Origin of the sequence: Hymenobacter setariae (genome assembly GCF_007713685.1) — a bacterium.
In the GTDB taxonomy this organism is placed as follows: domain Bacteria; phylum Bacteroidota; class Bacteroidia; order Cytophagales; family Hymenobacteraceae; genus Hymenobacter; species Hymenobacter setariae.
The window spans coordinates 173,015-230,685 of record NZ_VMRJ01000005.1 but is presented as its reverse complement, the minus strand read 5'-3'; the positions used below and the strand labels follow the sequence as shown (position 1 = coordinate 230,685).

Here is a 57,671-nt window from a genome sequence, read left to right as displayed (position 1 = left end):
AACTTGCACCCGCATCCGGGTTGCCCCTCCCACCCCGCCGCCCGAGGTGCTCATTGCTAACTGTATAACTGATAACTGAAAATGGGACGCGCATTTGAATTTCGGAAAGGCCGCAAAATGAAGCGGTGGGACCGGATGTCGAAAGACTTTACCCGCATCGGCAAAGAAATCGTGATGGCCGTGAAAGAAGGCGGCCCCAGCCCCGACTCTAACGCCCGCCTGCGCACGGCCATGCAAAACGCCAAGGGCGTGAACATGCCCAAGGACCGCGTAGAAGCTGCCATTAAGCGCGCCACCGGCAAGGATGAAAAAGACTACCAAGAGGTGGTGTACGAAGGCTATGGCCCCCACGGCGTAGCCATCGTGGTCGAAACCGCCACCGACAACCCCACCCGCACCGTGAGCAACGTGCGCCTGTACTTCAACCGCAACAACGGCGCCCTAGGTACCGCCGGTAGCTCCGACTACACCTTCACCCGTAAGGGCGTGTTTAAGCTGGCCGCCGAAGGGCTGGACCGCGACGAGCTAGAGCTAGAACTCATCGACTCCGGCGCCGAGGATGTGTACGAAACCACCGAAGAGGACGAGCACGGCGCCGAGCATCAGTACATTGTGGTCGAAACCGCCTTCACCGACTTTGGCCAGATGCAGCAGGCCCTAGGTGCCAAAGGCGTAAACGTGCTGAGCGCTACCCTCCAGCGCGTACCCAATACCACGGTTTCGCTGAATGATGAGCAAGCCGAGGAAGTTGAAAAGCTTATTGACAAGCTAGAGGAAGACGAAGACGTACAGGCCGTGTACCACACGATGGGCTAGTGCAGCGCGGACTTCGTAGTCCGCAAGTTCTCACCAGGTCATCTGCGGACTGCAAGTCCGCCTACAATCTCAAACGCCGCTAGTTTTTTGACTAGCGGCGTTGTTTTTTTGATGTAATTAGCTGAGGATATTTGCTATATATGCGCAAGAATAGCTCACCGCTTCGCGCAAAAACCCTTTGCCTATGGCCGCCAACTTCTTAGACCCTAGCGAAAATAAAGCGCTTATTAGCCGCCTCTTCCTGCTGATGCCCGACGCCCGGCCCCGCTGGGGCACCATGACGGCGGGCCAGATGCTGGTGCACTGCGCCGACCAGCTGCGCGTGAGCCGCGGCGAGAAGCGCGTGACCTCGCTGTGGGTACCGGGCTTTCTGAAGCCACTGCTAAAGAAGCGGTTCGTTACGCAGCTCAAGGAGTTTAAACCTGGCATGAAGACCCTGCGTGAGCTGGACGCCCGGCGTGGCATGACGCCGCCCGTAAGCTTTGCCACCGACCATGCCACGCTCCTTCGCTTGTTGGCGCCGTCGGGCTATAGTCCCAGCGGCGTCAACCACCCGCTGTTTGGGCAGCTGTCGGCGCAGGAGTTTGGGGAAATCACTTGGAAACATCTCGACCATCACCTGCGGCAGTTTGGCGTTTGACCAAGCACACCTAGGGTCGCCTTTTTCTCTTGCCAACAGGCACTTGCTACAGCCACGCAACTTGGCCAGCCTAGCTGGTGCCTTTTTCCAACGCCGCTGAGCTTCGCTGCTAGCGGCGTTTGTCGTTTCTTGCGATTGCGTATGAAATTTCTGTTCTTTTCTGCTGGCCTGTTAGCCTTCGCCAACCCAATCCAGCCTGCCAAGCTGGTGGGGCCATGCGCGACCGCACGGCAGGCGCAGGTAGAGGCTAGGCCAACCAGCCAGCTAGCGCGTAGCGCGGCGCTGCAAGCCGAGGTAGCGCGCGCCGTGGCCGGGTTTGCGGGCACCGTGGGCGTGGCAGTGCAGGAAGTAGAAACCGGCGCCAGCGCACAGGTGAACGGGCAGGCGCACCTGCCCATGCAAAGCGTATATAAGTTTCCGCTGGCACTAGCGGTGCTGCACCAAGTGGAGCTGGGCCGCTTGCAGCTCGACCAAGAGCTATTGCTGCGGCCCGCCGACCTGCTGCCTAATACCTGGAGCCCACTGCGCGAGCGATACCCAGCCGGCAACGTGCGCGTGCCGCTGCGCGAAGTACTGCGCTACACCGTGTCGGAGAGCGATAACAACGGCTGTGATATTCTTTTTCGGCTGCTTGGCGGCCCAGCGGCAGTGCAGGCCTACGTGCGCAGCCTAGGCGTGGCCGATGTGCACATTGCCGCCACAGAAGAGGAGATGCATCGGCGCGAGGATGTGCAGTACACCAATTGGGCCACCCCAGCCGCCATGTGCCAGCTGTTCGCAAATTTCAGCCGAGGCCGTTACTTGGCTCCGGCCAGCCGCGCCGTACTGTGGCAGATGCTTGCTACCAGTCCTTCCGGCCTCAAGCGGCTACGCGCTGGCGTGCCGGCCGGCACCGAGGTGGCACATAAAACTGGCACCTCAGGTACCAACGCCGCCGGCCTGACCGCGGCCACCAACGACGCGGGCCTGCTCACACTGCCCAACGGGCAGCACGTGGCTGTGGTGGTATTCGTCACCAACGCTACTGCCCCCGAAGAGGCGAGCGAAAGCCTCATTGCAGCTGTAAGCCGCGTAGTGTGGCGTCATTTCACCGCCAAATCTTGAAGAGTCATTTATCAATACCATTGTTTACCTATGCTTCGCACCAAACTTTTACCCTTGCTCGTGCTCGGCACGCCCGGTTTTGCACTGGCCCAGTCCTCGGCACCACAGCCAGCCGCCGACCCTACTATTCAGCGCTTAGTAAACGAGGTTTCGGCTAAGAACCTAGAGGCCGACGTGCGCAAGATGGTGAGCTTCGGCACCCGCCACACCCTGAGCGACACGCAAGACAAGAAGCGCGGCATCGGAGCGGCGCGCCTGTGGGTGTTCAACGAGTTTAAGAAATACAGCAAGGCCGGCGGCGGGCGCATGACTGTCGAGATGGACACCTTCCTGATGAAGCCCGACGGCAAGCGCGTCGATAAACTCACGCCCATGGCCAACGTGCTAGCGACCATCCCCGGCACCGACCCCACCGACAAGCGCGTGTATATCATGAGCGGCCACCTCGATTCGCGCGTGACCGACGTGATGAACCGCACCGCCGATGCGCCCGGTGCCAACGACGACGCCAGCGGCGTAGCCGCCGTAATGGAGGTAGCCCGCGTGCTGGCCGGCCAAAAGTTTCCGTGCACCATCAAGCTCGTGGCCGTGCAGGGTGAAGAGCAGGGCCTCCTAGGGGCCGCCCACCTGGCCCAGCGTGCCAAGCGCGAGGGCTGGAACGTGGTAGGTGTGCTCAACAACGACATTGTGGGCAACTCGAAAGGCTACGACCCCGAAATCACTGATACGCTGCACCTGCGCGTATTCAGCGAGGGTGTGCCGGCCAATGAGACGCCCGAGCAAGCGCGCATCCGCCGCCAGCTCAGCTCCGAGAATGACGCACCTAGCCGCCAGCTCGCCCGCTACGCACAAACCGCTGCCCAGCGCTACGTAAGCGCCAATGGCTACGCGGTGCTACTCGAGTATCGCCCCGACCGCTTCTTGCGCGGCGGCGACCACACGCCCTTCAACCAGCAGGGTTACGCGGCCGTGCGCTTCACCGAAACCAACGAGAACTTCAACCACCAGCACCAGGACCTGCGCACCGAAAATGGCATCGTGTACGGCGACCTACCTGAGTTTGTGGATTACCGCTACCTGCGCCGCACCGCCCAGGTCAACCTCGCCACGCTGGCCAGCCTGGCCCTAGCCCCTGCCGCCCCGCAAAAGGTGGAAGTGCTCACCGCCAAGCTCACCAACCGCACCGAGCTGCGCTGGCAGGCCCCGCAGGGCGGCCCCGCCCCCGCCGGCTACGTGGTGCTAGTGCGCGAAACCAGCGCCCCGCAGTGGCAGCAGCGTTTCCCCGTATCGGGCACCACCGCCGACCTAGGGATTAGCAAGGACAACTACATTTTCGGCGTAGTGAGCGTGGATGCCCAAGGGCACGAGAGCACGCCCGTGCTGCCGGTAGTGGGGCGATAAGAAACTACCTCCTTCATAAACGATGGCTAACGCAATTTTCGCGGGCTTTAACCTAGCGAATTTTTGGGATGACAGCGACTACGCGCTGAAGCAATACGTGGAAGAGCCCCCCACTAGTGAGCTCATTGCCAGCGTAGAGCAGGAGCTAGGCTATAAGCTTCCGGCTGCTTATATTGAATTGATGCAAGGGCATAACGGTGGCACACCGGTCAATACCTGCTTCCCAACCGACAAGCCCACATCGTGGGCCGATGACCACGTCGCTATTACTGGCATTTCTGGCATCGGTCGCACCAAAACTTACTCGCTTTGCGGCGAGCTAGGCAGCCAGTTTATGCTCGATGAATGGGGCTACCCACCCATTGGCATTTGCATTTGTGATTGCCCCTCGGCAGGCCACGACATGGTTATGCTTGACTACTCGGCTTGCGGCCCTCAGGGCGAGCCCACGGTGGTGCACGTAGACCAAGAAGACGACTATGCCATCACTTTCTTGGCTAAGGATTTTGAATCCTTCGTTCGAGGCTTGGTCAACGAACAAGCGTATGATACGTCAGCCGAGGACTTGCAGAAAGACTTAGCGCGCATCAGGAGCAGTGCTTTTTCACCACTCCTGACCGAGCTTGTGGCACAGCAAGCAGAGGCAGACTACGAACAGATAATTCGCAATCTCTGCTACAAACTCACTATTGAGAAGCAATACTTTGCCTTGCACGCCGATGAGCTATCCACGCTGCTCTACGACGCGCAATTTCTTTTGTATAGCCAAGCGCATCCGGTCATTTCTAAAGCGGCCTTTCTGGAGGTGTACCCCGATATCATTGCCCTAGCAGATGGGGAATTCAGCACGAGTGGTTACGCGCCAGACTTCATTGAGGACTGGTTTGAAAATCGCCGGGCTGCGGGACAAATTGTAGTAGACTCAACGGGCATTTTTACGTTTAGTGAGGCTTACGAGCGTACCCTGCGCCAGCGCCTACTGCAACACCTTGCCTAGGTAGCGCCGTGCTTTACTCACTTTATGGCCAACGAAAACAACCTCCAACGCTTCCTCGACGCGCAGGCCACCGACTATGCTCAGGCGCTGGCCGAAGTAAAAGCCGGCCGCAAGCGCAGCCATTGGATGTGGTACATCTTCCCTCAGGTGCAAGGCCTAGGCTTCAGCGAAACGTCTAGGTTGTATGGCATCAAGGACCTGGCAGAGGCGACGGCCTATCTTCAGCATCCGGTACTGGGCCCGCGGCTGGTGGCCATCTGCGAGGCGCTGTTGCAGTTGCCGGGCAGCAATGCTACTAGCATTATGGGCAGCCCTGATGATATGAAGCTGCGGTCGTCCGCAACGCTTTTTGGAGCGGTGCCGGGGGCGAGCCAAGTTTTTGAGCAGGTGTTAGGAAAGTTTTTTGGGGGCACGCCCGACGCTAAAACACTGCAATTGCTAGGCAAGCAGCCCTAGGCTGCACCCGCCCACTTACTTACGTTGCATTGGCTTTTAAGCTAACTCCTCGGCCCAGCGCCTAACTTGGCGAGCGCTGCTGGGCTGTTGCAAAGCCTTGGCGCTCACATTTTCTTCAAGCCTTCTTGATGCAAACCCTCCTGGTTGACGATGACCCTACGGTTATTTTTTTAGTAAAGCGGCTGTTTCAGCACGAAGGCCTACCTGATGCGCTGACCACGTTTCTCTCGCCAGTCGAGGCGCTCACCTTTTTGCGCCAGCAAGCCCCGCTCGGCGCGCTGCCGCAGGTGATTTTGCTCGATTTGAACATGCCCGTCCTCAACGGCTGGGAATTTCTGGACGCCCTCCAGCCCCTGGAAGAGCAATTGCGTGACCAGTCCTTGGTATATATCCTGACGTCGTCGCTGGCCTCGACCGATACGCGCCGCGCCCAAAGCAACAACTTGGTAGCCGGCCTCTTGCACAAGCCCCTCGACCGCTACGAGATACAAGCCATCCAGGCCAGGGTCCTAGAACAAGGCCTAACCTAGGCAGCCTCAGCTACCGGCAGCGTGAAAAAGAAGCAGCTGCCACTTCCCAACTCGCTCTCGACCCACAGCCGGCCGCCCTGCGCTGTGATAAACTCGCGGGCGATGCTTAGCCCTAGGCCCGAGCCGCCGCGGTAGCCCGTTTTGTCGGGTATCTGAGCGAAGCGCTGGAATATTTTCTCGTGGTTTTCGGCCGCGATGCCGGGGCCGCGGTCTTGCACGCTCACTTGCACCACGCCGCCAGCTGGCACAGCCCGCACCGTGAGGGTGCCACCTAGGGGCGAGTAGCGAATAGCATTGGCCATGAGGTTGATAAGCACCCAAGTCGATTTCTCCACATCAGCGCGCACAGCGGGTAGCTCGGCGCTCAGCTGCACATCGAGGTGCAGTTGCTTATCGGTGACTTGGGGCTGCACAGTGGCCGTGGCATAGCCTAGCACTTCGGCCAGGTTGGTGGGCCGCACATCGAGCTGAATGCCGGTGCCTAGGTCGAGCCGCGACACATCGAGCAGCTCGGACACCATGCGCTGCAAGCGCTGCGTTTCTTGCCGGATGTGGCCCGTCACGCGCAGGCGCTCGTCGGCGGGCAGGCGCTCGTCTTGCAGTAGTTTGGTATTGAGGTTAATACTACTCAGCGGCGTTTTCAATTCGTGCGACACAGTGGCTAGGAAGTTCGATTTCACTTGGTCAAGCTTCTTGAAATCCGACACGTTGCGCAACGTCAGCATCTGACCCACAAACTCGGTTTTTTCACTCACTTCGTTGAAGGAAACCAAGTCCTGCACCGCTAGGCGGTAGAAGGCCTCTTCGCCGCGCTGCGCAATGTGCAGCAACGGCGCTGCCGCCACGGCCGCCTCGCGGTTGGGGGCGTCGAGGGGCAGCAGCATGGTCTGAAGCAGGTCGTTTTCGAGGCGCACGATGGAGGCCGGGCGGCCCACCAGCTTGTCGGCAGGCAAGCCTAGCAACTCGCACATCACGGGGTTGGCCAGCAAAATCTGACGGTTTTCGTCAAGCAGCAGCAAGCCCTCGTCGAGGGTATTCACGATGCTGGCGGCGCGGTTGCGGGCGGTTATCAGCTCGGCCGCGGTGGAGGTCCGGTACTCGCGTAGCTGGCTCAGCATACGGTTGAATGCCAGCACCACCAGTCCAAATTCGTCGTGGCTTTCGCGCGGAATACTAGCCGAAAAGTTGCGCTCGGTGGCGTGGTCGAGCGCGGCCGTGAGCTTGCGCAACGGCTGCACCGCGGCCTCGGGCACGCTGCCTACCAACGCAAGGGCTAGCAGCACAGCCACTGTAAGGATGATAAGCTGGTTGTCGTTGGCTCGGTCGGCACGGCGGTTGGCTTGCTCTATCTTCCTAGTTATAGCCTTGGTGTTCAACTCTATCATTTGGTTGGTAAGGCGGCGCAGCGTTACAGGCGTGGTGGCTACCACACCGGGCTGCGCCGGCCTACCTAGGAGCCGGAAGTAGCGCTGCAGCTCATCTACCACGCGCTGCTCGCCGGGCTCGGTTACGTTGTGCGATTCTTCGCGTAAGGCAGCGGCAAACTGCGCCGTGCCGGCCGTGTCGGCGGCGGTGGGCTGGCCCAGCTGGTCGAGCGCCCGCAGCATGTTTTGGCCTAGCTCTATCGAGTACAGGTTGGCCCGCAGCACCCCGCGCGAGGCCCGGTCTAGCTGCCGCAGCGAGTAGTACGAGTAGCCCCCGATGCTGAGCAGGAGCACCAGCATCGCCAGGAAGCCTAGGGTGATTTTGGTTTTGAGATTCATGACTTTAGGTAGCACTTGTCATTGCGAGGAGGAACGACGAAGCAATCCTTCCTTTTACTTCAGAATAATTTTTGCTAGGCGTGAAGGAAAGATTGCTTCGTCGTTCCTCCTCGCAATGACAGCACTTTCAATACGTTACCAAATACACATCTAGGTCGCTGCTATCGCGGGCCACGGCACTAAGCAGGTCATGCGTGACGCCGCCGCGGCTAAGCTGCTGCCACAGACCTTTCTCGCCAGTGATGCCGCAGACGAGCAGCGTGGCGTTTTTTTCCTGCGCCACCTTGCGAATGGCCTGCACAATATCATCGTCCTTTACCCGCAAAATCTCAGCGCCGAGCTGCGTGGCCAGCTGCAAGTTGTTGATGAGGTGGCGCTGCGCTGCCAGCCCGATACGGTCGGCGCTTTCGCGGTTGGTTTGCACGTAAAGCACATACCACACGGCCGCCCCAAAGCGGTCGGCGAGGCGCGAGGCTTTGCGGATTATCTCTTTAGCGGCCCGCTCGTTGGAATTGATGCAGGCCAGCAGGCGGTCGGTGTTCAGGCGCTGAGCCGGGATTACGGGCGCCCCGCCTGCCTCGCTCTCTACTTGCCGACCTAGGAGCTGGGCCACTTCGCGCACGGCCAGCCGCCGCAATTGCAACAGGTTTTCGGCCTGGAAGAAATTGGCGAGCGCCGTGGGCACCTTGGCCGCGTCGTAGATTTTGCCTTCTTCGAGGCGAGCGCGCAGTTCGCCCACGGTCAGGTCCACGTTTACGACCTCGTCGGCCTGCCGCAGCAGCTGGTCGGGAATGCGCTCGGTAACATCGGTGCCGGTTATTTTGAGCACTTGGTCGTGCAGGCTTTCGAGGTGCTGCACGTTTACGGCGGTTATCACCGAAATGCCGCGCTGCACTAGTTCCTCCACGTCTTGCCAACGCTTTTGATTGCGCGAGCCAGGCACGTTGGTGTGCGCTAGCTCATCTACCACCACCACCTGCGGGCGGCGCTGCTCAATGGCGTCAAGGTCCATCTCTTCCAGCGCCCGGCCCTTGTAAAATACCTGCTTGCGCGGCAACAGCGGCACCTGCCGTAGCTGTGCCACGGTGCCAGCCCGACCGTGGGTTTCGACGTAGCCGAGCAGCACATCTACGCCGTGGGTGTGCAGGTCGTGGGCCTCTTGCAGCATGCGATACGTCTTGCCCACCCCAGCCGCCAGCCCTAGGTACACCTTGAGCGTGCCGCGCCGCTTTTGCTGCACCAGGCGCAAAAAGCGCTCGGCCGACTGGTCGCGTTGGTCTTGCTCGGGCGTGGGGTTCATAATGAGAATTAGTAAGTGCTCGGCGGGCGTGGCTCCCACCCCCTACCCCCCTCCCCTTCGGGAGAGGGGGACTAGCTCTAGAAATAGCCAAGAAATCAAGTAGCTAAAAACTAGCTTACAGAACTAAGGCTAGTTCCCCCTCTCCCGGAGGGGAGGGGGCTAGGGGGTGGGGTCTGCGTTAGGGCGAGTTAAAACGAAAGCGCGACGCTAGTAGTGATATTGCCGTAGTTGCGCGAGTTGCCGGTATCATGCTGGAAAATAGCATTCTGCGCCCGCAGGTAGCGACCCTCTACGCGGAAGGCGACATTGGCCGTGGGCAGGTAGTCGAGGTTAAGCGAGGTGCCACCGGCCAGAAAGCGGGCATCGGCGGCGACGGGCGAAATGCTGCTAATAATGACGCCGCGGTCGGCATTGTAATACTCGCCGCGTAGGGTGGTTGAAAACTGGTCGCTGAGCTTGTACTTCACGAAGGCCGAACCGGTGTGCCAGGTGTCGTAGCCGTGGCGGCCGGCACTCTGCTGCTTGCCCACGTCGAATACCAGCGCTAGGTTGAGGCGCTCGGCGGCCGCGTAGGTGACGTAGAAATTATGGAAGTAGCGCCGGCGCTTAAGCGAGTCCTGGGGCTGCTCGTTGCCGTAAAACGTGCTGCTGTTGATGAGCAGCTTATCGGTCGGCTTCCACTGAATCTGGGTACCTAGGGCCTTGCCCTGGTTAGTTTCGCGGATGTTCTGCCAGCCATTGAGCACCAGCCCGGTGAGCGTCAGTTTGGGACTGACCTCGTAGGTGAAGCGGGCGCCCGACTCATAGTAGGGCGAATTTTCGGCCATTAGCGAGCGGGTCAGCGTCCAGTTGTCTTTCGAAATGGCCGACTCGAAGCCGATGTGCGAGCCAAAAATCCCTAAGTCGAGCCACGCCTTGGCAAAGGGCCGAAAGCCTGCGTAGGCTTCGTAAATGTGCTTTAGCACTTGGTCCTCGGCGGCATAGTTGGCACTCACGTAGGTGCCGGCGTGGATGCCGAGCGCCCCGCGCACCTTGCCATCGTCGTAGCGCATGCCCAAGATGGCGTTGTTCACCGTGAACTCGTTTTGGCGGTTGTGCGAGTACAGAAAACCCGGCCGCGCGTTGGTACCAGCGTGGTTGAAATCGAAGCCGTAGTAGGCATCCACAAAGCCGTAGGTGGTGAGCGGGCCGGCTACCGGCGTGGCCGTGGCGGGGGCCGCTGGGGCGGGCACGGCTAGGTTCGGGTCGGTAGTTGGGGTAGTCTGGGCCAGGGCCACGCTCGTGCAGAGGGTAGCCAGTACTGGCAATACTAGGTTTTTCATGGGGAAGCCAGGGAGCGGACCGCTCCCCTAGCGGGAAGGTAAAGGGCACGGCGCCCGCCTAGGTCGGCGGGCACCGCACGGTAACAAAAAAGCTTACTTATGGCTGGCTAGCGCGTCGAGAGCCAGGTTGAGCTGCAGCAAATTGACGTGGTCGGGGCCAAACAGCCCAGTTTCGACGTGCTGCTGCACCAGCGCCTGCACGCTAGCGGCTGGCAGGTGGCGGGCCGCTGCCACGCGGGCCACTTGCACCAGCGCGCCCTGCGGCGACAGGTGCGGGTCGAGGCCCGAGCCGCTGGCCGTAATCAGCTCGGCGGGCACCTGGGCGGCCGTCACGCCGGGGTTCTTCAGCAAGAAGGTATCGAGGCGGGCTTTTACCGTGGCAAGGTATTCGGGGTTGCTAGGGCCTTTGTTGGAGCCACTGGAGCCGTCGGCATGGTAGTCGGCAGCCGAGGGGCGCGAATTGAAGTACTCGGGCCGGTCGAATTTCTGGCCCACATTAGCGAAGCCAACCACGCGGCCATTAAGGGTGATTTGGACGCCCTCGCCACGGCCAGGCGCTAGCTGCGCCACGGCCCACACCACGGCGGGGTACACTACGCTGCACAGCACCAATAGTACCACGGTGAGACGTACGGCGGGAATGAGTTGATTTTTCATGAGCAGAATAGAAATAACCTACTATCTCTGTCATGCTGACGAAGGAAGCATCTTGTTCGCTTCGTCGCTAACGCTAAGGTTTACTGCATCATGCGAGATGCTTCCTTCGTCAGCATGACAGGCATTGTTGAAAGAGAATTACAGAAACAGCCCGACCAGCATGTCAATAGCCTTGATGCCGATGAAGGGCACCACCACGCCACCTAGGCCGTAGATGAGTAGGTTGCGGCGCAGAAGCGCCGAGGCGCCCACGGCTTGATAGGCAACACCTTTAAGGGCCAGCGGCACCAACGCCGGAATGATGAGCGCGTTGAAAATCACGGCGCTCAGGATGGCCGACTGCGGCGACTTCAGGCCCATGATATTGAGCGCACCTAGGGCCGGGATGGCGACCATAAACAGCGCGGGCACGATGGCGAAGTACTTGGCTACGTCGTTGGCAATCGAAAACGTGGTGAGCGTGCCGCGGGTCATGAGCAGCTGCTTGCCGATTTCGACTACTTCGATGAGCTTGGTGGGGTCGTTGTCGAGGTCTACCATGTTGCCGGCTTCTTTGGCGGCCTGGGTACCCGAGTTCATAGCTACTCCTACATCGGCCTGGGCGAGAGCGGGCGCGTCGTTGGTGCCGTCGCCCATCATGGCTACGAGCTTGCCGCCCTGCTGCTCGTTGCGGATGTACTTCATTTTATCCTCCGGCTTGGCCTCGGCAATGAAGTCATCCACGCCAGCTTTCTCGGCGATAAATTTGGCGGTGAGCGGGTTGTCGCCAGTTACCATCACGGTCTTAATGCCCATTTTGCGCAGCCGCTCGAAGCGCTCCTGAATGCCGGGCTTGATGATGTCCTGCAGCTCTACTACCCCTAGGATGCGGTCGTTTTCGCTCACTACCAGCGGGGTGCCACCATTGCTCGATACCTGAGATACGTGCTGGGTCGTCTCATTCGGAAACACTTGGCCGGCGTTGTTAGCTAGCGTGCGGATGGCGTCGGACGCGCCCTTGCGCAGGCGGATGCTGCTGGCCAGCGTGACGCCGCTGCTGCGGGTTTCGGCCGTGAACTTGATAGGCTCGCTACCTAGGAGGCGCTCTTGGAGGTTGGCTTCGTCGAGGCGGCGGTTTTGGCGGGCCAGCTCCACAATGCTTTTGCCCTCGGGCGTTTCGTCGTGCAGTGAGGTCAGCACGGCAGCTTCAATCAGCTCGCCTTCGCTCACGCCAGGGGCGGGCCAGAAGTGCGTGGCCTTGCGGTTGCCGATGGTGATGGTGCCGGTTTTGTCGAGCAGCAGCACGTCGATGTCGCCAGCCGTTTCCACGGCTTTGCCGCTCTTGGTGATAACGTTGGCCCGCAGCGCGCGGTCCATGCCCGCAATACCGATGGCCGAGAGCAGCCCGCCGATGGTTGTCGGTATCAGGCACACAAATAAGGCGATAAACGAGGCCACCGCGATGGGCGTGTTGGCGTAGCGAGCGAAGGGCTGCAACGTAACGCACACGATGACGAACACCAGCGTAAACCCGGCCAGCAGGATGGTGAGGGCAATTTCGTTGGGCGTTTTCTGACGGGCGGCGCCTTCGACCAGCGCAATCATCTTATCCAGAAACGACTCGCCAGGCGCGGTGGTCACCAGCACCACGATGCGGTCGGAGAGCACCTTAGTCCCCCCCGTGACCGACGACTTGTCGCCGCCCGCCTCGCGGATAACCGGGGCCGACTCGCCCGTAATGGCCGACTCATCGATGGTGGCTAGACCTTCGATAATCTCACCGTCGGTGGGGATAATCTCGCCGGCCTCGACCACGAACACTTGGCCTTTTTGCAGCTGCGCCGAGCTCACGCTCTGGAAGGTGCCGTTTTCCTGACGCACTTTGGCAGGCGTGTCTTGGCGGGTTTTGCGCAGTGAGTCGGCCTGGGCCTTGCCCCGCGCTTCGGCGATGGCTTCAGCGAAGTTGGCAAACAAGAGCGTGAGAAACAGTACCACAAACACCGTGAAGTTGTAGCCGAAGCTACCCTGGCTGGCGTCGGGCCGCACAAGCTGCCCTAGGGTCACTAGCAGCATCACCACCGTGCCAAGCTCCACGGTGAACATCACCGGGTTGCGGAACATGATGCGCGGGTCGAGCTTCACAAAGGCTTGCTTCGTAGCCTCGGCGACCAGCGCGGGTTGAAATAAGGATTGAGATTGCGTTGCCATTATGGGGATAGTCATTCAGTCCTGGCGCAGTTACCCCACCCCCCGGCCCCCTCCCCTCCGGGAGAGGGGGAGCCATGGCAGCGTGCAACATGTTCCGTGAGACGGATTGATGATTTCTAAAAAGTATCAGAAGGCTCCCCCTCTCCCGGAGGGGAGGGGGCCGGGGGGTGGGGTCCCACGCCCATCAGGCCTAGCGCGCATACAGTGTAAAATGCTCGGCCAGCGGACCTAGGGCCAGGGAGGGGAAGAAAGCGAGCGCGGCGATAATCCAAATCACGAAGAAGACCATGATGCCGAAGGTGCCCGTGTCGGTGCGCAGCGTACCGGCGCTTTCGGGGATGAACTTCTTGCGAGCCAGCAGCCCCGCGATGGCCACCGGCCCGATAATGGGCAGGTAGCGCGCCAGCACCATCACCACGCCGGTCGAGATGTTCCACCACAGCGTGTTGTCGCCCAGGCCCTCGAAACCCGAGCCGTTATTAGCAGCAGAGGAGGTGTACTCGTACAACATTTCCGAAAAGCCGTGGTAGCCAGGGTTGGCCAGCCAGCCGGCGTATTCGGTGGGGTTGCCCACGTAGAGGTGCGCAGCCATGGCCGTGCCGGCCAGGATGAGCAGCGGGTGCAGCAGGGCAATGATGACCGCGATTTTCATTTCGCGAGCCTCAATTTTCTTACCCAGGAACTCGGGCGTGCGCCCCACCATCAGGCCCGAGATAAACACGGCGATGACGACGAACACAAAGAAGTTGAGGAAACCCACGCCCACGCCGCCGTAGAAGCAGTTGGTCATCATGCCCAGCAGCTCGGCCATGCCCGAAATCGGCATGTGCGAGTCGTGCATCGAGTTGACCGAGCCGCAGGAAATCACAGTGTTGGTGATACCCCAGTAGGCCGAAGCCGCCGCGCCTAGGCGCATTTCCTTGCCTTCAAGGGCGCCTAGGTGCTGGTCAGCTCCTAGGTGCGCGATGGCGGGGTTGCCGTGCATTTCATAGTACACGGTAGGGGCCAGCAGCAGCAAGAAGCTCACCGTCATTACCCCAAACACCATGAAGGAAAGCTTAGGCCGCCGCAGGTAGTAGCCGAAGGCGAACACCATGGCCAGCGGGATGAGCACTAGGGCAAAGTTCTCGACGGCATTGGTGAGGTACGTGGGGTTTTCGAGTGGGTGGGCCGAGTTGGCGCCGAAGAAGCCGCCCCCGTTGGTACCCAGCTCCTTAATAGCTACCATGGCGGCGGCCGGGCCACGGCTCACGTTCACCGAATCGCCCTGCACAGTCACGAGGGGCGCCTTGGCGGCCAAGTTCATGGGCGTACCCTGGAAGGCCAGCACCAACGCTATTACTAGGGATATGGGCAAGAGCACGCGGGTCAGGCTCTTGAGGAAGTAGTCGTAGAAGTTGCCGAGCTTGTCGGTGGTGCCTTCTTTGAGCGCATTAAAGACAATAACGCAGGCGGCCATGCCAGTAGCGGCGGTCACGAACTGCAAGAACATCAGGCAGAATACCTGCGAGAAGTACGTGGCACCCGACTCGCCCGAGTAGTGCTGCAAGTTGCAGTTGACCAAGAAGGAGATGGCCGTGTTAAAGGCCTGGTCGGCCGACATTGAGGGGTTGTGGTCGGGGTTCAGAGGCAGGCTGCCCTGGGTGCAGAGCACGAGCATGGCCCAGAAAAACCACACCAGGTTGATGGTGAGCAGCGCCCCTAGGTGCTGCTGCCAGGTCATTTGGCGGGTAGCGTCGATGCCGCCGAGGCGGCAGAGCAGTCGCTCGAGGGGCGCCAGAAAGTCGGTCCAGCTTTTATCGCCCCGGTAAATGGTGGCCAGGTAGCGGCCCAGCGGAATGGCCAGCAGCACCGTCGAGCCGAAGAGGACGCCGATGCCGAGAAGTTCTTTGTTCATGGGTGTAGCGGGAGCGGCGACCTAGGGCCGCCAGCACAATTAAAATTCCTCGGGTTTGAGCAGCACGTAGCAGAGGTAGCCAAACGTGGCCAGCGAGAGCAGCAGCAGGGCAAGCATCATGGCGCAGCGGGGTAAGAGAGCGAAAAAATCAGATGCGGTCGAAGAAATCGACCGAGCGGTAGAAGAGCCAGAAGCCGGCCACGCCGGTAGCGGTGAGGAGCGGAATCAGCAGGGCAGCGCTCATAGGTAGGAGATGTTAAAAGGGTAGTAAAACCTGGTTGGCCTACTCATGGCAAGGAGCGGCCCCAAGCAGGAAAAACACCGGTTTTATTCTCGCAACTATTTGATAGTAAAGAATAATAAATTTTGCTTCGGCTTTCTCTTGCCTCACGCAAGTCCGCCGCACCGTAGCGTTTTGCTAGTGCCTTTTTCAAAATGCTAGCCTGCTCGAGCCAAGCCAGGACCCGCTACCCCGCCGCGCCCCTTGCCAAATGAGGTGGCTCAAAACGCAGCGAGGCCCTAGCAAACTGCTAGGGCCTCGTGCAAAATGCTAGGGACACTCACTACCAATTAGTGCCCTAGGGTGCTTTAAAGGGTCTTTGGGCTGAGTTGGCCTTGTGTTGGTAGCGGGGGTGGCATGTTCCGTATTCTCTCCCGTACCATGCCCGACCTGCGTGCTGAAATAACCTCAGCTACCACTGCTTACTTCGCGCAGGCCAACCACTTGACGCTGACCGCCACCGACCTGTACGACTGGTTGGCCACGCTGCCCACCGCCCGCCGCGAGCGCGTGCTGCACACCGGCTTTGCCACCAGCCGGGCCGAGCCCGACTTCCTGCGCTACTGCCTCGAACTGCGCGGCTACTCGATGCGCAGCTTCCTGGCCGAGGAGCTATCAGTGGCGGCCTACGCGCTGTGGGCCGCCCACGGCGAACACGCCAGCGACCTAGCGCCTCAATAAAACACGTTTAAAATCAACAACGTCCGTCATGCTGAGCTTGCGAAGCATCTTATCACGTTGAGAACAAGCATTGTGACTTGATAAGATGCTTCGCAAGCTCAGCATGACAGCTTTGATGGTAGTTCTTAGCCAGGTCTACAGCCCGTAGTCCTGAATCTTGCGGTAGAGGGTGGTGTGGGCCACGCCGAGCACGCGGGCGGCTTCGGCCTTGTTGCCGCCGCACTCCAGCAGGATGCGCTGCACGTGCTGGCGCTCGGCATTGCGCAAGGAGCGCGGGTCGGCGTCGAGAGCGGCGTCGGAGGTGGGGCCGGGCGCGGCGGCCAGCTGCACTTCCAGCGGCAGCTCGTCGAGGGCCAGGGGCTGGCCGGGCGGCGTGAGAATGGCGGCGCGCTCCACCACGTTTTTCAGCTCCCGGATGTTGCCGGGCCAGCCGTAGCGCTCCAGGGCTTGCATGGCTTCGGGGCTCACTTGCAGCGGCCGCTGCCGCAGCTTGGCCGCGAAGTACTGGGCGAAGTATTGCACCAGCGCGGGCACGTCAGCGCGGCGGGCGCTGAGCGGCGGCACCGGCAGCACCACCACCGAGAGGCGGTAGTAGAGGTCGGGCCGAAAGTGGCCTTCGGCCGCCTCCTGCTTGAGGTTGCGGTTGGTGGCGGCTAGCAGGCGCACATTTACGCGGGTGGGGCGGCTGTCGCCGAGCTTCACAAACTCCTGGGTTTCGAGGGCGCGCAGCAGCTTGGCCTGCGCATTGCCTTCGAGCTCGCCGATTTCATCAAGAAAAAGTGTGCCGCCGTTGGCTTCCTCAAACATGCCCTTCTTGTCCACATTGGCCCCCGTGAAGGCGCCTTTCTTGTAGCCAAACAGCTCCGACTCAAGCAAATCTTTCGGGTAGGCGCTGCAATTGAGGGCCACAAAAGGCTTGTTTTTGCGCCCGCTAGCTTGGTGAATGGCTTGGGCAAACAGCTCCTTGCCCGCGCCGGTGGGGCCTTCTAGTAGCACGGTGGCATCGGTGGGCGCTACTTGGCGGGCTATTTTCTTGGCTTGCTCCAGGGCGGGTGCGTGGCCCACCATCGCGTCGAAGCTGTACTGCGCGCCGACCTTTTGCTCTAGGTCGGCCACGCGGCGTTGCAGGCGGGCCTTGTCGGCGGCGCGGTCCACTATCACCACCAGCTGCTCGTCGGCATCGCTCTTAGTGAGGTAGTCGAAGGCGCCGTTTTTCATGGCCTGCACGCTGTCGGCGATGGTGCCGTAGGCGGTCAGCAAAATCACTTCCGCCAGCGGGGCCAGGGTTTTGTAGCGGGGTAGCAGGTCAAGGCCGCGGCCGTCGGGCAGCTTCACGTCGCTGAGCACCACCAGCACCTCGGCGGCGTGCTCGCGCAGGGCCGCTAGGCCGTGGTAGGCGTTGGCGGCTTGCAGCACAGTGTAGCCTTCCAGCTCTAGGGTGCGCGCCACGGCTTGGCGCAGAAATTCTTCGTCGTCGATGACGAGTATGGTGCCTTCGGGCATGGCTGAAAAAAGAGTAGACAACGCGACCTAGGGCAACAAGCGGCGGCCAACGTAACCGCCGCGCCTCGAGCAATGCGAGCCGCTCGCCGCCACCTAGGGAACCGCAAAGCTCGCACTGCCGCTCGGCATCGGGCCGGTTTCTGCGTACAGTTTCTCGTTTACTGTCCTTCTCCACGCTATGCTTCCGCTCTACCTAGTGGCCGTGCTGCCCCCCGAACCCGTTTTAACTGAAACCTGGGCTCTGAAGCAGGAGGTACACCGCCTCACTGGCAGCCGCAATGCCGTGCGCCTGCCGCCGCACATCACGCTGCTGCCGCCCTTCCGCGCCCCCGCCACATTCGAGGCCGACTGCCTAGCGGCGCTGGCCGACTTCGCCGCCGCTGAGCAACCCTTCGACGTAGCGCTGGATGGCTTCGCATGGTTTGGCGACCGCACGCTGTTTGTGCATGTAGCAGCAGCCGAGGCGCTCAAAGCCTTCCATGCACGGCTACGCCGCTGGTGCGCCGAGCGCCTGCCACAGGTGCCCTCCGAGAATCGCCCCTACACGCCCCACCTCACCCTGGCCACACGCGACCTGCCGCCCGCCCAGGTGCCCGAGCTGCGCCAGCTTTTTGCTGGGCGCTCCTACGCGGCGGCGTTTACCGTGGCCGGACTCACGCTGTTTCGGCACGATGGGCAGCAGTGGCAGCCTCGGCCTACTATAGCCCTAGGGCCACCTAGGTAGCTGCTTGGCCCTAAAACGAACAACGCGCTTCCCCGCAGTGGAGAAACGCGTTGTCGTAATCAAGTTGGCGCGAAGCCAGACCTTACTTGAGCAGGTCGGTTTGGGCGCGCACTACTTCGCGAGCAATGGCGAGGTTGGTGTCGCGCGAGCTCACTGCGAGGTAGATAAACTTCTTGCCATCGCCTACCAGCTTGATAAGGTGCAGCTGGTTGCTGAGGGTGATGAGGATGTCCTCAATCGTTTCACCTTGCAGCTTGAGGGCGCTCATGGCCTTAAATTTCTGCTTCACCACTTCGGTGTTGTAAGCAGCGGCGGTTTCGGGGTTGAGGCTAGCCACGTTGGAGTGCGAGGCCAGGGCCATGCCCGAGCTGATGTCTACTACGGCCACGGCAAGCAGGCCGGGCAGGTCGTTGAGGATGTTCTGGACGGCTTGGCCGGCGGGAAGAGAAACGTTGTAAGCCATAATTGTGAAAGGTAAAAAGCTGAAGAAAAACGGCCTTCGTCAAAAGCCCGCTGTGATAAAAAGGTAAGTTAAAAATTTATTAAGTATTGACAACCAGTATAATATAACCCAATAATACCCTAGAGCAAATTAGTTGAGCATTTCGGCGCCCTGGCGCATCACGTCGCGGGCAATGGCGAGGTTGGTATCGCGGGAGTTGGCCACGAGGTAGATGAATTTCTTGCCGTCGTCGGAGAGCTTGATGAGGTGCATCTGGTTGGTGAGCGTCATCAGGATGTCCTCGATTTTTTCACCTTGCAGCTTAAGAGCGGTCATGGCTTTCTGCTTTTGCTTCACCACTTCGGTGTTGTAGGCGGCAGCAGTTTCGGGGTTGAGGCTAGCCACGTTGGAGTGCGAGGCCAGGGCCATGCCCGATTGAATGTCTACCACGGCTACGGCCATCAGGCTAGGCAGCGAATTGATGATTTCCTGGACGGTTTTACCAGCGGGTGAAGTGATTGAGTAAGCCATTGCGTTGCGGAAAAAAAGGTGAGAGGGACTTAAGGTAAACTTCTATAAAATAATAAGATAACTTTATGATTCGACTAACTTAGCTGTTTGAGTTGTGGTGGTTATTGTGCCGCCCCGTTTGATGATACAATGTTAGGGCAGGGCGTTGGAGGGGGGCTAAGGTTTCCGCTGGCTGGGGCCTTTTTTGATGCGAGTGAACGTATTTTTACAGCGAGTGAATCTGCGCGCCGTGCGGTAGTGGTGCGCTAGCTCGCCCTAGGTTAGCAGCCGGCGGTTTTTTTGTAGTAGACATGCTATGCGCGCCCGCTACGGCCGGGCCGGCGCCCTCCTCCCGTTTCCGATGCCGTTCGACGCTACTCCTCCCCTCGCCGCTCCCGATGCCGCCGCCCGCATTGCGGAGCTGGAGCGCGCCCTGCACGCCGCCACCGAGCGCGCCACGGCCGCCGAGCACCGCCTGGCCGAGTTGCTAGAGCAGGCTGAGCCGGGCCGCCTGCTGGTGGGCCCCACGGGTACCATAATCCGCGTAAACGAGGCCTTGTGTTACCTGATAGGCAGCCCCGAAGGGCCCGAGTTTTGGGCCGGCCAGTCGGCTAATGCACTGTTTGCTCGCCTGCAGCACCTGGCCGCGCACCCTACCGAGTTTACCCAGCAGCTGCGCGCGCAGCGCGCGGACCAGGTGCCCGTGCTGGGCGAGGCCGTGCCCCTGCGCGATGGCCGCGTGCTGGCCCAAGACTATCTGCTGCTGCCCGCCCCCAGCGGGGCAGCGCGCTCCGAGCTGTTCAGCTATCGCTTGGTCGGGACCGCCGTGTCACCGGCCGCGCCGACCCTAGGGGTTAGTTCGCTAGGTGAAACGCTGCAAGCCCAGCTGCTCGACAATTTTCCGCTGCCCGCGGCCATGCACGACGAGCAAGGTGTGCTGCTGGCTTGCAACCAAACTTTTGCCCAGCTTTTGCAGTGGCCCGCTCAGCACTTGGCCGGCTGCCGCCTCAGCGAGGTGCTGCCTAGCGCCGACTCAACCCTAGCGTGGTCAGCTTACCTGGCGCAGCTCGCCGCCGATGCGCTGGCGGCCGGGCAATGGGCCGTGCTGCCGCGCGATGGGCAGCCCCGGCAGCTGCTTTACCGGGCCCACCGCCTCGACCAGCCAGGGCATTCGCCTTACATCTTGCTTTGTGTGCTCGACCTTACTGAGCGCGTGCAGGCCGAGGCTGAGCTGCGGCGCGGAAAGGAAGTAGCCGAGGCCTCGGCGCGGGCCAAAGAATCGTTTTTGGCCAACCTCAGCCATGAAATCCGCACGCCCATGAATGGGGTGCTCGGCATGGCCAGGCAGCTCACTAAAACCGACCTAGGGCCCGACCAGCGCGAGCTGCTGCGCATCATTCAGGCCTCGGGCGAGCACCTGCTATCGGTACTGAACGAGGTGCTGGACATGACCAAAATCAGCGCCGCCCGGCTCGAAATGGAGCAGGTGTCGTTCGATTTGCGCGAGTCGGTGGAGGAAGCGTTGCAGCCGCTGGCCGTGCAGGCCGAGGAAAAGGGCTTGGCTTTTCACATGGCCCTACTGCTGCAACCCGAGCCGCTACCTAGGGTGATAGGCGATGCCTACCGCCTCAACCAAGTGCTGCTCAACTTGGTATCCAACGCCATCAAGTTTACAGCGGCGCCAGGCAGTATTTCGGTGGGCGCCTACGTGCTGAGTCAAACCGACACTCATCTCACGGCCAGCTTCCGGGTTACTGACACGGGCATGGGCATTGCGGCCGATAAGCTGGATTTGATTTTTGAGGACTTCGTGCAGGCCGATACCGACACGGCTCGGCGCTTTGGCGGCACTGGCCTGGGCCTAGGTATAGCGCGGGCACTGGTCGAGCAAATGGGCGGCACTATTGTCGTGGACAGTCAGCCCGGCAGCGGCAGCACGTTCCAGTTCAGCGTAACCTTGCCGCGGGCGCAGGGCGTCGAAATCGCCCCTAGGCCGGTGCTGCTCGACACGGGCGCCCTGCGCGGCCGCCGGGTGCTGGTGGCCGAAGACAACGGTATCAACCGCGAAGTGGTGCGCCGAGTGCTGCACGGCTGGGGCGTGGTGGTAGATGAAGCCGCCGACGGCCACGCGGCCCTGGCGCTCCACGCCGAGCGCTCCTACGACGCGGTGCTCATGGATATCCAGATGCCCGGCATGAGCGGTGTGGAAGCCACCAAGCAGCTACGCCTGCACCCCGACCCCGAGCGGGCGCAGGTGCCCGTGCTGGCCCTCACTGCCAACGCTTTCCGGGCCGACCTCGACCGCTACCTCAAGGCCGGCATCAACGACTGCCTCACCAAGCCGTTCAAGGAAGACGAGTTTTACCGCAAGCTGGTGGCGCTGGTGCAGGCGCCCGCCGCCCCTCTCTACAACCTGGCCCAGGTGCACGAGTTGGCCGATGGCGAAGAAGCCTTCGTGGAGCGCGTGGTGCGGTCATTTTTGCTGCATGTGCCGCCGGTGCTGCAGCAGGCGCAGGCGGCGGCGGCAGCCGGGCAATGGGCACAAGTAGCCAAGCTGATACATCACATCAAGCCTAATCTAGTGCAGTTCGGCATCGTGGGTATCGCAGCGCCGCTGCAACTGCTGCTAGAGCCGCTCCGCCCCGGCACCCAGCCCGACAAAGCCCGCGAAGACGCCGTGCAGCAGCTAGTGCGCCAGCTCACGCGCGTGCTTGAGGCCCTGCCCGAGGCGCTACCTGCTGCGCCAGAGGCCTAGGCTTTACGCTAACTTAAGCGGGGTTACCTCACCCCCTCTCCTCCGGGAGAGGGGAGCCGGGCGACTGGTCACGTTCACTTACACTTGCCTGCGGGCGCTCCCTCTCCTAGGACTGTTTTACAGTGCCTGTAGGCGCTGCACCAGCTCATCTTGGTAGGCGCGGCTTACAGGTACTTCGTGTTGACCGAGCTTGAGCATGTTGTCCTCCATCGCTTCCACGCGGTGCAGATTGACAATGTAGGAGCGGTGCACGCGCACAAAGTGTCGGAAAGGTAGCCGCTCCTCCATATTCTTAAGAGTGCCGCCCACAATGTGCTTTTGCTTATCGGTGACGAGCAGCACATACGTCGAGAGCGCCTCGATATAAAGCACGTCTTCAAAATTGATGCGCAGCAGCTTGCCGTTGGTTTTCACAAACATATCGGTGCCCGCCGCCGAGATGTCGCTAGGCACGGCCACCGGCGCCACGGGGGCAGCAGTGGGCGGCGGAGCCGGCGCCGGCTGCAGCTCTGTAACGCGGGCAATGGCTTGGCAAAAGCGCGCGTAGTTCACAGGCTTCACGAGGTAGTCAAGCACCCGCAGCTCGAAGGCATCGACCGCGAAAGAGGCGTGGGTGGTGACCAGTATCACGGCCGGCTTGGGCTCGGGCAGCAACTTTACAAGCTCTAGGCCACTAATGTGCGGCATTTCAATGTCGAGCAGCAGCACATCGGCCGGGCCACCGCCATGGAAGTAGGTGAGTGCCTCCACGGCATCAGGAAACGAGGCGGCCAGCGTGAGCTGGTCGTGGCGCTGCACGGCGCGCTCTAGGGTAAAGCGGTTAATCTCGTTGTCGTCGATGATGACGCAGGCGAGCAAAGCAGCGGGTGGATTCATAGCGGAAGCACAGGAGCGGCTAAGCTGGTAAGATGCTGCTACAGAATGCCGCACCCACGCCCAGCCCGCACCGCGTAGTTTCAAAGGTAAGCCGCCTCCTGCAACAAGTTGTGGCCGCAGCAGGCAGTTCTGAGCCGTAATGCACCGCGCTCGTGGCCGGCTGGCCCTACCTTGCGGCCCTCTCCTACCCTCTCGCTACGTAGCCATGCGCACCTACAACTGGGCCATTCTGGGCCCCGGCCACATCGCCCACAAGTTTGCCCAAGACCTCGCCTTCGTGCCCAATACCAAGCTGCACGCCGTTGCCTCGCGCAGCCTAGCTAAGGCCCAGGAGTTTGCCGCCACCTACGGCGCCCCCCACGCCGTGGGCAGCTACGACGAGCTACTGGCCGTGCCCGGCATCGACGCGGTGTACATTGCCACGCCGCACTCGGAGCACCACGCGCACGCCCTGCTGTGCTTGCGGGCGGGCCTGCCGGTGCTCTGCGAAAAAGCCTTTACTCAAAACGCGGCCCAGGCGCAGGAAGTGATAGCTGCCGCTCGCCAAGGTGGCGTATTTCTAATGGAAGCCTTCTGGACGCGCTTTTTTCCAGCCATTTATAAGGCTTTGGAACTGGTGCAGGCCGGCACCATTGGTGAGGTCATGCACCTGGTAGCCGACTTTGGCTTCCGGACTGAATTCAAACCGGAAGGCCGGCTTTTCAACCCCGCCTTGGCCGGCGGCTCGCTGCTCGATATTGGAGTGTATCCACTCTTTATCAGCCAGCTATTTCTGGGGCAGCCGGCCGATGTGCGCGCCGTGGCTACGCCCACCGGCACCGGCGTCGACCAAAACTGCGCCATAGCACTGGCCTACGCCAGCGGGGCCACGGCCACCCTGTTTTCGACCATCGCCGCCGTTACCGAAAACCGCTGCGTGCTCTACGGCACTAAGGGGCACTTGCAGCTCCTAGGCCGCTTCCACGCGCCCCACGGCGTGCTGCTGAAGCTGTACGACCAGGACCAGCCGCAGGAAATTCCATGCGAAAAACAGGGCCTAGGGTATCATTACGAGGCGGCGCATGTGCAAGAGTGCCTAGCGCAAGGCTTGCTCGAAAGTCCGCTGCTCCCCCTCAGCTTTAGCCTAGAGCAAATGCAATTACTTGACACGATACGCACTCAAATCGGATTGCGCTATCCAGGCGAGTAGAGGCACTGGCGCGGTACCCCACCCCCGGCCCCTCCCCTCCGGGAGAGGGGAGCCGACTGCGAGCAAACGTGCGCTTACGTTATTCAGTCGTCAGGCACCCCTCTCCCGGAGGGGAGGGGCCGGGGGTGGGGTACCACGAGCAGTGAGCCCCATTATTCATACTAATCTTCGCCCTAGGTTAGCCAAAGCCACTTTCATACACCAAAGCGCCTGCCGGGCTGTTTCTCAAATGAGGCACAGCCTGACAGGCGCTTTGTTGGTTTCCGCGTTTTCTTACGCCGTTATCACCTGGTCGGCGGGCACTTGGCTGGGGTCGTGCTGCGGGCCGTCGTAGGTATCGCTCCGCCCATCGTTGGCGGGCTCGCTGGGGTTTGGGGCTTGGGCCAGCGGCGCCGCCTGCGTGCTATAGATGTGAGCCATGTCGTGCAAGAATAGCTGCTCGCTCATTTCTAAGTCCTTGAGCACACCGTCGGCGATGTCATACACCAGGCCGTGCAAGCGCGGCGGTTTCTCGCTGCGCATGGCATTTTGAATGATGTTGGTCTTGGCCAGGTTGCGCACCTGCTCCATTACATTGAGCTCGACCATGCGGCGCAGGCGCTGCTTTTCGTCGGCAATGCGCAATAGCTCGGTTTCGTGCAGGCGCACCACGTCGCGGATATTGACCAGCCAGTTGTCAATCAGACCGTACTGCTTGTTGCTGGCGGCTGCGGCCACGCCGCCACAGCCATAGTGGCCCACCACCATAATGTCCTGCACGCCCAGCACCTCTACGGCATATTGCAGCACGCTCAGCAGGTTCATGTCGGTGTGCACTACCATGTTGGCAATGTTGCGGTGCACAAACATTTCGCCCGGGCCCGTGCCCGTGATGCCTGAGGCCGGCACCCGCGAGTCGGAGCAGCCGATGAACAGGTAGCGCGGCGTTTGGCCATTGGCCAGGTTGGCAAAGAAGTCGGGGTCCTGCGCGTTTTTAGTGGCAACCCACTGCTTGTTATTGTCTAGAATGGTTTGAATGCCCGCAACTTCTTGGGTTGCGTTTGCTTGCTTCGGCATAGACTTGTGAAGGGTGTTAAAAGTAAAAAGTAAAAAGCTGACCTAGGGCCTAGTGCCCCGCCAGCGCCACCTGCCGAATGCCGCGCAGCTCTAGCTCGATGCCGCGGGCCGGGGCGGCCTGCCGGAAAGCCTCAATGGCCTCGAGCACGTCGTGGTCAATAACGTCGGAGCGGGAGCCGTCGAGCAATACGCGGCTGCCGGTGGGCAGCTGCTCAAGGGTGGTTACTATACTGGCTTTGTTGAGAAATGATACGTGCTCGGGCAAGTGCAGGTGCAGGCGGTCATCGGCATCGGCGTCGCGGTTTGGGTCTTGGCGCAGGTAAGAGCCGGCCTTAGCATTATCCTTGAGAATGAAGAAGAAACCAAGCACCAGCCCGATGCTCACCCCCTTGAGCAAATCGGTGAACAGCACTGCCACGATGGTGAAAATGAAAGGGCCAAACTGGGCCCAGCCCAGCCGCCACTGCCCACGATAAAGTGCTGGCTTGGTGAGCTTGTAACCTACCAGCAGCAGCACCGCCGCCAGCGCCGAGAGCGGAATCAGATTGAGGATGCGACCTAGGAACAACAGGCTGGCCAGCAGTAGCAAGCCGTGGATGAAGGCCGAAAGCCGGGTGCGCGCCCCCGCCGCAATATTGGCCGACGAGCGCACAATAACCGCCGTGAGGGGCAGCCCGCCAAGCAGGGCACTCACGATGTTGCCAGCGCCCTGGGCCAGCAACTCGCGGTTGGGCGGCGTGTGGCGCTTCTGCGGGTCGAGGTTATCAACGGCCTCGATGCTGAGTAGCGTTTCGAGCGAGGCCACGATGGCAATCGTGAAGGCCACGCCGTAGGTAGCCGGGCGCTGCAAGGCCGACCAGTCGGGCCACAGCATGGCCTGCCCGAGCTGGCCTAGCGAAGTCACCACCGGCAGCCGCACTAGGTGCTCGGGCCGCACCTGCCAGGCCGGCAGCAGCACGTGTAGCAGTTGGTTGAGCCCCACAGCCGTCACTACCGCCACCAGCGCGCCGGGCACCAGCCGGGCCCAGGCTTGCCGCCGCACCATGGGGCGGTCCCAGAGCAGCAGTAGTGCCAGCGATACCGCGCCTACCAGCACCGAGCCGGGGCTAATGGCCCGCGTGGCCATGCCCAACTCTGAAAAGGTGTTTTGGCCATCAAACTGCAAAAACTCCATGTCTTCGAAGTAATCCTTATCGGCGCCGAAGAAGTGCGGTATTTGCTTTAAAATCAAAATAATGCCAATAGCGGCCAGCATTCCGCGGATAACTGCCGCCGGAAAGTATAGCGCAATGATGCCCGCCCGCGCCACCCCCAGCAGTAGCTGCAGCACGCCCGCCACTACTGTGGCCGTGAGCACTGCCGGAAACGACCCTAGGGTGGCAATGGCCGACAGCATGATGATGGTGAGCCCCGCCGCGGGGCCGCTCACGCTCACATGCGAGCCGCTGAGCAAGCTCACCACCACGCCCCCCACAATGCCCGATACCACGCCCGCTAGTAGCGGCGCTCCAGAAGCAAGCGAAATGCCTAGGCACAGCGGCAGCGCCACCAAAAACACCACCAGCCCCGATGGCGCATCCTGCCCCAGCGTGCTAAAGATGGATGGCGAGGGCCCCGCTGGTGGCACCGGGCCCGTACTAATTGCCTCCGCCGGGGAGGCTGCGTGAGTAGCGTGCGTCATGAGTGGGTGGGAAAGAAGTAGGTGCTCAAAGCCCCCTCGGGCGAGGAGGCTTCACATTTTCTTCACAATAATACACAGCTGCTACCAAGCTGATACTAAAGCAGAAAAAGAATTAGCGCAGCACCTTCGGCCAGAGTAGCCTTGCAGACGCAAACAGCCCCGAGCTTCTAGTGAAACTCGGGGCTGCGAGCACCTAGGTGGTGCCTGGGGCGGCTACCTAGTGGCGGCGGTAGTCACGGTCGTCGTGCCGGTCGCGGCGGTGCTGGGCTTCCCAGCGAGCCCGCTCAATAGCTTGTTGACGCTCACGCTGGCGTTGGGCTTGTTCAAAGCGAGCCCGGTCGCGCTGGGCTTGCTCGTAGCGAGCGCGTTCGCGGGGCGACATCCGGCGCAGGTCGCGGTCGTGGTCAAAGGGGGCGGCCGAAGCGGCGGTGGTCACAAACAGCGTGAGGGCAGTGGCGAACGAAAGCAGGGCAGTTTTCATGGGATTAAGCTCAGAAAGTGGTTGGAGGAAAGTGGCAGCGCGCCGGCAAACCGGGTAGCGCTGAAGTGAGAAAAACGATAGACGCGTCTGCCCTTCCTAAGACAAGCGCTGTGCCACTCACCCCAATCAAGCTTTTAAGCCTTTTTCACGAAAATACTATCAGTCAATAAGTTGCTTAATTTACTGCCCTTAAAGTCTCGATGAAGACGCCAAGTGTCCCGACCGAACCTAGGCCACGGCCAGGCGCCAGGGCAGTGGCGGGGCCTATTTGGTGGTCAGTTTCTTTATCAGGTCGGTCTCGTCTTGGTGGTAGGGCGTGCCATCCTTGCGGAATACCTCATGAAACCACTCGGTAGGCTCGCTGCCATCGGCCAGGGGCGTGTCCCAGGCATACTTGGTGTTGGTTTTGCCATCCACAAGGCCCCAGTTGATGGCGGCCACATGGCTTTTCTTTAGCAAGGGCAGAATATTGACGAAGCGCGAGTTGCGGGGCCGGGCCATGTACTCGGTGCAGATGAGCGGCCGGCCGTGGGTTTCTAGCAGGTCAATCACGCGCTGGTGAGCGGGAGCCTCGTCGTAATTGTGGTACGTAATTACATCAGAGTGCAGCGCCTGGAAGGTGTTTAGCTCCTTCAAGTCCCAGTTCCAGAGGCCCGAGCTTAGGGGCTGGTCGGGGCGCACAGCCTCGGCCCAGGTAAAGACGTTGCGCAGCAGCGGCAGCGAGGCGTTGCCCTTGCCATTGTTGCCCGGCTCATTATACAAGTCCCAGAGCACGATGCGCTTGTCGTGCGCAAAGCTGGTGAGCACATCCGTCACATAGGGCCGCAGCTGCACAAAAGTCGCCGAATCGCGTGAGGCGGGGTCGCCGGGGTCCTGGGCCCAGCCCGAATTATGAATGCCAGTTTTGGGCGTCGGCTGCGTGCCGGCCTTCGGGTCCTTGTTCCAGCAGTCGTCGAAGAACACGAAGATGGTGCCGATGTGGTGCTTGTCGGCAATGGCGAGGTAGTCATTTACCCGCTTCTTGAAGCCGGCCGGGTCTTCTTTATAAGCTAGGCTATGCAAAAACACGCGCATGGTATTGAAGCCAATGCCCTCGGCCCAACCCAGTTCCTTGTCGATGGTAGGCGCGTCGAAGGTGCTGGCCTGCCACATTTCGAGCTGATTGATGGCGGTGCTGGGGGTAAAATTGGCGCCCGTCATCCAAGGACGAGCCTGGTACCAAGCATTAGCTTTAGCAGCGGGCCAACGGGTCGATTGGCCGGGCAGGGTCGCGCTGCCCTTCACCTTGGTTTTTACTTTTTGGGCCTGGGCAACTGGCGCGCCGAGCAGCGCCAAACCCAGCAACCATGAGAATTTCTTCATGCAGGAGAGGGAAATAGGTAGTGAATAACTATTGATACTAAGGGCGTCGTGAAGGCTGGCTCAGTCCTAACTCAGCACTGAGCTACTCGCCTGAGGGCACAGGCTGCGGGGTGGCTAGGGCAGCCGGTACCCCAAAGTCGGGCGAGCCATCGGGGCGCCAGGTAAAGCGCTGGGCGCGTGAGCTACGGCCCTCGCACTTGCCATCGGCCGCGGCTTTGGCGTGGTAGATAAGCCAGTTTTCGCGGCCGTCGGGCGAGGTTGTGAAGCCGTTGTGACCGGTGCCCCACACGCCGGTTTCGGCCGAGGGATGGAAAACGGGCTGCGGCGACTTCACCCACGAGGCGGCTCGCAGCGGGTCGGCGCCGGGCTGGGCCGTGAGCATACCTAGGGAGTAGTTATTATCCCAGCAAGCGCTGGCTGAGTACACTAGATACAGCTGGCCCTTCTTGCCAGCCAAAAACTCAGGGCCTTCCAAGATTTGGCGGCCGCCACCTTTTTCCCAATCTAGGGTAGGCGCGGCGATGGTCGTTTCCTTGGCCGCATCGATGGTCCAGGGGTTCGTCATGGGCGCGATGGCTAGCACACTTTGCGGCCCTACGTAGGCCGAATACACGAAATAGCGCCGCTTGCCGTGCTCGAACACCGTGCCGTCGAGGCCCGAATACTTGGTATTTACGCGCCCTTTATCGACCCAAGTGCCGGTGGTGGGGTCGGCACTGACATTCTCCAGTACAAACACGTAGCGCGAGTTATCGCCCGCCTTGGCCCGGTCAGTGGCAGTGTAGTAGAGGTACCATTTGCCACCTAGGAAGTGCAGCTCGGGCGCCCAGATTTGGGTCGAGTTCGGACCAGCGGTGGGTGGCGTCCATACAATGGTGCCGGCGGCAGCCTGCACCCCCTCCAGGGTGGGCGACTTCCAGAGCGTGATGTTCTGGCCCATCGTGTTGGTGTAATAATACTGCCCGCCGTGGCGGATTATCCACGGGTCGGGGCCATTCTGCTTCAGTGGATTAGTAAAGGTGCGGGCGGCGGGCGCCTGCGCAGCTGCCCCTAGGGCGCTACTGAGCAAGGCACTCACAAACAAAGCTTTCCAATAAATCATAACCTAGGGAACAACAGGTAAGGCCACCACACGCAGCTTGGTGCAGCCATAAGGAATGAAGGTGAGCGTCTCCGGAGCTGGGTCTACGGGGCCTTTGTAGAGGCCCTCGCGCGGCGTCACGGGCTGGGGCGCTACGCCCTCGCTGAGCTGCCAGTCGGGCAGGCGCCGCCCACTCACAGTGATTTCGACGGGGGCATTGGCCGCGTTCCAGTAAAAGCCCGGGGCGTTGGCGGCCACCGGCTTCACGGCCACGGTGGTAGTGCGGGCGGGGTCTTCGACCACGGCGCGGGGCAGGCCGTAGTTCCAGGGGCTCTGCGGCGCGAGCGTGAAGTAGCGGCCCTCGTCGGGGTGCTTGCTCTCTTGCCACTGTTCCTTGATTTTGAGGGCGTATACAAGCGGGCCACGCTCTAGGGCGCGCGAATTGCGGGCCCAGTTGCTGGTGCGCACCGGCATGGGCAGGCGCAGCGTGAGGCGGTCGTGGGCGCGCCAAGTGCGTGCAATAGTGATAACCTGCCCGCCCTTATCGGTGCGCAGCGGCTGGCCATTGAGCAGCACCGTGGCTTCGGTGCACCAGCCCGGAATGCGGAGACCTAGGGGGAACGCCGTGGGCTTTTTCAAGTCAACCGCGAAGTTTACCTCGTCGCCAAATGGGTAAGCCGTTTCCTCCCGAATGGTAACGGGCACCCCATTGCCCAAGGTAGTAGTCAGCGTATTAGGAGCGTATTCTAGGGCCGCTACGCCCTGCTCGGGCGTGCCGTACCAGAGGTGCGTGGCAAATTTGGCCCAGCCCTGGTGCATGTTGGCGGTGCAGCAGGTATAGCCAGCGTAGGGCCCAAACACGTTGTTCATGCCGTGCTCGAAAGGCAGCGAGAAATTGAACACGCCGCGCTGCACCTGCACTTGGTTGGCCACCTGGAAGTACTGCCGGCTTTCGTAGTCGTCGGTGGTCTGGGTGGGCAGGGCATTGTAGGCAATGCGCTCTAGCGCGTCGAGGTACGTTACATCACCCGTCATGCCCGCCGCTTGCTCCAATGAAAACATGGTTTCGACCACGGCGCACAGCTCGGTGCCCTGGGTGGGCAGGTTGCCGTGCAGGTCCTCATCGGCCGAAAACATGCCCGCCGGTAGGCCGTGCAGCGTCATGATATCGCGCCAGCCCGTGCGCAGGGCCTGGTTGAGCTGGGGCTGCTCGGGGTGGGCCTGGGCGTACACCACGGGCAGCTTCAGGCCCATGCCCACGTTCACGCCGTGGCGGTCCATCCAGTGGGCACCAGTTTGATTGGCTGCGGCCTCCATTACCCAGTCGCGGTTACCTAGGAGGGTGGTCCAGGGCGTGGTTTGCTGGTACACTAACTCGCCTAGGTCACGCAAAAACGGCTCGCCCGTTTGGCGGTATAGCCAGTAGATTACTAGCAGGTTGTCGCCGCCTCGCACGGTGCTCCACTCACTCCACTGCCCTAGGGGGGCCGCTTTCAGATTGGCAAGCTGATAGTGAAAGTACTTGGTCATGAACGGAATAACCCTAGGGTCGCGGGTGGCTTGGTAATACTGCTGCATCACCTTGAGCATCACCATGCGCGGCCACCAGTCTTCGCCCTGCGTGCCCTGCACATCGAGCAAGTGGCCGGCCTGCTGCTCGGCCTTGGTGAGCGGCCCAAAGTAGCCCGAGGGCCGTTGGTTGGCAATAGACCAGTTGATATAGCGCTGCACCTTGGCTAGCAGCGGCTTGTCTTGCAGTAAGTAAGCCACCGGCACCGCCCCATCGAGCCAATACGGCGTTTCTTCCCAGCCATCGCCAGTGCCCCCGAGCCAGCCGTTGCGGTCGCGCACCTTGGGGTAGGTTTCGTCGAGGTGGCCGGTGCTATGGTCGCGCATCACTTCGAGCTGCCGGCGCAGCCAGCCGGTGGGTTGCACGGCGCTCGGCGCCAGCTCGTGGTAGGCCAGCGGGGCGAGCGGCCCGGCTGGCTGGGCCAGGGCCACCCCGCTGCTCAGCAGCACCGCCAGCAGGCCGCTGGCAAGGGGCAAAACGTTCATGAAAGGAAAAGCGCGAGTGGGAAGAGAGCGGCGAAGGTAGCGAGCCGACGTGCAAACGTTTGCGCCTTAGCAGCTCTTTTTTAGCTTTCTACCAACGTCGCTTAGTACTTTTCCTAGGCAATGCTAGGGGTTGGCCGCTGAGCGGAGCGACGATGCCCGCACAAATAAATCGGGCTGCAATACAATGTGCTGCGGCGCCGCGTGCTGGCTCTGCTCCTGCATTATTTGTAGCAGCAGGCGGGTGGCCGAGCGGCCCATCAACTCGCAGTGCTGGTCGATGGAAGTGAGCATGGGCACCATCAGGCGCGAGAATAGCTCGTTGCTGAACCCAACCAGTCCCATGTCTTCGGGCACCCGCAGGCCGCGCTCGTGCAGCACTTGTAAGGCTCCTGCCGCCGAAAAGTCGCTGCCCGAAAACACGGCGTCGGGTGGCTGGGGCAGCGCTAGCAGCTGCTTGATACCGGCACTGCCGGCCGCCATATCCATGCTACCGGAGATAATTAGCTCTTCCTCAATGGGCAGGCCGTACTCGCGCAGGGCATCTTCGTAGCCTTGGCGGCGCAGCTTATATATGTTGAGGTACTGCGGGCCGGTAAAGTGGGCGATGCGCCGGTAGCCCTGGTCGAGCAGGTGCTTGGTAGCGCGGTAGCCGCCTGCGCGGTCGTCGAGCACTACCGCATTCACGTCGTAGCCATCTAAAATGCGGTCGAAGAACACTAATGGAATGTCGCGCTTCCGCACTTTTTCAAAGTGTTTAAATTCGTGCGTAGTGCGCGAAAGCGATACCAGAATGCCCTCTACCTGAGCATTCATCAAGGTTTCCAAGTTTTCACGCTCGTGCGCTACGTCTTCGTTCGATTGGCAAATGAGCACGTGGTAGCCTGCCTTGCTGGCGGCGGCTTCGATGCCTTTCACCACCTGCGAAAAGAAGTTGCCATCGATGTGCGGCACCACTACGCCTAGCATGTTGCTGCGGCCTTTGCGCAGCCCCGACGCCAGACTATTAGGCTGATATCCAACCTCTTTAGCCAGAGCCGTTACCCGCTTCACGGTGGCTTCACTAATGGCGCTGTGGCCACTCAGTGCCCGCGACACAGTGGAAACGGAGATGTTAAGCTGCTTGGCCAGGTCCGTGATGGAAGCGCGTTTTTTTGCCACGAAGTAGAGCGAAAAACAGCCGCGCGCATAGGACGAAATCGCGCCGCAGGCTGTAAAAATTAGTGCAAAAGGGGGTGCAAAGGTTGCACGGAATAAGAATGCTTCAGCTAAGATGAGTGAAAATATAGCTAGGTGCAAACGTTTGCACGCTAAGCTAGTACGCCCTACCTTGTGCCGCGGTAGCGCATCTGCTTGGCAGCGCGCAGCTTCTCTCCTTGCTCTTTTCTTTTCCATGTCCCACCCTTCTCACCGCTCGCCCTCGCCTGGCGAAGCAGCCGGCCAAGGGCCTGCCACTACCACCCGCCTCTATCGGCGGCTTCCCGTGCTACTGCCACGCCCTTTGGCATTTAGCAGCACAGCCTTCTCATCCCTTGCGGGCTAACCATTACGGGCGGCAGGCTTAGGAATAGTGCCAAGTGCTTTCTGCTACCCACGGTTCCCCTCTTTGCCCCTCTTCACGCAGCCCTAGGTCCTGTTTTCGGGTCTAATGCCGGGCAATGCGCTTTACCCGATTGCTGGCCTACTGCTGCAGAATGCAGCTAGCGCGGGTACGCTACGCCGGGTCAACTTTTAAGCATCGAATAGCTAAAACCTTTTAACACACTCAAAACCTGTGAAAATGCGTTTGAAAAACACTTCTCTCTTCCTCGTAGCGGGCGCACTGCACGCGTACGCGGGGCAGGCCCAAACCCTGCGCCCCCCCGCCTACCCGCTGCTCACCCACAACCCCTACTTTAGTGTGTGGGCCTTTCAGGACGAGTTGACGAGTGCTCCTACCCGCCACTGGACCGGCGAGCCCCAGAGCCTAGAGGGCGTGGTGCGGGTCGATGGCCAAGCGTATCAGTTTATGGGTAAGGCTAGTCCGCAGTACCGCGCCGTGATTGCGACGGTGCGCGAGCAGCCCTATAAGGCGCGCTATACTTTTAAGCAGCCCGCGGCGGGCTGGGAAAAAGCCAGCTTTGCGGCCGCCAGCAGCTGGCAGGAGGGCGCGGCGCCCTTCACCGACAACAAGAGCGAGCGCGGCACCAACTGGACGGAGGGCGACATCTGGGTGCGGCGCACGGTGCGCGTGGCCAACCCCAAAACTAGCGGCGAGCTACGTCTGCTGATGGAGCACGACGACGATGTAGAAGTGTACCTAAATGGTGTGCTGCTAACCAAGCAAACCGGCTTCAACAGCAAATACGACTTCTTTACCATCCCGGCTGCGGCCAAGCAGGCGCTGCACGCCGGCGACAATGTGCTGGCCATGCACGCCACCAGCCCCCAGGGCGGCGAATACCTCGATGCGGGCCTCTACGAAACCGTGCCTGGCCCCGCTGCCCTACCGTTGGCTCGCCAAACGGGCGTCACGGTTACAGCTACCCAAACGACCTACACCTTTGCGGCCGGACCGGTAACGCTGAAAGTCAATTTCTTATCGCCGCTGCTGCTTGATGAGCTGGAGACTGTGTCTCGGCCTATCAGCTACGTGACGTATACGGCCACTGCCACCGATGGTAAGCCCCACGCCACCCAGGTGCTGCTCAGCGAGGCCGGCACCCTGGCCACCAACACCCCCTACCAGGTGGTAGCTACTAAGGCCGGCCAAGCCGCCAGCCTGCACTGGCAATCCCTAGGTACCACCGAGCAGCCTACGCTGGCCAAAACCGGCGACAACCAGCGCATCGACTGGGGCTATGCCTACCTGGCCGCGCCGGGCCGGGCGCTGCTGGGCGCCGGCAACCCCCAAACCCTGAAAGCTACGTTTACTAAAACCGGCACCCTAGGCACCACTGCCGCTACTACTGGCCAGGCCCAGCACGTGGCCCAAGCCGCCGTGCTCGACCTCGGCAAAGTAGGCGCCACGCCCGTCGAGCAGCACTTGCTGATGGGCTATGACGAGCAGCAGGCGGTGCAATACTTCGGCCAAAACCTGCGGCCCTGGTGGCGCCGCGATGCGGCCATGACCATGGACAAGGCCCTAGGTGCTGCCGAGGCCGACTACACCCGCCTGCGCCGCAAGGCCACCGAGTTTGACCAAAAAATGTACGCCGATGCCCAGCGCGTGGGCGGCAAGCAGTACGCCGACCTCTGCCAGCTGGCTTATCGCCAAGCTATTGCGGCGCATACTGTAGTGGCCGGGCCCAAGGGCGAAGTACTATTTTTCTCGAAAGAGAACTTCTCGGGTGGGTTCATCGGCACGGTCGATGTCACCTACCCTTCCGAGCCACTGTTCTTGCTCTACAACAATGAGTTGGCCAAGGGCATGATGCGCTTCATCTTCGACTACTCCGAGTCGGGGCGCTGGAAAAAGGACTTTCCGGCGCACGACCTAGGAACCTACCCGCAGGCTAATGGCCAGAAGTATGGCGAGGACATGCCCGTCGAAGAAGCCGGCAACATGCTGATACTGACGGCTGCCGCCGTAAAAATGGATGGCAAGCCTGACTTTGCCCGCGAGCACTGGCCCACGCTCACCAAGTGGGTGGGCTTTTTGAAGCGCGATGGCTTCGACCCGGCCAACCAGCTCTGCACCGACGACTTTGCCGGGCACTTATCGCGCAATACCAACTTGTCGCTCAAGGCCATTATGGGCATTGCCTGCTACGGCCAGCTAGCCCGCCAGCTCGGCGATACCAAAACTGCCGACGAGCACCAAACCCTGGCCCGCGACCTAGCTAAAAAGTGGATTCAGATGGCTCAGGACGGCGACCACTACGCCCTGACCTTCGACAAGCCCGCCGGCTCGTGGAGCCAGAAGTATAACCTGGTATGGGACAAGCTGCTCGGCCTGAACGTGTTTCCGCCCGAAGTAGCCCAGCAAGAAATGGCGTTCTACCTCAAGCACCAGCAGAAATACGGCCTGCCCCTCGACAGCCGCAAGACCTATACTAAGTCGGACTGGATAATGTGGACCGCCACGATGGCCAACAGCCAAGCCGACTTTGAAGCCCTGGTGGCGCCCATCTGGCAGTTTGCCAACGACACTCCCAGCCGCGTGCCGCTCAATGACTGGCACGAAACCACTAACGCCAAGCAGCAGGGCTTCCAGGCCCGCTCGGTAGTAGGCGGCTACTTCATGAAGATGCTGGCTGACAAGCTCGCTAAATAAGCCCTAGGGGTGCCGGCAGCTGCCGGCACCCCTTTTTATTGCTCTGCTTTTTTCCTAGGTATCTGGCGTGCGCCGGATGCTCTTTTTCCTCCTTTTCCCCATCTCACTTCTATGTCGAAAGCTTTACTGTCTGCCCGCCCCGTGCGCCGGTTTTGGTCCGGCGTGCTCGCCCTCCTGCTCCTGCTGAGCCTGCGGACCCTAGGCCAAACAACCAGCGGCAACCCTATTCTGGCTGGCTATCAGGCCGACCCAGAAATGAATTACTTCAACGGCACCTACTACATCTACCCCACCACCGACGGCAACTCCCTAGGGGGGCAGTTTCACGCGTTTTCTTCGACCGACCTCACCAACTGGACCGACCGGGGCGTGGTATTTGACCTAGGCCGGCAAACCACCTGGGCCACCTACAACGGCTGGGCACCCTCGGTGGTGGCCCGCAACGGTAAGTACTATTACTACTACACGGCTCACAACAACGCCACCAATACGCCGTCTATCGGGGTGGCCGTGGGCACCACGCCCATCGGGCCCTTCACCGACAATGGCCAGCCGCTGCTGACGCCCGCGCTCAGCAACAACATTACGCAGGATGTTATTGACCCGATGGTTTTTATAGACGACGACGGGCAAGCCTACATCTACTACGGTGGCTCGAGCGGTGCCCGGATGGTGGTGCGCAAGCTCAACCCCGATATGGTGTCGCTGACCAACGACGCGCCGCGCGACATTACCCCGCAGAACTACACCGAGGCGCCCTACCTAGTGAAGCGCAACGGCCGCTACTACATGACCTACTCGAACGGGCGCTGGTTCGATGACAGCTACAACGTGCAGTATTCAACCAGCACCTCGCCCACTGGCCCCTGGACCTACGGCGGCTCGGTGCTGAGCAGCGACGCCAAGCGCTTTGGGCCGGGGCACCACTCCATCACTCAGTTTCCGGGCTGCGATGACTACTATATCGTGTACCACCGCTACCAGGACAAGACCTATAAAACCCGCCAGGTGGCCGTAGACCACTTGACGTTCAACAACGACGGCAGCATTCAGAAAGTAAACATGACCAGCTACGGCGTGGCGCCGCGCGCGGCCGGTAGTGCCTGCCCAATTAGCCCCATGCTGGTGTCGGGCGGCCTCTATAAGCTCACTCATAAGGACACCGACCAAGTCCTGGACGTAGACAACGGTAGCACGACGCCCGGCGCCAACGTGCAGCAGTGGACCGACAACGGCACCAACGCCCAGCGCTGGACCGTTACGGTGCAAGCCGACGGCCACTACAAGCTATTGAACAAAAACTCTGGCCAGGCCCTAGATGTAGACAACGCCAGCATTGCTCCTGGCGCCAACGTCCAGCAGTTTACCGACAATAACAGCGACGCCCAGCGCTGGCAAATGCAAGCTATGAGCGGGGGCTTTTACAAGCTGCTGCACAAGGGCACCGACCAGGCTCTCGACGTAGCCAGCAACAGCGTGAGCCCCGGCGCCAACGTGCAGCAGTGGACCGACAACGGCAACGATGCCCAACGCTGGCAGTTCACCCTCGCCGAACAGCCCATCGTGTCGGGCGGCGTGTACCGGCTCACGCACAAGGGCACTACGCAGTGCTTGGAAATACCTAGCAACTCGTCCTCGCCCGGCACGGCGGTGCAGCAGTACACCGATAACGGCAATGACGCCCAACGCTGGGTGATTACGCTTATGCCCGATGGCTACTACAAATTCACGCACCGCAACACCAACCAGTGCCTAGAGGTAGCCAGCAATAGCACGGCTCCCGGCGCCACCGTGCAGCAGTACACCGACAATGGCAATGACGCCCAGCGCTGGCAAATAGTGCCCCTAGGTGATGGTTACTGCAAGATTGTGCACAAAGGCGCCACCCTCTGCCTCGATGTAGATAATAACCTCTCGGACCCCGGCACCGGCGTGCACCAGTGGACCGACAACGGCAACGACGCCCAGCGCTGGCGCCTCGACCTGATGCCGCAGACGGCCGGCACCACGCCGCTGGCTACGCACAACGCAGCTACCACTACCGCGCCCCTGATGGTATACCCGAACCCCTCTACCGGCCGGGTAACCTTCGTGGTAACGCCCACTCAAACCGGCCGCGTATCCCTCGATGTTTATGACGTGCAGGGCCGCCTGGTGCGCCACCTCGCCGACGCAGCCGGCGCGGCTGGCCAGGCCACCGAGTACCCCTTGGATGGCACCACCTGGGCCCCCGGCGTGTATACCGTGCGCCTCTCCTCGGCGGGCCAGGTCACGCACGGCAGGCTGGTGCTGGTGCACTAGCCATAGGTTTCTTCACAGCAAAAAGCCCTTGCCACAATTGTGGCAAGGGCTTTTTGTTTGGTTTTTACGGAGGTGGTGCTACTTATTCACCAGCTCGAACCGCTCGAACGTGGCCGTGGCCGATGCCGGCCCCTGGGCCAACACGCCGATGCGCACGCCGCGGTCCCAGGGTGGCAGGTAGCCGCCGTCGGCGGTTTGGCCGGCGGGTAGCAACTCGGTCCAGGTGCGGCCATCGGGGCTGTAGGCGAAGCTATAGTGGCTGCCGCCTTGGTCTTGCACGCGCAGGTGCACGGCGGGGCTGGCGGCGGGCAAGGCCGCTTCGGCCAAGGTGCGGGTTTTGCCATCGCGCAGCTCCTGCACTTGCAGCTTGCCGTCGCCAACCAGCACGCTTAGAGCATTCTTAGGGTCGCCGAGGGCACCTAGGCCAGCGCTGGTCCCGGCTGGCAGGGTGCTGGGATTGAGCAAGGTAGTAGTAGCCGAGTAGTTGGCCGCCAGTGTAGGGCGACCTAGGGCCGCGCCGCCCTTATCGGGCCGCGCCGTGAGCTGAAGCTGGCCCCCGCTCAAAGCAAACTGCGGCTTGTCTTCGACTGGCCATTCCCAGCTAGCACCTAGGGCAGCGCCGGTAAACTCGTCGGCTACCACGGCGGGCACGGGCGCGGCGGCTCGAGGGGTGCTGTGGTCGGCCAGGAATTCAGGCCAGCCGGTCTTGGTCCACACAAATTCGCTGAGCACACCCTGGCGCCCTACGTATTGCATGCTGTTGGTTTGGTAGGCGTGGTGCAGCATGTACCAGTGTCCATTGCGCTCGACGGCGGTACCGTGGCCGGGGCAGGTCCAGGTGTCGTTTTTGGTCAGGATGGGGTTGCGGTCGTACTTCTCCCAGGGGCCGAGCAGGTTCTTGGCCCGCGCCACGCCAGTGGCGTAGGTGCAGCCCGCGCCGCAGCAGCCATTGGCGGCGTAGAACATGTAGAAGTAGCCATCATGGCGCACCACACTGGGGCCCTCCACTAGGTTGCCCTCCCAGGTGGCGGTGTTGCGAAATAGCTCCGTTTTCTCGCCTACCAGCTGGGTACGGTCGGCGCTTAGGCGCTGCGCCCAGATGGGCGTGGGCTTGTTTTGGCTATTGCCGTCTTCCTTCCACAGGAGGTAGGGCTGGCCCTTTTCATCTTGCATCGGAAAGCCGTCGATGCTGCCATCGGGCTGGCCCACTAGCGGGCCGTGGTCTTGGTACGGGCCCTCGGGGCGGTCGGCGCTGGCCACGCCTACGGCTAGGTTGCCGCCGCGCTTGTGCGCGGTGTAGAAGACGTAGGTTTTGCCGTTGGCGTCGTGGTTGATTTCGGGCGCCCAGAAATAGTAGTCGGCCCAAGCCGGCCGCTCGCCCGGAAACACGTGCCCCACCAGGCTCCAGTTTTGCAAGTCAGTTGACTTGAGCAGCGGAAACGTGGGCCCCCAGTTGGAGGTCGTGGCCGTGGCCCAGTAGGTGTTGCCCACCTTGGTCACCGAGGGGTCGGGGTAGTCGCCGGCCAGCACGGGGTTGGCGATGGGGGCGGCAGCCGTGGCCCGTGCTGCGGGCGCGGTGCTGGTTGTCTTAACCTTCGTCTTGACTTTGACCTTAGTGGGCGCTTGGCCGACGGCCAGCAGCGGAGTGGTACCTAGCAACGCCAGCGCGGCGAGCGAGCGGCAAAAATTCTGTTTTGGCATAGAAAAAGAAGTTAGCAAAACGGCCTGCATAGGGCAGGCCGTTTATGCATTCGCGTAACTAGTCAATAACTTACCCCTACTCGCCGGCTGGCCGGGTAATGGGCGTACCAATGGCCACGGGCGTGCCGAAGTTAGGCGAGCCGTCGGCATTCCAGCTAAACTGCTGCATGCGCGGGTTGCGTGGGTTGCCGCAGCCTTCGTTGGGGTTAGTGTTGGCGTGGTAGATTATCCAATCCTGGCTGCCGTCTTTAGACTTGAAAAAGCCGTTGTGGCCCGGACCATAGGCTTTGTTGGCCGGGTTTTTCACGAACACGGGCGTGGTTGACTTGGTCCAAGCGCCCGCGGCCAGCGGGTCGGTCCCCGTGAGGGTCAGCTGCCCTAGGGCATAATCGTCAGTGCTGCAGTGGCTGGCCGAGTAGATAATAAAAGTCTTGCCGTTGTGCTGCAAAATCTCGGGGCCTTCATTCACAGCCGGGCTACCGTTTTGCTCCCAGGCGTAGGTGGGGCGCGACAGCTCGACGCGTGGGCCAGTGAGCGTCCAGGGGTTGCTCATCTCCGAGATGTAGAGTATCTGGGTGGGGTTGGGCGTCGTTTCATGACCCGACCACACGAGGTAGCGCTTGCCGTTCAGCTCTAATACGGTGCCGTCGATGGCCCAGAGGTCGAGGCTCGGGTTGGCAATGCGACCCTTATTGACCCAAGTGCCCTGGGTGGGGTCGGCGCTGCTGTTTTCGAGCACGTGCACGCGATGGCCATCGCAGCACAGCGGGTCGGCCGAGTAGTAGATATACCACTTACCATCAAAGAAATACAGCTCGGGGGCCCACAGGTCGCGCTGCGCTACGCCGGTGAGGGCGGGGTTCCAGGCAATGGTGCTAGGGGCAGTACCCAGCTCCGACATCTTGGCCGTTTTGCGGATAGTCAGGTTATTACCGGTCGTGGCCATGAAGTAGTAGAAGCCATCCTTCTGCACCACCCACGGGTCGGGGCCCGACGACAAGAGTGGGTTGGTGAAGGTGGTGGCTACCGGCGTGGGCGGCGTCGGGGTCGGCGTGGGCGTGCTGCCCCCGCTGCCCGAGTCTTTGCTGCACGAAAGCAGAGCCACCAGCAGAAAAGGAAGCAGCCGGTACAGGGGCCGCGAAGAAATAGAATGCATAAGCTAAAAGGGGGTGGGAAAACGGAGAGCCAAGGCACGCGCGAACCAGCGGCCCTAGGGTACTTATTCGCCGGCCGGGCGCGCCAAGGGCTTACCAGTAGCCACGGGCTTGCCGAAGTTGGGCGAGCCGTCGCGGTTCCAGGTAAACTGCTGCATGCGCGGGCTGCGCGGATTGCCGCAGCCTTCCCGAGGGTTGTTGTTGGCGTGGTAGATTATCCAGTCCTGGCTGCCGTCCTTCGACTTGAAGAAGCTATTGTGGCCTGGGCCGTAGGCGAAGCTGGCGGCGTAGTTTACAAATACCGGCTCTGGCGACTTTTTCCAGTTGCTAGCCACCAGTGGGTCGCGGCCGGTCAGGGTCAGCTGCCCTAGGGCATAGGTATCGGTGCTGCAGTGGCTGGCCGAGAAGATGAGAAACGTCTTGCCCTTGTGCTGCAAGATTTCGGGTCCTTCGTTCACTTTCGGGGTACCATTGAGCTCCCACTCAAACTCGGGCTTGCTGAGCAGCGTGCGCGGGCCGGTGAGCGTCCAGGGGTTGCTCATGGCCGAGATGTAGATGTTCTGCTGGTCAGAGCCAGCTTCTTGGCCGCTCCACAGGGCGTAGCGCTTGCCTCGCAGCTCAAACACGGTCATGTCTATCGACCAGAAATCGGCGCCGGGGCTAGCCAAGCGGGCTTTTTCGACCCAAGGGCCCTGCGTGGGGTCGGGGCTGGCATTTTCGAGCACCCACGAGCGCTGTCCGCCGCAGCAGTTCTGCCCATCGGGGCCCGCGGTGTAGTAGATGTACCACTTGCCATCCAGGAAGTGCAGCTCGGGCGCCCACACGTTGCGGGTGTTTTCGTGCTGGGGCTGCGGAGACCACACCCTGGTGGCGGGCGCTTGGCTAAGCTCCGACATCTTAGCCGTTTTTCTGATAACCAAGCTATTGCCCGTGGTCACCATCACGTAGTAGAAGCCATCCTTTTGCACTACCCACGGGTCGGGGCCCGAGGGCAGCAGTGGGTTGGTAAACGTAGGGCCGGCAGCAGCCGGCCCGGGGCCCGGGCCTGGGCCACCCGCCGCGCTGCTACCTAGCAGCACGGCCAGCAGCACCGGCGCCAGGTAGCGCGGCACAACAGAAAACGACATAGATTGGCACATGAGATGCACCTAGCGAGTGGGTTAGAAGATGAGTAAAGCTAGCCCTAGGTTGGCTTGGGTGCCACCCCCACAAGAAAGGGACCGCCGGATACCTCCAGCGGTCCCCTTGCACGTGCACCGGGCGGGTGGACTACCAGCCGGTGTTTTGCGTGAGGCGGGCTAGGTCCACATCGGTCTGCGGAATGGGCAGCAGGCGCGATTTATTGAGTGTGAAGTTGCTGTAATCGGCATCGTGTGCAGCCAGGCTACTGATACCCGCCTGGGTATCGAAGTAGCCCCAGCGCTGCAAGTCAAACCAACGGGTGCCTTCGCCCGTCAATTCCGTCACGCGCTCGTGCATCAGCTGCGTGCGCAGCGTGGCTTGCGTGAAGCTGCTGGGGGCCAATGGCGCCAAGCCGGTGCTGGCCCGCTGGCGCACCTGGTTGATGAGCGGCACGGCCACCGACGTCTGGCCTTGCTCGTTCAGGGCTTCGGCTTGCAGCAGCAGCACATCGGCATAGCGCATGACGCGCTGGTTGATGGGCGAGTCGAAGTCTTCAAACTGCCGGTAGTAGTCGGTCTGGTACTTGCGCCAATACACGCGGCCTAGGTTGCGGGCATCGCTGGCGTAGCGAGTTTCGAAGTTGCCTTGTCCGTACACACCGCGGTCATTGTCAACGGGCAGCGCAGTCGGAAACTGCGTTTGGTCGAAGCGGTTGTAGAACACGGTGGCCGCCAGGCGCGGGTCGCGTTGGCCGGCTGGGGTGGGCTCTTTCAAGAACTCGTTTACCACCCAAGGGCGCACCTCACCATCGTTGAAGCCGAAGCCGGGCACGCCGAAGAACTGCGAGCGCTGCCCACCTTCCGACGAGGTAGCGTCGTCGCCGTCGTTGCCGCCGCGCTTGGCGTCCGTGAACTGCACCTCAAAAATCGACTCTGAGTTGTTTTCCGTCGTGTGGCGGAAATTATCTACGTAAGCATCCGTCAGCTTATACACCTTCGAGTCGATAACGGCGCTGAACTGCGTAGAGGCATCGGCCCAGCGCTTGTTTTGCATGTAGGCCTTGCCGAGCAGGGTCTGGGCGGCGCCCTTAGTGGCGCGGCCCACGTCATTGCCGCTATAGGTGGCGGGCAGGTCAGGAATGGCGGCCAGCAGGTCAGTGTATACCTGGTTCCACACCTGAGCCTCGTCGGTGGCCTGCGCCGGAATGGCACCTAGGTTAGTAACCTGGTTGAGCACCAGCGGCACCCGGCCGTAGAGCGATACGAGGTTATAGTAGTACAGCGCCCGCAAAAACTTTGCCTCGGCCACAATCTGCTTTTGCAAGGTAACACCCTGTGGCGTGGCCTGCATGCTCGCAATACCGGGCACGTTGTCTATCACCTGGTTGCAACGCGATAAGGCCCGGTAGTGGTCACGGTAGATGGTTAAGTTTACTTCAAAATCATAGTTGCCGATGATAAAGCGATTGAAGTCGCGCAGCTCGTTCCAAGGGCTCTGGCTGAAGCCTTCATCGTCGCGAATGTCAAGGGCGAAGTTGAGCCAGCGGCGGTAGGTGCCTAGCTGCTGCAAGCCGCTATAGGCCGCCAGCACACCCTTGGTAGCATCATCGCTGTTCTGCCAGAACGAAGCAGTGGTGGCTAGGTTAGGATTGGGCTGGTCTAGAATATCTTTTTGGCAAGACGTGGCACCTAGGAGTAGGCCACCGGCCAGGCCCAGCAGTTTTAGATTAAAGAATTTCATATCGGGCGGGAATTAAAAGCGTAGAAATCAGAAGGTGCTGGCGCTTTAAAAACCAGCCTGGATGCCCAGCGTGAAGGTGCGAATGTTGGGGTACTGGCCCTCATCGAGGCCGCGCACCAAGATGCCGCCAGTGCCGCCCACCGTTTCTGGGTCGTAGCCGCTGTATTTAGTGGCCGTGAAGATGTTCTGACCCGTGGCGTAGATGCGCAGGCGCGAAATCACGCGCAGCTTATCCATCACCGCCTGGGGCAGCGAGTAGCCAATTTGTACGTTCTTCAGGCGCAGGTACGAGCCATCTTCCAGCCAGCGCGTCGAGTTGTACTGCGAGTTATTGACGGCCGACTGACCGGCGGCCACTAGGCGCGGCGTGCTCGTGTTGGTATTAGTCGGCGTCCAGGGGTTAAGGTCGGTGCGGTAGTTGCCGGTTTGGTCGATGCGGTCGGTCCAGTAGCGGGTGTTGTTAAACACGTCGTTGCCCTGAATGCCTTGCAGAAACACGGCCGCGTCGAAGCCACCGTAGCTAGCCGTCAGGTTGAGGCCGTACTGAAACTTGGGGAACACCCGGCCCACGTGCACGCGGTCCTTTTCGTTGATGGTGCCGTCGCCGTTGGTATCGCGGTAGCGAGCGTCGCCTGCTTGCAAGCCAGCCGGAATGCTTTCGCCAGTCTGGTACACCCCATCAAACTGGTAGAGGAAGAACGAGCCCACTTCGTAGCCCGCCTCGGTGCGCGTTACGCCACTCGGGCCGGCGTTGAAGTAGTTAGGCTGGTTGCCGCTGTTGCCTACGTCGAGCACGCGGTTGCGCAGGGTCGAGAGGTTGGCCGAAATGCCGTACTTAAAGGCATTGCGGTTCTCGTTGTAGCCCAGCAAGAACTCAAAACCACGGTTTTCAATCTTGCCGATGCGCTGGTAAGGGTTGTCGCCAGCATTGCCAAACAGCAGCGGAATGGGCGGTGCTACCAGCGCGTCGGTGGTGCGCGAAATGTAGTAGTCAGCCCCGAAGGTCAGACGGTTTTCGAGGAAGGCAATATCAAAGCCGAAGTTGGACGTGTTGCGGGTTTCCCAGCCAATGCCCACGCTGGGCAGTGCCGTTTGGATGGCTCCATTGACAATGGCCTGCGACGACCCTAGCGGGTAGTTAACGTTGGGGTTGATGTTGCCTAGGTAGAGGTACGAGCCACCGTAAGGGCCCGAGAGCTGGTCGTTGCCGAGGCGGCCGTAAGAGGCGCGCAGCTTGAGGTCGCTAATGGCCGTGATGCCCTCAAAGAAGCGCTCCTTCGAAATGCGCCAGCCCAGCGACGCCGCCCCGAAGTTGCCACGGCGGTTGTTGGGGTCGAAGCGCGACGAGCCATCATTGCGGTAAGCTGCCGTGATGAGGTAGCGCTGGTCGTAGTCGTAAGTGAGCTGGGCAAAGTACGACTCCTTGGTATTCACGTAGGAAGAGCCGATTACCTGCGGGTTTTGGGTGCCCGCATCAAGCGCCCAGTAGTATACCGGGCCGGTGCCGTAGCCAAAGTTTACGCCACGCGTAAACTCATTGCTGAAGTACTGGCGGCTGTAGCCCACCAGTGCCGTCAGGCTGTGCTTGCCAAAGCTCTTGTCGAAGGTTAGCGTGTTTTCGGCCTGCCCAAACAAGTTATTTCCCTGATTTTCGGCATACGACGACAGCACCGTGGGGTCGCCGATGTAGCGCAGCAGGCCAAAGCGGTTCTGCGAGCGGTCGTGGAAGGCTAGATATTCCAGCCCTAGGTTGAGGCGGTAGCGTAGCCAGGGCGTAAATGAGTACTCCCCAAAAATGCTGCCCTGAAGACGATTATTGGTGGTGGTATTGACATTAAGCTGCTGGGCTCCAATGGGGTTGGTGCCATACGACACCGCGTTGGGTGTGCTCAGGCCGTAGCCACCAGGGTTGGCCGGGTCGTACACGGGCGTCACGGGCAGCATCCGTACCACGTCGATAAATGGCAGGCCATTGACAAGCTGCTGGTTGACGCGCGATAGCAGCAGGCTCTCCCCTATCTGGAGCTTGCCGGTGGTCAGGCCCGTATTGATGCGCGCCGTGAAGCGCTCGAACTGCGGCCCGGCAATGGTGCCAATCTGCTTGTAGTAGCTGCCGCTGAGGTTGTAGTTCGAGCGGCCGCCGTTGTCGTTGAGGCCGCCGCCCGACAGCCCTAGGTCGTAGCTCTGAATCGAACCGGTTTGAAACAGCTCTTTCTGCCAGTCGGTGTCAATACCCGCAGGCAGGGCGTTAGCGTAGGGCTGGCGGTCAATCTTCGCGTTGTCGTAGGCCTGGTTGGTAATGGCCGCCCACTGGGCAGCATTAGTAAGGTCTAGGCGCTTTACGATGTTCTGCGGGCCGCCGTAGGCGTTGAACTGCAACTGAGGCTTGCCCGCTTTGCCACGCTTGGTGGTTACGATAATAACGCCGTTGGCTCCGCGCGAGCCGTAGGGTGCTAGCGAAGCCGCGTCTTTCAGTACCTGAATCGTTTCAGCATCTTGCGGGTTAAAATCGCGCAGGTTATCGGTCCAGAGGCCGTCTACGATGTAAAGTGGACCGCTGCCGCTGGCCAGCGTACCTAGCCCGCGGATGTTGACAACCGGCGCTTGACCCGGCACGCCCGAGTTGGCAATGGTTACACCAGGCAGGCGGCCCTGAATGCCTTCGGCCAGTGTGGGTGCGGGCGCGCGGTTAGCATCTACTGCCGATACCGAAGCTACCGAGCCAGTTACGTCTTCACGCTTCTGGGTTAGGTAGCCCACTACCACTACATCGCTCAGGGCCTGGTTACTATCGCTCAGCGTCAGGTTGATGGTGGTGCGGCCGTTTACGGGAATCTCCTGCCCGGCGTAGCCGATAGAGGAGAAAACCAGAGTAGCATTGTCGGGTGCGTCGAGTGAGAAGCTACCATCGGCGCCAGTAGTGGTGCCGTTGGTGGTGCCTTTCACGAGCACTGTCACGCCGGGCAGACCTTCGCCCTTGGTGTCTGTTACACGGCCCGTGATAGTGGCGGTGGGCTGGCTAGCCTTACGCAACAAGGTGGTGGGCGCCGCCACGGGGGCAGCCGTAGCTACGGCCAGCGGCAGGCAGCACGCCAGCACCGGCACTAGTAGCCGCCCCGCGGGGGGTACAAGCTTTTTCATATGGGTGGGAGTAAATGTGGAGAAGCAAACAGAAGCGTATTTCGTGCAAACGATTGCACTATCCGACAAAGCAGTGACCTAGGGCTCGCTAACAGCAATACTGCCTCGCTTGGTAGTTCGGAATGAATGGTGATTGGCCGGCCCTACGCTCACCCTTAGCTATTAGCTAGCTTCATGAGCGATAGGAAGCAAAAAGAGCAAAAAGGGAGCTTAAACTCGGCTTAACGACGTAAAAGTATGAATGATTTAAATAAAATCAAGTATTCACCTAATTTTATTGGAGGTCACAGTGAGTCAACTTTTGCTCTTATATAAGCTGAAGACTACCAATTGATGCTGTTTTATTAACTTCAAAGACTGCATAAAATCATTGTTCAGCTTTAATCATTAATTACTCTGTGAGAGTTGGCTAAGTATTGAATTGCACATAACAAAAACATAGTCTATTTACGAATTTATCTTTGATAAACAATCACTTAAATATTGATTGCAGTCTTTGAAAACTTAAAAAGCTAAGGAATTAAGAAGAGTTATATGTGCAAACGTTTGCATATTGCAAGTCAGGTATGCTAAGAATAAAAAGCTAAATTGTTTTAGCTGTTAAGCGCGAGCACCGCCTTGAAGCACAGGTATTGATACGGTTAGGCTGTACTTTTGGCACCTAAGGTTGCTTTCTACTTATTTTTCCAGCTCACGCTCCTTACCTATGGCTGCTCCCGCCCCCACCATCACTCGCACTAGCTCTACGGCGGCTGCTTCTACGCAGCGCTATACGTCGGCGCTGGCCGCGGTCACGACCCTCTTCTTCTTGTGGGGGTTCATTACCTGCCTCAACGACATTCTGATTCCGTACCTGAAAGCCATTTTTCAGCTTTCATTCGCGCAAGCTAACCTCATCAACCTGTGCTTTTTCGGGGCTTATTTTCTGATGAGCATCCCGGCCGGCAAGCTAGTGGCCCGCCTAGGTTACAAAAAAGGGATGCTGCTGGGCTTTGTGGTGGCGGCCGTGGGCGCGTTTTTATTCTACCCAGCGGCGGCGCAACGCGCCTATGGGCTGTTCCTAGGGGCGCTGTTTGTGCTGGCCTCGGGCATTACGCTGCTGCAAGTGGCGGCCAACCCCTACGTGGCCATCCTGGGGCCGCCTGAGTCGGCCTCGTCGCGCTTGTCGCTCACGCAGGCGTTCAACTCGCTGGGGGTTACTCTAGCTCCTGTAATAGGGAGTTATCTCATACTGAAGCATCTACCGACTCAGGCTACTCCTGTCAACGCAGCTAGTATTGATGTAAGTGCAGTTCAAATACCATACTTGGTTATTGGGCTCTTATTACTCGCTATTAGTTTCTTACTAAGCAAGATAAAGCTTCCAGTTATCGAACATGCTACTGCTAGTGCAGGCGATGCAGAAAATACTATTGATGGTAAGCGCGCGTGGAACTATACACATTTGGTATTTGGAGTAATAGGAATTTTCGCATATGTTGGAGCGGAGGTAGCGATTGGCTCTCACTTGGTTAATTACTTTGCTTTGCCTGATGTAATGGGTTTTACGGAAGAGCAAGGCGGCCAAAAACTTGCCTTTTATGGTTTTTTCGCTATGATTGGCCGATTTGCTGGCGTTTATATACTAAATAAATTTAGCCCTGCTAAAGTACTAGCCTTCACGGCCGTAGGTGCAGTAGCACTAGTGCTCATCTCCATTAACACCACCGGCGCCATTGCCATGTGGAGCCTGCTAGCCGTAGGGTTGATGAACTCCATTATGTACCCCACCATCTTTACGCTGGCGGTGGCTGGCCTAGGGCGCCACACCGAGGAAGGTTCGGGGCTGCTGTGCACCGCCATTGTGGGCGGGGCGCTGGTGCCCATGCTATTCGGGGCCATTGCCGACCAGGGCGGGCTACGGCTGGCACTGCTGCTGCCCATCGTGTGCTACGCCTACATTATGTGGTACGGGCTGCGCGGCAGCCGCCGGGCCAGTGGCGAAACAGTGGTGGCGTAGCCCCCAGCTTCGATTTAGTTAGTTCTACAAAAGGTGGCTGCCGCATTGGCAGCCACCTTTTTTTGTGCCCGCTTGGTGGCACATACTTACTGCTTACCAGGCAACTACAGCACACTTACTGGCGGCGCTGAGTAGACAATTGAGAACCTGGGCCAACTCGGTCTTTGACAAAAGAGCTTGGCCGCGCGGAGCAGTTTTAACGGGCCCTAGGTGCCAAGCGGCGCCACTCTGGGACGAAAGCGCCCTACCTTACGGCCTCCTACCCAACCACCTTTTCTACTCTATCCTTCATGTCTGTTTGGTTTGCTGCTACCTTTCGCCGTTGGGCGAGCATTTTCGCCGGGTCGCTGGCCCTAAGTACTCCTGGCCTAGCACAGCCCACACCCGCGGGACCTATACCCATCACCGTCGATTTTGCCAAACCGCAGGGCACCATGCAACCGTTGTGGGCCTACTTTGGCTACGACGAGCCCAACTACACTACTATGAAGGATGGCCAGCAGCTCCTCACCGAGCTAGCGGCCCTGAGCCCAGTGCCCGTGTACGTGCGTGCTCACAACATGCTGACTACCGGCGATGGCACCGCCGCTTTCAAATGGGGCTCCACCAACGCCTACACCGAAGACAAAAAAGGCCGGCCGGTGTACGATTGGAAAATCGTGGACCAAATCATGGACAGCTACATCAAGCGCGGTATGAAACCCATTGCCCAGTTGGGCTTTATGCCCGAGGCGCTTTCGTCGCACCCCACGCCCTACCGCCACCACTGGAAGCCCGGCGACAACTACAACGACATTTACACCGGCTGGGCCTACCCGCCCAAAGATTACGCCAAGTGGGGCGAGCTGGTGTACCAGTGGGTGAAGCACAGCGTGGCCCGCTACGGCGAGGCCGAGGTCAAAACCTGGCGTTGGGAGCTGTGGAACGAGCCCAACATCGGCTACTGGAAAGGCACGCCCGAGGAGTACCAGAAGCTATTTGACTACTCGGAGGCCGCCGTGCACCGCGCCCTGCCCGCCGCCAGCCTAGGTGGCCCCGAAACTACCGGCCCCGGCTGGGACAAGGCCGCCGATTTTCTAAAGAGCTTCTTGGACCACTGCGTGCGCGGCACCAACTACGTGACCGGCAAAACCGGCACGCGCCTCGACTTTGTGACCTTCCATGCTAAGGGCGCACCCAAGCTGACCAACGGCCACGTGCGCATGAACATGGCCACCCAGATGAACGACATTCAGAAGGGCATGGCCATCGTAGCCTCGTACCCCGAGCTGCGCCAGCTGCCCATCATCTTAGGCGAAAACGACCCCGAGGGCTGTGCCGCCTGCGGCGTGCAAACCAATCCCGACAATGCCTACCGCAACGGCACCATGTTTTCGAGCTACACCGCCGCTGCCTACGCCCGCCTCTACACTCTGGCCGACCAAAACCAGGTAAACCTGCTGGGCGCCGTGAGCTGGTCGTTTGAGTTCGAAAACCAACCGTGGTTTGCCGGCTTCCGCGACCTGGCCACCAACGGCGTCGATAAGCCAGTGCTGAATGTGTTTCGGATGCTGGGCATGATGGGCGGCCAGCGCGTGGCCGTGGCCAACCCCCAGGCCATGAGCGTGGCCGAAATTCTGAACCAAGCCCAAAACCAGCGCCCCGACATCAGCGCGATGGCCACGCTGGCGGCCGATGGCCACTCGGCCGCCGTGCTGCTCTGGAACTATCACAACGACGACCTACCCGCCCCCGCCGCCGACCTAGACCTAAACCTGCAAGGTTTGCCCGCTGGCCAGGCGCTCGTGCAGCACTACCGCATCGACCAGGAGCACAGTAACTCCTACGCGGTGTGGCAAGGCATGGGCTCGCCGCAGGCGCCTACGGCCGCCCAGCAGACTACGCTGGCGCAAGCTGGGCAGCTGGCGCTGCTCACGTCGCCGGCCTGGGTAAGCACACAACAGGGTCAAGCCAAGCTGCACGTATCGCTGCCGCGCCAGGGCGTATCGTTGCTGCGCCTGAGCTGGTAGCCTAAGGCTGGCAAGTCGCTGCCCTAACGTTAGACCCCACCCCAGCCCCTCCCCTCTGGGAGAGGGGAGCCGACCGCAAACGGGCGTAAGCGAACGTGACTAGTCGTCCGGCTTCCCTCTCCCAGAGGGGAGGGGCTGGGGGTGGGGTCTCACAGTCGGCGAGCCCTAGGTGTAATAAACAGCCCCACCTAGCGATACACACCATACACTTTTCAACCCCCTAGGTCATGGCGCTGCCTATCCTGCTTTTTATCGCTTTTCTGCTGCTGATTAGCAGTTTGCGCATTGCGCAGGAATACCAACGCGCTATCGTGTTTCGGCTGGGGCGCTATACCAGCACGCGGGGGCCGGGGCTGTACTGGCTCATTCCGCTCATCGAGCGCCAGCAAACGATTGACATGCGCATCAAGACCGTGGAGCTGGAGCAGCAGGAAACCATTACGAAGGACAGCGTGACTATCAAGGTCAATGCCGTGCTGTGGTTTAAGGTCCTAAACCCAGCCGACGCGGTGATTAAAGTGGCCGACTACAACAAGGCGGTGTACCAGCTTTCGGTCACGGCGCTGCGCAATATCATCGGCCAGCACCAGCTCGACGAGGTGCTGCGCGAGCGCGCCCAGATAAACGGCGCGCTGCTGCAAATAGTGGACGCCGCCACCGAGGCCTGGGGCGTTAAGATAGAGTTGGTCGAAATCAAGGACGTAGAGATACCCGAGTCGATGCAGCGGGCGATGGCCCGCGAGGCGGAGGCCATTCGGGAGAAGCGCGCCCGCATCATTAAGGCCGAGGCCGAGTTGGAGGCCAGCATCAAGCTCACGCAGGGCGCCAAGCAGATGGAGGAAAGCCCCATCGCCCTGGAGCTGCGGCGCATGCAGATGCTGTCCGAAATTGGCATCGACAACAACACGACTACGGTGGTACTTATCCCCTCCGAGTTTACACAAGCTGCAAAGAGCCTGACGCAGCTCGTGAACCAGGGCGAAAAGCCGGCCGCCTAGGTCGCTTTTGGGTATGTGGTAGCCAAAGAGGTGGCGCGGCCCGGCAGGGTTGCGCCACTTTTTGTTTCATGACATAAGGGTAATACCGAAGACCCTAGGTCTGGCGAAAAGCCTATTTCTTGGCCTAAGACAATATATTATTTCCTAAAGATAACGCACCGCCTTTTTAGCCGTGACAATGCCGTAATACTACCCGGTCACCTTTGCGCCCTCATTCACCCTTCATGAATATGGGCCAACGTTTTCTCCTTTTAATCCTTTTCTGGATAACTAGTATTTACTCCGGCTTCGGCCAGTCTACCGACGCCTCTATTGCGGGGCGCGTGGTGGACGACAAGGGAGAAACGCTGCCAGGCGTAGTGGTAATGGTGCGCAATGAAGCCACTGGCTTCCAGACTTCTACCGTGACTGGCGTAGACGGGCGCTACCGGTTGCGGCAACTGCCGCTGGGCAAGCCCTACACCGTGCGAGCCAGCTTTGTGGGCTCGGGCACGCAAGTAAAAAATGACCTGGCGCTGAATCTAGGCGACCAGTTGGCTGTGGACTTCACCCTGGCCCCCGCCAGCGTGGGCCTGCAAGAAGTAGTAGTGAAGGGAAACGCCCTCAACAGCCGCATCGACCGTCTGGGCAGCAGCACGGCCATCACGGACCAAACCATCCGGGAGATTCCGGTGCTCAACCGCAGCTTTACCAACTTGGCGGCGCTGGCCCCAACTTCCAACGGCGGCAGCCTGAGCGGGCAGCTGGCCTCTTCGACCAACTACCTCATCGATGGGGTAAGTGCCCGCAACAACCTGACCTCGGGCGCAGTGGGCAATGGGCCATTTTCGCTGTCGCTGGAGGCCATCCGCGAATTTGAAGTGTCCACCAACGTGTACGATGTGACCCAGGGCCGGCAGGGCGGCGGCACCATCAGCGCCGTGACCAAGTCGGGCACCAACACCTTTACGGGGTCGATTTTTGATTACTACCGGGCTGACTTCCTGGCCAGCCCTTACGACATCCGGGGCAACCGTCGGACGCAGAACTTTATTACTAACCAGTATGGCTTCAGCCTGGGCGGGCCGATTATTAAAGACAAGCTGCACTTTTTCACGGCCCTGGACCGCCAGGACCAGTCATCGCCGTTTTTCATTGCCGATATTAAGTCGGATGCCGACGCTAATGCCCTAGGTATCAGCCGGGCGGTGCTCGACTCCGTGGTGACCATCGGGCGCACCAAGTACGGCCTAGGCAGCGGCCCCCAAACGGGCGAGTTTGGCCGCAAGACGCTGGCCAACACCTTTTTTGCCCGCCTCGATTGGCAGATTAACGACCGCCACCGCCTGACGCTGCGCAACAACTACAGCGACTGGAACAACCCCAACAGCACCGACGACAACTCGTCCATCAACCTCTACGAGGTGTATGGCAACTTTAAATCGCGCGAAAGCAGCACGTTGCTTTCACTACGCTCACAGCTCAGCCCCACCTTCGTGAACGAACTGAAGGTGCAGTACCAGACCGTGAAGCGCGAGTACGACACTAACGACCAGCTGCCGTCGGCCAACATACCTAGGGCCATTGTGACAGTGCGCTCGCTGCTGCCCAACGGCCGGCAGGGCAGCACCTCGGTGCAGCTCGGCGGCCAGCGCTTCACGCCCGAACGCAACCTCGAAAACCAGGTGCAGCTCGTGAACACCAGCTACTGGACCAAGGGCCGCTACAACTTCACCTTCGGCACCGACAACACGCTGACTTACCTCGACACCTACATTTCGAGCGAGCAAAATGGACGCTTTGTGTTCAATAGCCTCAAGGAGTTCAACGACTTGAACCCGTCGCGCTACGCCCGCGAGGTGCCGCTTCGCGGTATTCCGTCGGTGCAGCAGTACGTGCTCAATGCCTCGCTCTTTGGGCAGATGCAGTACAACCCGCTGCCCAACGTGGAGGCCATCGTAGGCCTGCGCTGGGACCTGACCAGCTACCTCACGGCGGGCGCCTACAACCCCGTGGTGCAGGAGACCCTAGGGCTGCGCACCGACAACAACCCCACTGACTGGAACAACATTCAGCCCCGCGTGCAGCTGACCTGGGACGTGAAGGGCGAGCGCAAAAGCATTATCCGCCTGGGCGGCGGCGTATTCTCGGCCAACCCCGTTAACTACGCGCAAGTCAACAACATCCAGAACAGTGGCACGCTGGTGGGCTCGGTAGACGTGACGCGGCCCTCGACCGGCGCCAACCCGGTACCTAGGCCCAACTTCCCGGCCTACCGCGCCGACCCTAACACGGCGCCCGGCCTGCTGCCCGGCGTGCCTTACGTCTCGACCATCAACCTGAACGACAAAAACTTGCAGGTGCCCAGCATCTATAAGGCCAACCTGAGCTTGAACCGCGTGGTGAGCAGCTGGCTGCGGGTGGGCGCCAACTTCCTGTACTCGTACACCAAAAACAACTACGTGTACCTGGACCGCAACCTGGTGGACCAGCCCTACTTCACGCTCGATAACGAGGGCGGCCGTGGCGTGTTTGTGCCGGCCAACACCATCACGGCGGGCGGCATCACCAACAACGTGCTGGGCCGCAAAACCCAGGCCGTGGGCCGCACCCTGGAGTTTACCAACGGCGCCAAGGTGCAGCAGTTTACGATGGTGGCCGATGCCGAGCTGCGCTACGCCAAGGACGGCTTTTTCAACGCCAGCTACACCTGGAACTCGACTCGCGACAACACCTCCTATAATGGCAACGTGGCCAATACGTCCACGTTCCGCCCCATCAAGTCAGACCCGCGCGACCTGAGCGAGCTGAACTATTCCGACAACCAATTTCGGCACAAGGTGGTGTTCTTCGGCGCCTCGCCGAGCTTCAAGGGCTTCGTGCTGAGCGGGCGCTTCACGGGCATCGGCGGCACGCGCTACTCGCTCACCGTGGACTCGGACATCAACGGCGACTTCGTGGGCGGCCCAGGCACCGACAACGACCTGGCCTTCGTGTTTGACCCCAGCAACCCCAACACGCCGGCCGCCGTGGCCACCGCCATGCAGAAAGTGCTGGCTAACCCCGACAACCGCGCCGTGGACTACATCCGCAGCAGCCTAGGTACCATCGCGGCCCGCAACGGCGGCGTGAACCCCTTTTCGGGCACCTTCGACGTACGGCTGCAAAAAACCTTCAAAACGTTTAAAAATCAGGGCTTCACGCTGAGCGTGGACGCGTTCAACTTCGCCAACCTGCTCAACAAGAACTGGGGCGTGAACTACAACCTAAGCCAGCAAAACCTGCTCACGGCCACCGGCTTCGACCAGACTACGCGCCGCTACACCTACCGTGTAAACGAGAACGTGGGCACCACCAACCAAAACGGTACGCCTTACCAGATTCAGCTGGGCGCGCGGTATTCTTTCTAACGGGTAACCCCACCCCCGGCCCCTCCCCTCTGGGAGAGGGAAGCCGACCACAAGCAGACGTTGGCGAACGTCAGGCTCCCCTCTCCCAGAGGGGAGGGGCCGGGGGTGGGGTCTCACGGCCGGCGAGCCACGTCAATCCATATCATTTTCTTTTTCAATATGAAGTCCCTCTTCTCCACCCTAGCCCTCAGCCTCGCCCTAGGTGCCCCTGCCCTAGCCCAACCGGCCAAGCACGTGGTACTCATCAGCATCGACGGGTTTCGGCCCGATTTCTACCGCGAGGCCAAGTGGCCGACTCCTAACTTGCAGCGTATGGCGGCGCAGGGCACTTCGGCCGATGGCGTGCGGGGCGTGTTTCCGAGCGTGACGTACCCCTCGCACACTACTCTTGTCACGGGCGTGGCACCGGCCCAACACGGCATTTACTACAACTCGCCCTTCGAACCCGATGGCGCCACCGGGCGCTGGTACTGGGAGGAAAGCCTGATTAAAACCCCGACCCTGTGGGACGCCGTGCGCCAGGCCGGCGGCAAAACGGCCTCCGTGTCGTGGCCCGTGACGGCGGGCGCGCCCGTCGACTACAACGTGCCCGAGGTGTGGTCCTTAACCGTGAAGGACCGCCTAACGCCGGTGCGCGAGCAAACCACGCCCAAGGGCTTGTTTGAGGAAATTGAGCAGAAAGCCACCGGCCCGCTCACCGCCCGCGACATGAGCAGCGACTACGTGAGTGGCGACGAAAACGGCAGCCGCATCGCCGCCTACCTCCTTGAAACCTACAAGCCCACGCTGCTGACCTTGCACGTATTCGGCGTAGACCACGCCGAGCACCAAGACGGCCGCGATGGCGAGCACGTACGACGCGCCCTGGCCACCGCCGACTGGGTAGTAGGCAACCTAGTAGAAGCCCTGGCCAAAGCCGGCATCGACAAGGAAACCGCCGTCATTGTGACCGGCGACCACGGCTTCGTGGACATCAACACCACCCTGGCGCCCAATGTTTGGCTGGCCCAAAACGGCCTGTACAATGCCGAAAAAGGCAGCTGGAAGGCGCAGTTTCACACCTCCGGCGCAGCGGCTTTCCTGATGTTGAAAGACCCCAAGGACAAGAAAACTGTGGCCCAAATACGCCAGTTGCTAGCCGCCGTGCCCGCCGAGCAGCGCAAGCTGTTCCGGGTAGTAGAGCGCGCCGAGCTCGACCAGATTGGGGCCGACCCGCACGCGGCACTGGCTCTGGCGCCCGCCCTAGGGGTATCGATGAGCGCCGCCCGCGACGGTGCCCTGGTGCGCCCCGGCAAAGGCGGCACCCACGGCTTCTTCCCCGACAATGCTCAAATTCAAACAGGCTTTGTGGGCTACGGCCCCGGCTTCGCCGCTGGCAAGGTGCTGCCTCAAATGGCACTGCAAGACGTGGCGCCCATCACGGCCCAGCTCCTAGGGCTGAATTTCAACCCCGGCAAGAGCACGCTGCCTACGCAGGTGGTGCAGTAGCCGGCCGAGCGGACTGAATATCCAAGTTGCAACCTAGGTCGCTTGTATAACCCCAAAGGCCTCGCGCAGTAGTGCACGGGGCCTTTTTTATTGCTAGTGCGAAGGCCACAGAAAGGCCGAACAACTACGTCATTCCTACGTTCTTATGCGAGCATTATTTTTCCTTTCCACCCATGAAAATCCTGCTCACCGGCGCTACCGGCTACATTGGCCAGCGCCTGCTGCCCGTACTGGCCGAGGCCGGCCACGAAGTGGTGTGCCTGGTGCGCGATGAGCGCCGCTTTTGCTTGCCCGACTCGATGCCCGCGGCCCTGCGCCCGCGGGTAAGCGTGGCGCAGGGCGACCTACTCAAGCCCGACACGCTGGCCGACCTGCCGCTGGACATCGACGCCGCCTACTACCTAGTGCACTCGATGAGTGGGGGCGAAAAAGACTTTTTTGAGTTGGAGCAGCAGTCGGCGCGCCACTTCACCGAGTACCTCGACCGCACCCAGGCGCGGCAGGTTATCTACCTCTCGGGCATCGCCAACGATGCGGGCTTGAGCGTGCACCTACGTTCGCGCAGTGCTGTGGAGCACGTGCTGGCCGCCGCGCGCACGGCCCAGCTTACGGTGCTGCGGGCCAGCATCAT

The 57,671-nt window shown here is 60.6% G+C and carries 43 protein-coding genes (1 of these 43 cut by a window edge); 20 read left to right on the top strand and 23 right to left on the bottom strand.

From position 1 onward, the window contains the following. Positions 1-81 precede the first annotated feature (81 nt). From FNT36_RS19570 to FNT36_RS19540, 7 genes are all read left to right on the top strand, one after another. Positions 82-816, top strand: coding sequence for a YebC/PmpR family DNA-binding transcriptional regulator (locus tag FNT36_RS19570; protein ID WP_144851222.1), 735 nt, complete (start codon positions 82-84; stop codon positions 814-816). Between the two features lie 184 nt (positions 817-1,000). Beyond that, on the top strand, positions 1,001-1,456 hold the full coding sequence (locus FNT36_RS19565; protein WP_144851220.1) for a DUF1569 domain-containing protein: 456 nt from the start codon (positions 1,001-1,003) through the stop codon (positions 1,454-1,456). 141 nt (positions 1,457-1,597) lie between these two features. After that, positions 1,598-2,560 (top strand): class A beta-lactamase, subclass A2, encoded by a 963-nt coding sequence (gene bla, locus FNT36_RS19560; RefSeq protein WP_144851218.1) that lies wholly within the window; start codon positions 1,598-1,600, stop codon positions 2,558-2,560. Between the two features lie 30 nt (positions 2,561-2,590). Beyond that, entirely contained in the window at positions 2,591-3,961 is a 1,371-nt protein-coding gene (locus FNT36_RS19555) for a M28 family metallopeptidase (RefSeq protein ID WP_144851216.1), read from the top strand. Between the two features lie 22 nt (positions 3,962-3,983). After that, positions 3,984-4,958 (top strand): SMI1/KNR4 family protein, encoded by a 975-nt coding sequence (locus FNT36_RS19550; protein WP_144851214.1) that lies wholly within the window; start codon positions 3,984-3,986, stop codon positions 4,956-4,958. A 24-nt stretch (positions 4,959-4,982) separates the two neighbouring features. Further along, positions 4,983-5,414 carry a DUF1810 domain-containing protein gene (locus FNT36_RS19545; protein ID WP_144851212.1) on the top strand — a complete coding sequence of 144 codons (432 nt, stop codon included), beginning with the start codon at positions 4,983-4,985 and terminating at the stop codon, positions 5,412-5,414. A 128-nt stretch (positions 5,415-5,542) separates the two neighbouring features. Continuing rightward, the gene (locus tag FNT36_RS19540) at positions 5,543-5,944 is read left to right on the top strand and encodes a response regulator (RefSeq protein WP_144851210.1); all 402 of its coding nucleotides are present in this window, start codon (positions 5,543-5,545) and stop codon (positions 5,942-5,944) included. Here FNT36_RS19540 and FNT36_RS19535 read toward each other — a convergent pair. The 7 genes from FNT36_RS19535 to kdpF form a co-directional block, all read right to left on the bottom strand. After that, the gene (locus tag FNT36_RS19535) at positions 5,941-7,707 is read right to left on the bottom strand and encodes a HAMP domain-containing sensor histidine kinase (protein WP_144851208.1); all 1,767 of its coding nucleotides are present in this window, start codon (positions 7,705-7,707) and stop codon (positions 5,941-5,943) included. The genes FNT36_RS19540 and FNT36_RS19535 overlap by 4 nt on opposite strands. Before the next feature lie 127 nt (positions 7,708-7,834). After that, positions 7,835-9,007: a universal stress protein gene (locus FNT36_RS19530; protein ID WP_144851206.1), complete on the bottom strand. Its 1,173-nt coding sequence runs from the start codon at positions 9,005-9,007 to the stop codon at positions 7,835-7,837. Between the two features lie 188 nt (positions 9,008-9,195). Further along, positions 9,196-10,329: a porin gene (locus tag FNT36_RS19525; RefSeq protein ID WP_144851204.1), complete on the bottom strand. Its 1,134-nt coding sequence runs from the start codon at positions 10,327-10,329 to the stop codon at positions 9,196-9,198. A gap of 93 nt (positions 10,330-10,422) precedes the next feature. After that, a complete protein-coding gene (gene kdpC / locus FNT36_RS19520) occupies positions 10,423-10,986 on the bottom strand; it encodes a potassium-transporting ATPase subunit KdpC (RefSeq protein ID WP_144851202.1) in 564 nt (187 codons plus the stop codon). A gap of 138 nt (positions 10,987-11,124) precedes the next feature. Continuing rightward, complete coding sequence (gene kdpB / locus FNT36_RS19515; protein WP_233636081.1) at positions 11,125-13,173, bottom strand: potassium-transporting ATPase subunit KdpB; 2,049 nt, start codon at positions 13,171-13,173, stop codon at positions 11,125-11,127. Between the two features lie 190 nt (positions 13,174-13,363). Continuing rightward, complete coding sequence (gene kdpA / locus FNT36_RS19510; RefSeq protein WP_144851200.1) at positions 13,364-15,070, bottom strand: potassium-transporting ATPase subunit KdpA; 1,707 nt, start codon at positions 15,068-15,070, stop codon at positions 13,364-13,366. A 39-nt stretch (positions 15,071-15,109) separates the two neighbouring features. After that, positions 15,110-15,187 carry a K(+)-transporting ATPase subunit F gene (gene kdpF, locus FNT36_RS26015; protein ID WP_144851687.1) on the bottom strand — a complete coding sequence of 26 codons (78 nt, stop codon included), beginning with the start codon at positions 15,185-15,187 and terminating at the stop codon, positions 15,110-15,112. Positions 15,188-15,707: 520 nt separating this feature from the next. Between kdpF and FNT36_RS19500 the strand changes: the two genes are divergently transcribed. Beyond that, positions 15,708-16,031, top strand: coding sequence for a hypothetical protein (locus tag FNT36_RS19500; RefSeq protein ID WP_233636080.1), 324 nt, complete (start codon positions 15,708-15,710; stop codon positions 16,029-16,031). Between the two features lie 135 nt (positions 16,032-16,166). On the opposite strand, the gene FNT36_RS19495 is transcribed toward FNT36_RS19500, so the two are convergent. Further along, positions 16,167-17,534 carry a sigma-54-dependent transcriptional regulator gene (locus FNT36_RS19495; RefSeq protein ID WP_144851196.1) on the bottom strand — a complete coding sequence of 456 codons (1,368 nt, stop codon included), beginning with the start codon at positions 17,532-17,534 and terminating at the stop codon, positions 16,167-16,169. A gap of 178 nt (positions 17,535-17,712) precedes the next feature. On the opposite strand from FNT36_RS19495, the gene FNT36_RS19490 reads away from it, so the two are divergent. Beyond that, entirely contained in the window at positions 17,713-18,258 is a 546-nt protein-coding gene (locus FNT36_RS19490; RefSeq protein ID WP_144851194.1) for a 2'-5' RNA ligase family protein, read from the top strand. Positions 18,259-18,340: 82 nt separating this feature from the next. On the opposite strand, the gene FNT36_RS19485 is transcribed toward FNT36_RS19490, so the two are convergent. Then, positions 18,341-18,721, bottom strand: coding sequence for a hypothetical protein (locus FNT36_RS19485; RefSeq protein WP_144851192.1), 381 nt, complete (start codon positions 18,719-18,721; stop codon positions 18,341-18,343). Between the two features lie 129 nt (positions 18,722-18,850). Then, positions 18,851-19,231 carry a hypothetical protein gene (locus FNT36_RS19480; RefSeq protein WP_144851190.1) on the bottom strand — a complete coding sequence of 127 codons (381 nt, stop codon included), beginning with the start codon at positions 19,229-19,231 and terminating at the stop codon, positions 18,851-18,853. A 295-nt stretch (positions 19,232-19,526) separates the two neighbouring features. Here FNT36_RS19480 and FNT36_RS19475 point away from each other — a divergent pair, with 295 nt between their 5' ends. Beyond that, positions 19,527-21,965, top strand: a complete 2,439-nt coding sequence (locus tag FNT36_RS19475) for a hybrid sensor histidine kinase/response regulator (RefSeq protein WP_144851188.1) — start codon at positions 19,527-19,529, stop codon at positions 21,963-21,965. Between the two features lie 117 nt (positions 21,966-22,082). Here the strand turns inward: FNT36_RS19475 and FNT36_RS19470 are convergent, their stop codons facing one another. Further along, on the bottom strand, positions 22,083-22,841 hold the full coding sequence (locus FNT36_RS19470) for a LytR/AlgR family response regulator transcription factor (protein WP_144851186.1): 759 nt from the start codon (positions 22,839-22,841) through the stop codon (positions 22,083-22,085). A gap of 139 nt (positions 22,842-22,980) precedes the next feature. Between FNT36_RS19470 and FNT36_RS19465 the strand changes: the two genes are divergently transcribed. Then, positions 22,981-24,030 (top strand): Gfo/Idh/MocA family protein, encoded by a 1,050-nt coding sequence (locus tag FNT36_RS19465; protein ID WP_233636079.1) that lies wholly within the window; start codon positions 22,981-22,983, stop codon positions 24,028-24,030. Positions 24,031-24,303: 273 nt separating this feature from the next. On the opposite strand, the gene FNT36_RS19460 is transcribed toward FNT36_RS19465, so the two are convergent. From FNT36_RS19460 to FNT36_RS19430, 7 genes are all read right to left on the bottom strand, one after another. Continuing rightward, positions 24,304-25,086: a carbonic anhydrase gene (locus FNT36_RS19460; protein ID WP_233636078.1), complete on the bottom strand. Its 783-nt coding sequence runs from the start codon at positions 25,084-25,086 to the stop codon at positions 24,304-24,306. A gap of 49 nt (positions 25,087-25,135) precedes the next feature. Then, positions 25,136-26,767: a SulP family inorganic anion transporter gene (locus FNT36_RS19455; protein WP_144851184.1), complete on the bottom strand. Its 1,632-nt coding sequence runs from the start codon at positions 26,765-26,767 to the stop codon at positions 25,136-25,138. A gap of 217 nt (positions 26,768-26,984) precedes the next feature. Further along, on the bottom strand, positions 26,985-27,248 hold the full coding sequence (locus tag FNT36_RS19450; protein WP_144851183.1) for a hypothetical protein: 264 nt from the start codon (positions 27,246-27,248) through the stop codon (positions 26,985-26,987). Positions 27,249-27,512: 264 nt separating this feature from the next. Next, positions 27,513-28,610, bottom strand: a complete 1,098-nt coding sequence (locus tag FNT36_RS19445; protein ID WP_144851181.1) for a glycoside hydrolase 5 family protein — start codon at positions 28,608-28,610, stop codon at positions 27,513-27,515. A gap of 82 nt (positions 28,611-28,692) precedes the next feature. Then, positions 28,693-29,712, bottom strand: coding sequence for a glycoside hydrolase family 43 protein (locus tag FNT36_RS19440; protein ID WP_144851179.1), 1,020 nt, complete (start codon positions 29,710-29,712; stop codon positions 28,693-28,695). Positions 29,713-29,715: 3 nt separating this feature from the next. Continuing rightward, on the bottom strand, positions 29,716-31,746 hold the full coding sequence (locus FNT36_RS19435; RefSeq protein WP_144851177.1) for a beta-L-arabinofuranosidase domain-containing protein: 2,031 nt from the start codon (positions 31,744-31,746) through the stop codon (positions 29,716-29,718). 123 nt (positions 31,747-31,869) lie between these two features. After that, positions 31,870-32,904, bottom strand: coding sequence for a LacI family DNA-binding transcriptional regulator (locus FNT36_RS19430; protein ID WP_233636077.1), 1,035 nt, complete (start codon positions 32,902-32,904; stop codon positions 31,870-31,872). Between the two features lie 232 nt (positions 32,905-33,136). On the opposite strand from FNT36_RS19430, the gene FNT36_RS25665 reads away from it, so the two are divergent. The 3 genes from FNT36_RS25665 to FNT36_RS19420 all read left to right on the top strand — a co-directional run bounded on the left by FNT36_RS25665 (position 33,137) and on the right by FNT36_RS19420 (position 38,299). Further along, positions 33,137-33,286, top strand: coding sequence for a hypothetical protein (locus FNT36_RS25665; RefSeq protein ID WP_233636076.1), 150 nt, complete (start codon positions 33,137-33,139; stop codon positions 33,284-33,286). Positions 33,287-33,523: 237 nt separating this feature from the next. After that, positions 33,524-35,998, top strand: coding sequence for a glutaminase family protein (locus FNT36_RS19425; RefSeq protein ID WP_144851172.1), 2,475 nt, complete (start codon positions 33,524-33,526; stop codon positions 35,996-35,998). A gap of 111 nt (positions 35,999-36,109) precedes the next feature. Then, the gene (locus tag FNT36_RS19420) at positions 36,110-38,299 is read left to right on the top strand and encodes an RICIN domain-containing protein (protein WP_144851170.1); all 2,190 of its coding nucleotides are present in this window, start codon (positions 36,110-36,112) and stop codon (positions 38,297-38,299) included. A gap of 78 nt (positions 38,300-38,377) precedes the next feature. Here FNT36_RS19420 and FNT36_RS19415 read toward each other — a convergent pair whose 3' ends face one another. The 5 genes from FNT36_RS19415 to FNT36_RS19395 all read right to left on the bottom strand — a co-directional run bounded on the left by FNT36_RS19415 (position 38,378) and on the right by FNT36_RS19395 (position 47,157). Then, the gene (locus FNT36_RS19415; protein ID WP_144851168.1) at positions 38,378-40,000 is read right to left on the bottom strand and encodes a family 43 glycosylhydrolase; all 1,623 of its coding nucleotides are present in this window, start codon (positions 39,998-40,000) and stop codon (positions 38,378-38,380) included. Between the two features lie 76 nt (positions 40,001-40,076). Then, positions 40,077-41,156 carry a glycoside hydrolase family 43 protein gene (locus tag FNT36_RS19410; protein WP_144851166.1) on the bottom strand — a complete coding sequence of 360 codons (1,080 nt, stop codon included), beginning with the start codon at positions 41,154-41,156 and terminating at the stop codon, positions 40,077-40,079. A 63-nt stretch (positions 41,157-41,219) separates the two neighbouring features. Then, positions 41,220-42,281 carry a glycoside hydrolase family 43 protein gene (locus FNT36_RS19405; protein WP_233636075.1) on the bottom strand — a complete coding sequence of 354 codons (1,062 nt, stop codon included), beginning with the start codon at positions 42,279-42,281 and terminating at the stop codon, positions 41,220-41,222. A gap of 142 nt (positions 42,282-42,423) precedes the next feature. Further along, entirely contained in the window at positions 42,424-44,016 is a 1,593-nt protein-coding gene (locus FNT36_RS19400; RefSeq protein WP_144851162.1) for a RagB/SusD family nutrient uptake outer membrane protein, read from the bottom strand. A 45-nt stretch (positions 44,017-44,061) separates the two neighbouring features. Further along, positions 44,062-47,157, bottom strand: a complete 3,096-nt coding sequence (locus FNT36_RS19395; RefSeq protein WP_144851160.1) for a SusC/RagA family TonB-linked outer membrane protein — start codon at positions 47,155-47,157, stop codon at positions 44,062-44,064. A gap of 706 nt (positions 47,158-47,863) precedes the next feature. Between FNT36_RS19395 and FNT36_RS19390 the strand changes: the two genes are divergently transcribed. From FNT36_RS19390 to FNT36_RS19365, 6 genes are all read left to right on the top strand, one after another. After that, positions 47,864-49,156 carry a sugar MFS transporter gene (locus tag FNT36_RS19390; RefSeq protein ID WP_144851158.1) on the top strand — a complete coding sequence of 431 codons (1,293 nt, stop codon included), beginning with the start codon at positions 47,864-47,866 and terminating at the stop codon, positions 49,154-49,156. Positions 49,157-49,446: 290 nt separating this feature from the next. Next, a complete protein-coding gene (locus FNT36_RS19385) occupies positions 49,447-51,165 on the top strand; it encodes a GH39 family glycosyl hydrolase (protein ID WP_144851156.1) in 1,719 nt (572 codons plus the stop codon). Between the two features lie 227 nt (positions 51,166-51,392). After that, a complete protein-coding gene (locus FNT36_RS19380; protein WP_233636074.1) occupies positions 51,393-52,163 on the top strand; it encodes a slipin family protein in 771 nt (256 codons plus the stop codon). A gap of 230 nt (positions 52,164-52,393) precedes the next feature. After that, positions 52,394-55,552 carry a TonB-dependent receptor gene (locus FNT36_RS19375; protein ID WP_233636073.1) on the top strand — a complete coding sequence of 1,053 codons (3,159 nt, stop codon included), beginning with the start codon at positions 52,394-52,396 and terminating at the stop codon, positions 55,550-55,552. A 159-nt stretch (positions 55,553-55,711) separates the two neighbouring features. After that, on the top strand, positions 55,712-57,040 hold the full coding sequence (locus tag FNT36_RS19370; protein WP_144851151.1) for an alkaline phosphatase family protein: 1,329 nt from the start codon (positions 55,712-55,714) through the stop codon (positions 57,038-57,040). Between the two features lie 173 nt (positions 57,041-57,213). Further along, positions 57,214-57,671: the 5' portion of an SDR family oxidoreductase gene (locus FNT36_RS19365; protein ID WP_144851149.1), read on the top strand. 1,015 nt of this gene lie beyond the right edge of the window; 458 of the gene's 1,473 nt are visible here — the first part of the coding sequence; its start codon is at positions 57,214-57,216; the stop codon falls past the right edge of the window.

What these genes read in the sequence shown, in the direction of transcription:
- FNT36_RS19500 (WP_233636080.1), top strand. Translation starts at nt 15,708, where the DNA reads ATGTTCCGTATTCTCTCCCGTACCATGCCCGACCTGCGTGCTGAAATA.
- FNT36_RS19480 (WP_144851190.1), bottom strand. Translation starts at nt 19,231, where the DNA reads ATGGCTTACTCAATCACTTCACCCGCTGGTAAAACCGTCCAGGAAATC.
- FNT36_RS19375 (WP_233636073.1), top strand. Translation starts at nt 52,394, where the DNA reads ATGGGCCAACGTTTTCTCCTTTTAATCCTTTTCTGGATAACTAGTATT.
- FNT36_RS19530 (WP_144851206.1), bottom strand. Translation starts at nt 9,007, where the DNA reads ATGAACCCCACGCCCGAGCAAGACCAACGCGACCAGTCGGCCGAGCGC.
- FNT36_RS19440 (WP_144851179.1), bottom strand. Translation starts at nt 29,712, where the DNA reads ATGATTTATTGGAAAGCTTTGTTTGTGAGTGCCTTGCTCAGTAGCGCC.
- FNT36_RS19565 (WP_144851220.1), top strand. Translation starts at nt 1,001, where the DNA reads ATGGCCGCCAACTTCTTAGACCCTAGCGAAAATAAAGCGCTTATTAGC.
- FNT36_RS19460 (WP_233636078.1), bottom strand. Translation starts at nt 25,086, where the DNA reads ATGCCGAAGCAAGCAAACGCAACCCAAGAAGTTGCGGGCATTCAAACC.
- kdpB (WP_233636081.1), bottom strand. Translation starts at nt 13,173, where the DNA reads ATGGCAACGCAATCTCAATCCTTATTTCAACCCGCGCTGGTCGCCGAG.
- FNT36_RS19465 (WP_233636079.1), top strand. Translation starts at nt 22,981, where the DNA reads ATGCACCGCGCTCGTGGCCGGCTGGCCCTACCTTGCGGCCCTCTCCTA.
- FNT36_RS19425 (WP_144851172.1), top strand. Translation starts at nt 33,524, where the DNA reads ATGCGTTTGAAAAACACTTCTCTCTTCCTCGTAGCGGGCGCACTGCAC.
- FNT36_RS19435 (WP_144851177.1), bottom strand. Translation starts at nt 31,746, where the DNA reads ATGAACGTTTTGCCCCTTGCCAGCGGCCTGCTGGCGGTGCTGCTGAGC.
- FNT36_RS19385 (WP_144851156.1), top strand. Translation starts at nt 49,447, where the DNA reads ATGTCTGTTTGGTTTGCTGCTACCTTTCGCCGTTGGGCGAGCATTTTC.
- FNT36_RS19570 (WP_144851222.1), top strand. Translation starts at nt 82, where the DNA reads ATGGGACGCGCATTTGAATTTCGGAAAGGCCGCAAAATGAAGCGGTGG.
- FNT36_RS19445 (WP_144851181.1), bottom strand. Translation starts at nt 28,610, where the DNA reads ATGAAGAAATTCTCATGGTTGCTGGGTTTGGCGCTGCTCGGCGCGCCA.
- FNT36_RS19470 (WP_144851186.1), bottom strand. Translation starts at nt 22,841, where the DNA reads ATGAATCCACCCGCTGCTTTGCTCGCCTGCGTCATCATCGACGACAAC.
- kdpA (WP_144851200.1), bottom strand. Translation starts at nt 15,070, where the DNA reads ATGAACAAAGAACTTCTCGGCATCGGCGTCCTCTTCGGCTCGACGGTG.
- FNT36_RS19540 (WP_144851210.1), top strand. Translation starts at nt 5,543, where the DNA reads ATGCAAACCCTCCTGGTTGACGATGACCCTACGGTTATTTTTTTAGTA.
- FNT36_RS19400 (WP_144851162.1), bottom strand. Translation starts at nt 44,016, where the DNA reads ATGAAATTCTTTAATCTAAAACTGCTGGGCCTGGCCGGTGGCCTACTC.
- FNT36_RS19485 (WP_144851192.1), bottom strand. Translation starts at nt 18,721, where the DNA reads ATGGCTTACAACGTTTCTCTTCCCGCCGGCCAAGCCGTCCAGAACATC.
- FNT36_RS19490 (WP_144851194.1), top strand. Translation starts at nt 17,713, where the DNA reads ATGCTTCCGCTCTACCTAGTGGCCGTGCTGCCCCCCGAACCCGTTTTA.
- FNT36_RS19495 (WP_144851196.1), bottom strand. Translation starts at nt 17,534, where the DNA reads ATGCCCGAAGGCACCATACTCGTCATCGACGACGAAGAATTTCTGCGC.
- FNT36_RS19415 (WP_144851168.1), bottom strand. Translation starts at nt 40,000, where the DNA reads ATGCCAAAACAGAATTTTTGCCGCTCGCTCGCCGCGCTGGCGTTGCTA.
- FNT36_RS19405 (WP_233636075.1), bottom strand. Translation starts at nt 42,281, where the DNA reads ATGTCGTTTTCTGTTGTGCCGCGCTACCTGGCGCCGGTGCTGCTGGCC.
- FNT36_RS19535 (WP_144851208.1), bottom strand. Translation starts at nt 7,707, where the DNA reads ATGAATCTCAAAACCAAAATCACCCTAGGCTTCCTGGCGATGCTGGTG.
- FNT36_RS19555 (WP_144851216.1), top strand. Translation starts at nt 2,591, where the DNA reads ATGCTTCGCACCAAACTTTTACCCTTGCTCGTGCTCGGCACGCCCGGT.
- FNT36_RS19525 (WP_144851204.1), bottom strand. Translation starts at nt 10,329, where the DNA reads ATGAAAAACCTAGTATTGCCAGTACTGGCTACCCTCTGCACGAGCGTG.
- bla (WP_144851218.1), top strand. Translation starts at nt 1,598, where the DNA reads ATGAAATTTCTGTTCTTTTCTGCTGGCCTGTTAGCCTTCGCCAACCCA.
- FNT36_RS19450 (WP_144851183.1), bottom strand. Translation starts at nt 27,248, where the DNA reads ATGAAAACTGCCCTGCTTTCGTTCGCCACTGCCCTCACGCTGTTTGTG.
- FNT36_RS19390 (WP_144851158.1), top strand. Translation starts at nt 47,864, where the DNA reads ATGGCTGCTCCCGCCCCCACCATCACTCGCACTAGCTCTACGGCGGCT.
- FNT36_RS19395 (WP_144851160.1), bottom strand. Translation starts at nt 47,157, where the DNA reads ATGAAAAAGCTTGTACCCCCCGCGGGGCGGCTACTAGTGCCGGTGCTG.
- kdpC (WP_144851202.1), bottom strand. Translation starts at nt 10,986, where the DNA reads ATGAAAAATCAACTCATTCCCGCCGTACGTCTCACCGTGGTACTATTG.
- FNT36_RS19420 (WP_144851170.1), top strand. Translation starts at nt 36,110, where the DNA reads ATGTCGAAAGCTTTACTGTCTGCCCGCCCCGTGCGCCGGTTTTGGTCC.
- FNT36_RS25665 (WP_233636076.1), top strand. Translation starts at nt 33,137, where the DNA reads ATGTCCCACCCTTCTCACCGCTCGCCCTCGCCTGGCGAAGCAGCCGGC.
- FNT36_RS19550 (WP_144851214.1), top strand. Translation starts at nt 3,984, where the DNA reads ATGGCTAACGCAATTTTCGCGGGCTTTAACCTAGCGAATTTTTGGGAT.
- FNT36_RS19475 (WP_144851188.1), top strand. Translation starts at nt 19,527, where the DNA reads ATGCGCGCCCGCTACGGCCGGGCCGGCGCCCTCCTCCCGTTTCCGATG.
- kdpF (WP_144851687.1), bottom strand. Translation starts at nt 15,187, where the DNA reads ATGCTTGCCCTGCTGCTGCTCTCGCTGGCCACGTTTGGCTACCTCTGC.
- FNT36_RS19380 (WP_233636074.1), top strand. Translation starts at nt 51,393, where the DNA reads ATGGCGCTGCCTATCCTGCTTTTTATCGCTTTTCTGCTGCTGATTAGC.
- FNT36_RS19545 (WP_144851212.1), top strand. Translation starts at nt 4,983, where the DNA reads ATGGCCAACGAAAACAACCTCCAACGCTTCCTCGACGCGCAGGCCACC.
- FNT36_RS19370 (WP_144851151.1), top strand. Translation starts at nt 55,712, where the DNA reads ATGAAGTCCCTCTTCTCCACCCTAGCCCTCAGCCTCGCCCTAGGTGCC.
- FNT36_RS19410 (WP_144851166.1), bottom strand. Translation starts at nt 41,156, where the DNA reads ATGCATTCTATTTCTTCGCGGCCCCTGTACCGGCTGCTTCCTTTTCTG.
- FNT36_RS19455 (WP_144851184.1), bottom strand. Translation starts at nt 26,767, where the DNA reads ATGACGCACGCTACTCACGCAGCCTCCCCGGCGGAGGCAATTAGTACG.